This window comes from Streptomyces sp. NPDC043738, from assembly GCF_056436545.1.
The window spans coordinates 430872-487906 of the sequence record NZ_JBWKCJ010000002.1; the positions used below are offsets into that span (position 1 = coordinate 430872).

Here is a 57035-nt window from a genome sequence, read left to right on the forward strand (position 1 = left end):
GCCTGGCGGATGGGCCGCTGGCCTTCCCGGCTGGACGCCGGCGTGGTCTCCGCGCTCACCGAGCTCTCCCGCCGCGACCGCCTCGCCGACGGCTTCGCCTCCCGTCTGGGCGAGCGCCCCGCCTGCGACCTCCTGGAGGAGCCGGGCGCCATCGACAGCGCCGCCTCCCTGCTGGCCGCCCGCCTCTTCCACGGCGGCCCGGCCGAGCCGGGACCCGACTGGTCGCCGGTCGGCTGGCACCAGTACCCGGAAGAGGTCGTGGACCGCAAATGGCGCCTGGAGGCCGCCCGCCTCCACCGCGTCCTCGACGACCTCCCGGCGGCGCTCCCGACGACCCCGCCCACGGCCCCGGAGGCGGCCCCCGCCGCCCCGACCCTGTCGTACGCCAGCACCCCGGCCCGCGGGCCCGCCGGCCGCCGCCCCGGTGACGGCCCGCCCACGAGCCCGGCGGCCGCCCCCGCCGACCGCCGGGCCGGTGAGCCCGCCGCCCCGCCCGCGGGCCCGACCCTGGCCCGGGTCATCGACCGGCTCGCCCATGACGAGCGGGCGGGCGATCTCGTCGCCGCCCGGCTGGGCGCCGAGGTCGAGCGCGAGGAGCGCGAGGAGGCCGCCCGCCAGGCCGCCCGCGGCAGCCGTGCGCAGGACGCCGCGGTGGGCGTGGTCTGGGGCGACGGCATGGTCGAGGGCGGCCTTCCGCTGTTCCCGCTGCAGCCGCCCCGGACGGGCCGCGAGCTGCTCGCGGACCACGTGACCGCCATGGTCTGCTGCGCCGCCGTCGACACCGCCGGCGCCGCCCCCGGCCTGGACTGGCTCGACGGCCCGGCGCTGCTGGTAGACGGCGCCCGCCGCGCCGACCTCGGCCGCCCGGTGCTCAGCCTGGTCGACGACGGTGACGCGGAACCGCTGCGAGGCTGGCTGACGACGGTCGGCGTACGCCCCGAGAAGCCGGTCCGGCTGGTATGACACGGGCGACTGACCGGAGCGTGCGCCGGGGCTCGCGCCCGTATGCGCCCCGACTGCCGCTGCGATCGGCGAACACGCGCCCGAAGCGGTCACCCGCAAGCGTCCGGAGCACCGGCTGAATGTTCCATTCCAGTTCGTGCTTCGGGGCGGTGGCATCTAAATTCACAACGAAGGGTGACGAAGTGAGTGCGTAATGTGATGTGCTGGGGGATGGCCGGGTCCGCTCAGCGGACGCAGCACCGGCCCGATCGGCCGAGGTCGACGGGGGACGCGGGAGGGGAGCGGAAGGTGGCGACGGAACAGATCAGGCGATGGGAATCGGGCGCCCTCGCCCACGCGGTCACGGACCCGTTCGGGCAGGGCCCGCTGCCCTGGCTGCGCGGGAGCGAGAACTACTTCGAATCCGGCCAGATCATTCCCTGGTACGTCGATCCCGCCGTCGCCCAGGGCGACCTGCGGCTGCCCGCGCCCCGCAAGCACAACGGCCCGCGCAGCGCCGACGACGTCCACCGCCAGATCAAGGGCTTCGCCGGCACCGGCGCGGTGGCCCCCGGTGAAGCGATCGACTTCCGGGTCTCGGTCGACCCCCCGCAGCCCTTCAGCATCGACGTGTACCGCATCGGCCACTACGGCGGCGCCGGCGCCGCCAAGATCACCACCAGCCCGCGGCTGGCCGGCATCGTCCAGCCGCCGCCGCTGACCGTCGACCGCACGGTCTCCTGCCACCACTGGTGGCTCTCCTGGCGCCTCCAGGTCCCCACGTACTGGCAGCTCGGCGCCTATGTCGCGGTGCTGACCACCGCCGACGGCTACCGCTCCCACATCCCCTTCACGGTCCGCGACGACCACCCCGCCGACCTGCTCCTGCTGCTGCCCGACATCACCTGGCAGGCCTACAACCTCTACCCGGAGGACGGTCGCACCGGCGCCAGCCTCTACCACGCCTGGGACGAGAAAGGCGCCCTGCTCGGCGAGCGGGACGCCGCCACCACCGTCTCCTTCGACCGCCCCTACGCCGGTGCCGGCCTGCCCCTCCACGTCGGCCACGCCTACGACTTCATCCGCTGGGCCGAGCGCTACGGCTACGACCTCGCCTACGCCGACGCCCGCGATCTGCACGCCGGCCGCGTCGACCCCTCCCGCTACCGGGGCCTGGTCTTCCCGGGCCACGACGAATACTGGTCGGTGCCCATGCGCCGCACGGTCGAGCTGGCCCGCGACACCGGCACCTCGCTGGTCTTCCTCTCCGCCAACACCATGTACTGGCAGGTCGAGCTCTCCCCGTCGCCCTCGGGGCCGCACTCCCTGCTCAACTGCCGTAAACGCCAGGGCCCCGGCCGGCCCGCCCTCTGGCGCGAGATGGGCAACGCCGAGCAGCGCCTGATGGGCATCCAGTACGCCGGCCGGGTGCCCGAGCCCGCCCCCATGGTCGTCCGCAACGCCGACCACTGGCTGTGGGAGGCCACCGGCGCCCACGAAGGCGATGAACTCCCCGGCATGGTCGCCGGCGAGGCCGACCGCTACTTCCCGCGCACCAGCCTCCCCGAGCACACCCGCCGCATCCTGCTCGCGCACTCCCCGTACCGCGACGGCGAAGGCGCCCCCCGCCATCAGGAGACGTCCCTCTACCGCGCCCCCAGCGGCGCCCTGGTCTTCGCCTCCGGCACCTTCGCCTGGTCCCCCGCCCTGGACCGCCCCGGCCACGTCGACCAACGCATCCAACGCGCCACCGCCAACCTCCTGGACCGCATCTGCAAACGCGATTAGCACCTGCCCGGAGGAACCCCCCGGCCGCTGCTCCCGGCCGCCCGCCGAGCCCCTGGCCGCCCGCCCAGCTTCCGGCCCCGGCCTCTGGTCCTGGGGGCCCGCCCGCCGGCCTCGGCCGCTGGCCGCCTGCCGGGCCTTCGGCCTCGGCGGCCCGTCCGGTCTCTGGTTGCGGCCCTCCGGCCGACTTCGGGTGGTGCCCGCACGCCCAGCCTTAGGCCCCGGCCACCTTCCCGGTCTTCGGCCTTGGCGGCCCGTCCGGGCTTCGCCCCTTGTCGCCCGCCGGGCCTTCGGCCTCGGCGGCCCGTCCGGTCTCTGGTTGCGGCCGTCCGGCCGACTTCAGGTGCTGCGCGCACGCCCAGCCTTAGGCCCCGGCCACCTGCCCAGCCTCTGGTCCGGCTCTGGTGCCGCCCGCGTCTCCAGCCTCCGGCCCCCAACTGTCCAGCCTCCGATGCCGCCGCTTGGCTTCCGGCTCTGGCCGCTCGCCTTCCGGCCCTGGCCGTCCACCCGCCCTGGCCACCCGGCTTGCCGGCCCTGGCCACCCGGCTTGGCTTCCGGCTCTGGCCGCCCGGCTTCCGGCCCTGGCCGTCCGCCCGCCCTCCGGCACCGTCCGCCCGCCCAGCCTCCAGCCCCGGCCGTCCGCCCGCCCAGCCTCCAAGCCCGGCCGTCCGCCCTCCGGCCCCCTCAAGCCCGGCCGTCCGCCCTCCGGCCCCCTCAAGCCCGGCCGTCCGCCCTCCGGCCCCCTCAAGCCCGGCCGTCCGCCCTCCGGCCCCCTCCAGCCCCGGCCCGCCCGCCTTCCGGCCTCGCCCGTCACCCGGGAATCTCCTCCGCCCCCGCCACGTTGTGGCCCGCAGGGGGCCCAGGCGACCCCTACGGGATCTGTTCCCCCACCCCCTAGAGGCCGTCGCCCCTGAGCCAGCGGCCATCCAGCCCCAGAAGCCCTCCGGCCCCCGTGGGGCGTCGGCTTTCCGTATACGGGAGAATCGGACCGACTCCTGGATCAACCTACGCGGAGGAAGCGTGTCCGGTTTTGTAGAAAAGCCTGAGCCAGTGGAGGTTCCGGGGCTCACCCACCTCCACACCGGCAAGGTGCGCGACCTCTACCAGAACGCCGCCGGCGATCTGGTCATGGTCGCCAGCGACCGCATCTCCGCCTACGACTGGGTGCTGCCCACCGAGATCCCCGACAAGGGCCGCGTACTGACCCAGCTGTCCCTGTGGTGGTTCGACCAGCTCGCCGACCTGGCCCCGCACCACGTCATCTCCACCGACCTCCCGGCCGGCGCGCCCGCCGACTGGGCGGGCCGCTCCCTGATCTGCAAGTCGCTGCGGATGGTCCCCGTCGAGTGCGTGGCCCGCGGCTACCTCACCGGCTCAGGCCTCGCCGAATACCGCCAGTCCCGTACGGTCTGCGGACTGGCCCTGCCCGAGGGCCTCTCCGACGGCTCCGAGCTTCCCGCGCCGATCTTCACCCCGGCCACCAAGGCCGCCGTCGGCGACCACGACGAGAACGTCTCCTACGAGGAGGTCGCCCGTCAGATCGGTGCTGAGGTCGCGACCGAGCTGCGGCAGGCCACCCTCGCCATCTACGGCCGGGCCCGTGACATCGCCCGCGAGCGAGGCCTCATCCTGGCGGACACCAAGTTCGAGTTCGGCTTCGACGGGGAGCGGCTGACCCTGGCCGACGAGGTACTCACCCCCGACTCCTCGCGCTTCTGGCCCGCCGACCAGTGGGAGCCGGGCCACGCCCAGCCGTCCTTCGACAAGCAGTTCGTCCGCGACTGGCTGACCGCGCCCGCCACGGCCTGGGACCGCACGGGCGAGCTGCCGCCGCCCGCCCTCCCGGACGAGGTCGTCGAACGCACCCGCGCCAAGTACCTGGAGGCGTACGAGCGCCTCACCGGCCTCAGCTGGTCATAACGGAAGGGCCCCCGGTCACCGACCGGGGGCCCTTCTCACCTTGAGCGGACGACGAGGCTCGAACTCGCGACCTCAACCTTGGCAAGGTTGCGCTCTACCAACTGAGCTACGTCCGCATGCTCCGCGTCACGGCTTCTGAAACCAGTCGCCACCGCGCGGTGCGGGGTCCACTATAGCCAACCTCGCTCGCGGGCGAGGCGCGCCGCCGCGTGACGATTCTCCGCGCCCAGCTTCGCGGTCGCCGACGAGAGGTAGTTCCGCACCGTCCCCGGTGACAGCGACGCCCGCTCCGCGATCTCCGTGACCGGGGCCCCGGCCTCGGCGAACTCCAGCACCTCCGCCTCCCGGACGGTCAGCGGCGACTCCCCGGCGCTGATCGCGTCCGCCGCCAACTCCGGGTCCACATAGCGGTTTCCGGCATGGACGGCACGGATGATCTCCGCCAGGCGCTGCGCCGAAACGGTCTTCGGCACGAATCCCCGCACCCCGGCTTCCAGCGCCCGTTTCAGATGGCCCGGCCGTCCATGACTCGTCACGATCATCGACCGGCACTCCGGCAGCTCGTCCCGCACAGATGTGGCCACCGACACACCGTCCGCCCCCGGCATCTGCAGATCCAGCACCGCTATGTCCGGCCGGTGTGCCCGCGCCATCGCCAGCGCCTCGGGCCCGGAAGCCGCTTCGGCCACCACCAGCAGATCGTCCTCCAGGGACAGCAGCGCGGCCAGCGCGCCCCGGATCAGATGCTCGTCGTCGGCCAGCAGCACCCGGATCGGTGCCCCGCTCATTGCGCCCCGCCTTCCTGTACACCGGCGGCCGGGACCGGCAGCTGGGCCGTCAGGCGGTACGAGCCGTCCGGCCGCCGCTCCGCCTCCAGCGTGCCCCCCAGCGGCGAGAGCCGTTCCCGCAGGCCCTTCAGCCCACTGCCCCCGCCAGTCGTGTCCGGCCCAGGAGCACAGGCCCGTACGCCGTCGTTCTCCATCACCAGCACCGCCTGTCCGGCGCTCACCCGCGTCCGGATCACACAGCGCCCGGCGTCCGGTGCATGCCGCAGCACGTTGGTGGTGCCCTCCCGTGCGACCCAGCCCAGCGCCGACTGCACGTCGGCCGGCAGCCCCGTCCCGGCGTCGCCCTCGATCTGGCAGCCCACCCCGGCCGCCTGCAGTACGGAACGCGCCCCGGCCAGCTCCACCTGCAGATCGGCCTCCCGATAGCCGCGCACCACCTCGCGCACCTCCCGCTGCGACTCCTGCGCTATCCGCTGCACCTCCACCATCTGGTCCACGGCCTCGGCCCGCCCCCGCCGCGCCAGCTGCACGGCCAGCTCGCTCTTCAGCGAGATCACCGCCAGATTCCGCCCCAGCACGTCGTGCATGTCCCGCCCGAACCGCAACCGCTCCTCGGCGACGGCGAGGCGGGCCTGCACGCCGCGGGCGGCCTCCAGCTTCCACATCACGGCGAGGAACCAGCCGACGGACCGCCCCGTGGAGCAGGACATCAGCCCTACGGTGACCACCAGGGCCGCTGCGGTCCCCCAGGCCGACCAGCCGCCGGTGAGTGCGCCGCCCACGACCAGCACCGCAGCGGCGAGCGCGCCGAATCCCCCCAGGAAGACCCGCTTGCGGATCAGCATGCTCAGTGCGGCGCAGCTCGGTATCAGGGCCGTCACCATCGTCCCGCCCACCAGCATGCCCAGGGTGCTGGCGTCGGCGGTGCCGGACCGGCCGACGAGCAGGCTGAGCGCGAGCAGCGTGCCGAACACCGCGACGGTCAGTACCACCGAGACGGCAAGCAGACCCCATGGCGCGGGCCCCTTCCCCAGATACCGGTCCAGGGCCCGGCGCCCCAGCGGCACGAACACGACGGCCTGCAGAGCGGACAACGCGATGATCGTGCGGACGACGGCGAGCTGTGCGGCGGTGAGGTGATCCGGGACCACCAGCATCAGCGAGGTGAAACCCAGGCTCAGCCATGGCTGCCCTTGGAGCATCCATCGCGAGTAGGTGTCGATCCAGACGAGGGTGCTACGCCCCCGCCACTTCCGCCGCACCCGCCCGATCACGCGATCCCCGCCCTCGCCCTCGTCCATCTCTACCGCCGTGGCTCCCAGCGGAACCACCGCTGTCCAGCAAACACCGCGATTCCGCTCCACACCAACCCGATGACCAGCAGCTTCACCGTCTCACCCGGATCGGCTGCGCCGGTCCATCCGGCTTGCAGCAACCCCATCACGGGGGAGAGCGGCAGCAGTTCGAGCACCTGGGCCAGGCGGTCCGGAAGCATCGCCAGCGGGAAGAACACCCCCGACCCCACCAGCGACACCATGAACAGCGGCGTCGGCGTCAGCTGCGCGGCCTCCGCGGACTTGGTGATGCCCGCCGTGAGGGCGGCCAGTCCGGCCATCACGACCACACCGAGCACGACGCCCAGCACGACCAGGTGCGGAGCCCTGGGCATCCCCACTCCCAGCGCCAGGCTGCCGCCGACCACATAGAGCACGCACTGCGCCAGTGTGATCAGCACGGCGGGCAGCGCTCCGCCGGCGAGTATCTCCCAGTCGGCCAGCTCACCGGTCCGCAGCCGTTTGAGCACCAGGTCCTCACGCCGGGTCACATACACGCCGACGAGGTTGCTGTAGACGGCCATGAGCAGGGCCATGCCGAGCGCCGCGGGCAGCATCAGCGCTCCGATGGACAGCCCGGTCTTCTGCGGATCCAACTGCTCGCTGAAGTACGCCTTCATGCCATAGGTGATCAGCAGGGGAGCGAACACCCCCGAATAGATCATGAGCTTGCTGCGCCCCAGCAGCGTCAGCTCCGCTCGTCCCAGCGCGATCAGTCGCCCCGCCGCGCTCGTCGCGCCGCTCGCCCCCGCCCCCGCGCGAACCCCCATCTCACCGCCGACAGCACTCACTTGCTCTCCGCCCCCTTCTCCGTCCCGCTTCCGAAACCGTTTCCGAACCCGCTGCCTATCCCGTCGTCGATGCCGCGGGATATCTGCAGATACGCCTCTTCCAGCGACGCCGCCCGCACGTCCAGGCCGTGCAGTTCGACGCCCTTGTCCCGGGCCCAGAGCAGCAGTCCGGTAGCGGCCCGCTGCAGTTCGGCGGTCTGCAGCCGCACCGTGCGCCCCTTCTGCTCGTGCCCGGTGACCCCCAGCTCCGCCAGCGGCGGGAGATCGCCCACCAGGAACCCGGCCGGCAGCTCGAAGGAGATCCGGGACGGTTGCGCGGCCACCACCTCGCTGACCCGACCCGTCGCGGCTATCCGGCCGGCGTGCATGATCGCCAGCCGGTCCGCCAGCTCCTCGGCCTCTTCGAGGTAGTGCGTGGTCAGCAGCACCGTCGTCCCGACATCGCACAGCGAGCGCACCAGCTCCCAGGTCTCGTGCCGCGCTTCGGCGTCCAGGCCGGTCGTCGGCTCGTCGAGGAACAGCACCTCGGGCCGCCCCAGCAGCGCCAGTGCCAGGTCCAGCCGGCGCCGCTCGCCGCCGGAGAGCTGCTTGACCCGTACGTCCTTGCGCGGGGTCAGCCCGACGATCGCCAGCGCTTCGTCCACCGGTCGCGCGCCACTGGTGCAGCCGGCCCACATCCGCAGGGTCTCGGTGGGCGTCAACTCCGAGGGGAATCCGCCCTCCTGGAGCATCACCCCGATCCGCGGGCGTACCTTGTCCCGCTCCTTGTACGGGTCGTGTCCCAGCACCCGCACCTGCCCGCCGCTCGGCGGGGCCAGCCCCTCCAGCAGCTCGACGGTGGAGGTCTTGCCCGCCCCGTTGGTCCCCAGCAGGGCGAACAACTCACCGCGGGCGACCGAGAAGTCGACCCCCCGCACGGCTTCGTACCCCTGCCTGGCCGTGCCACGCGCCTTGTCCCCCGTCGCCGCGGACCTGGGCCGTCCCCCGCGCGGTCCAGGTCCGTTGCTCCCCCTGCCCTCGCCGCGGCCCCTGCCCGACGGCCCGTAGCGCCGCCGCAGTCCGCCGACCTCGATCACGGTCTCGGTCCCGCCGAATTCCCCGGTTTTCATGCCTCAAGGCTCCCGTGCGATCGACGGGCGGGCCGGTGAACGGTGTCATCGCTATAGATGACAAATGTCAGTTGACCGCGCACCGGCCACGGCCACTTTGACCGCGGGATCGGCCGTCTCCGCCCCCGCCGGTTACGGCAGTACGTACGCCCGGCCGCGACTCCACGTTCCCCTCCACCGTCAGCCCCCACGTACCCCTCTCCCGCCAGCCCCCCATGGCCCGAGGCGCCCGCGGCCCCCTGCCGCCCGACGCGCGTCCCCCTGCGGGAAATCCTCCCGACGCACCAATCCCCGAGCCGCCCGCCAGCACCGTTATGCGGGATGCCCCTTACCCGGCGCACCGGGGCGAGGGCCGGCCGTGGTCTTCCCGGCCACCCGTTCGACCCCGGGACGGCGCCGGCCGGCCCCTTCCTCGGCCCCTCCGCGACGGCGGAGCTCACGGAACGCAAGAGATCCGTGCTCTTCTTCCTCGCCCGCGGCCTCACCAATATGCAGATCGCGCACAGGCTTTCGCTGCGGCCGAACACCGTCCAGGAATGCATTCGCTCGCTCCAACTGAAGTGCGGGGTGAACGGCCGGGTGGAGGCGGCACTCCTGGGCGTACGTCATCGTCCCGCACGGCCGAACGCACCGGCCACGAGGCGATGTCCGTCTGAGCCGCCCGGCAAATGCCCGGCGATAACAGGGGGTTGCGACCGGCGGCGGCCCCACTTCGGGGGGAGGAAAAGATCCGGATGGGCGGCCGCGACGCCGGCTGAAATGCTGCGAACCGGGGCGTTGCCGGTCGAATCACCGACCGAATGGCCGATGCGTCCTGCCTGGCGGTCCACCGAGGCAGGGGGAAAACGCAGTGATGCGGCAGTCGGCAAAGGTATCGATCGGGGACGTCCGGCGCTCCCCGGCATCGGACTCCACACTTCTCATGGACCGCGGGCGTGAGGTGCTGCTGCTCCTCGCGGGCGGCCATTAGAACCGTTAGCCGGCCCAACACTCGGCGTCGCCGAGCGCACCGTACGGGCGAAACCCTCGCCGGACTGGTGCCCGGCCCCGCCCTCGAACCCGATGTCGGCACCGGCCGGAACGCGCTCCCCCTCGCCGCCCGCATCGGCTACGTCGTGGGTGTCGACTCCTCGCCCGAGATGCTGGAGCGCCTACGGGCCGCGGTCGCCGGGTCCGGCGCCGACGTCGAGGCGGTGCACGGCGATCTGCGTGCTTACGGCCCTGGGGCAGGCCTCGCACCTCTGGCCGGCGAACGGCTCCTACCGCATCGACACCGAAGTGAGCCGTCTCACATCTCCCGCGAGGTGGATTCCTACGCGGACGAGGCGGGCCCGGAGCCCGTCCGCCGCGGCGCCGACTGGACCGGCACGCCGTACGCCGCCGGGTCGCCGATGTACGTCGCGATCTACCCGAAACCGAATTAGGGGAGTCCGCAATGACGCCGGCCGGTCAAAGCCGCCCGGTCGGGGCCCGGGCCGGTCACCGGGGGCCGAGCCCCGGCGGCACAAACCGCCCGCGGTGACAAAAAGGCCCCGGTCGCGATGACCGGGGCCTTTTCTTTCTGGAGCGGACGACGAGGCTCGAACTCGCGACCTCAACCTTGGCAAGGTTGCGCTCTACCAACTGAGCTACGTCCGCAGGCATCCACTCGGCTTTCACCGAGCGGCGCGACAGCTACTCTACCTGATCCAATGGAGAGGTAGAGACTGTCAGAGCGGGTGACAGGGATTGCACACTGCGCCTCCCCCTTGGAAAGGGGGCGCTCTACTACTGAGCTACACCCGCGTGACTCCGTGAGGTCCGGCCTTCCGGCCTCGCCCCTCGGCGTGCTCCAGACTCTAGCTGATCAGTAGGGGTGCTGTGCAAGTCGGCTGCGCTCGCTCCGCGGGACGCCGGCAAGTCGGTTAGTGGTTGGCGGCGTTGAAGGCCTCGTAGACCTTCTTCGGGATCCGGCCGCGCGGCGGGACGTCCATCTGGTTCGAACGGGCCCAGGCGCGAACGGCCGCGGGGTCGGGGGTCACCGCGGTCCGGTGGTAGGCCTTGCCGGACTTGGCCCGCTTGCGGCCGGCCTCGACGAAGGGAGCGAGCGCGCCGCGCAGTTTCTTCGCATTGGCGGGATTGAGGTCGATCTCGTACGACTTCCCGTCCAATCCGAAGGCGACCGTCTCTGCGGCTTCTCCTCCGTCGATGTCATCGGAGAGCGTTACTACTACGCGCTGCGCCACGGATATCGGTCCTTTCGTGGAGCAACCCCTTGTTGACATGGAGTGATGCTCCGGATCCGGCTGATTGGGATCAATGCTTTTTCATTTGTACAGCGATGGGCATTGCATTGTGAAGCCCAGTTAATTTTGTCAGCGTGTCTTCCTGCAATCCCGACTCCGGATCTTTTCGAGAATTTTCCCTGGGGTGTACGCCCGCCGATACCGGACCGTGATCGGCCGTCCTGCATATCTATGCGCGTAGATTTTCGAACGCGGTACTGTGAGGACACCGCCTTACGCACCACACCACCGGGAGTGCCAGTGGCACGCGTCGTAGTCGACGTCATGCTCAAGCCGGAGATCCTCGACCCGCAGGGGCAGGCGGTGCAGCGCGCACTGCCACGCCTGGGTTTCGAGGGGATCGCCGACGTCCGTCAGGGCAAGCGTTTCGAACTTGAGGTGGAGGGTCCGGTCGACGACGCCGCCCTCGCTCGCATCCAAGAGATGGCCGAGACCTTCCTCGCCAACACCGTCATCGAAGACTTCACCGTTCGCGTCGACGAACCGGCCGAGGCCGGATCATGACCGCTCGCATCGGAGTCATCACCTTCCCCGGCACGCTCGACGACCGCGACACCCAGCGCGCGGTCCGGGTGGCCGGCGCCGAGGCGGTGCCGCTGTGGCACCGCGACAAGGACCTCAAGCAGGTCGACGCCGTGGTGCTGCCCGGCGGGTTCTCCTACGGCGACTACCTGCGGGCCGGGGCCATTTCCCGTTTCTCGCCGGTGATGGAGACCGTTATCGAGCAGGCCAGGGCCGGTATGCCGGTCCTCGGCATCTGCAACGGCTTCCAGGTGCTCACCGAGACCCACCTGCTGCCGGGCGCCATGCTGCGCAACAACCATCTGCACTTCATCTGCCGCGACCAGAAGCTGCGGGTGGAGAACGCGGACACCGCCTGGACCACCGATTACACGGCCGGCCAGGAGATCTCCGTACCGCTGAAGAACATCGACGGCCGCTACGTCGCCGACGAGCGGGTCCTCGACGAGCTGGAGGCGGAGGGCCGGGTCGCCTTCCGCTACCTCGACGGCAACCCGAACGGCTCGCTGCGCGACATCGCCGGCATCACCAACGAGGCGGGCAACGTCGTCGGCCTCATGCCGCACCCCGAGCACGCCGTCGAGCCGCTGGTCGGTACGGGCCGCACCGACGGCCTGGGATTCTTCACCTCGATCCTGAAGAAGTTGGTCAACGCATGACGCTGGACACGGTCAAGCACGCCGCCGAGACGCCGGACGTCGACCAGCCGTGGGCCGAACTGGGCCTGAAGCAGGACGAGTACGCGCGCATCCGGGAGATCCTCGGCCGCCGCCCCACCGGCGCCGAGCTCGCCATGTACTCCGTCATGTGGTCCGAGCACTGCTCCTACAAGAGCAGCAAGGTCCATCTGAAGCAGTTCGGCGAGAAGGCCCCCGAGAACGACGCGATGCTCGTCGGGATCGGCGAGAACGCGGGCGTCGTCGACGTCGGCCAGGGCTACGCGGTCACCTTCAAGGTCGAGTCGCACAACCACCCCTCGTACATCGAGCCCTACCAGGGCGCGGCAACCGGTGTCGGCGGCATCGTGCGCGACATCCTCGCGATGGGCGCCCGCCCGGTCGCCGTGATGGACCCGCTGCGCTTCGGCGCCGCTGACCACCCCGACACCAAGCGCGTCCTGCCGGGCGTCGTCGCCGGCATCGGCGGCTACGGCAACTGCCTGGGTCTGCCCAACATCGGCGGCGAGGTCGTGTTCGACCCCTGCTACCAGGGAAACCCGCTGGTCAACGCGCTCTGCGTGGGCGTGATGAAGCATGAGGACATCCACCTCGCCAAGGCGTCCGGCGCCGGCAACAAGGTCATCCTCTACGGCGCCCGCACCGGCGGCGACGGCATCGGCGGCGTCTCCGTACTCGCCTCCGAGACCTTCGACGACAGCAAGCCCGCCAAGCGGCCCGCCGTCCAGGTCGGCGACCCCTTCCAGGAGAAGCTGCTCATCGAGTGCACCCTGGAGATCTTCAAGGAGAACCTGGTCGACGGCATCCAGGACCTCGGCGGCGCCGGGCTGTCCTGCGCCACCAGCGAGCTGGCCTCGGCCGGCTCCGGCGGTATGCGCGTCGAGCTGGACACCGTGCCGCTGCGCGACTCCTCCCTCTCGCCCGAGGAGATCCTCATGAGCGAGTCCCAGGAGCGGATGTGCGCGATCGTCGAGCCGGGCAAGGTCGACCGCTTCCTGGAGATCTGCGAGAAGTGGGACGTCATCGCGACCGTCATCGGTGAGGTGACGGACGGCTCGCAGCTGGAGATCTTCTGGCACGGCGAGCAGATCGTGGACGTGCCGCCGCGCTCCGTCGCCCACGAGGGGCCGACCTACCACCGGCCCTTCGAGCGCCCCGAGTGGCAGGACGCCCTCCAGGCGGACGACGCGGCCAAGCTGGCGCGGCCGGCGAACGCCGAGGAGCTGCGCGCGCAGGTCCTGCGGCTGGTGGGCTCGCCCAACCAGGCGTCCAAGGCGTGGATCACCGACCAGTACGACCGGTTCGTCCAGGGCAACACCGTGCTCGCGCAGCCGGAGGACTCCGGCATGGTGCGGATCGACGAGGACTCGAACCTGGGTGTGGCGGTGGCCACCGACGGCAACGGCCGGTACGCCAAGCTCGACCCGTACACGGGTGCCCAGCTGGCGCTGGCCGAGGCGTACCGCAATGTCGCCGCGTCCGGGGCCAAGCCGCTGGCGGTGTCCGACTGCCTGAACTTCGGCTCGCCCGAGGACCCGGCGGTGATGTGGCAGTTCGCCGAGGCCACCCGCGGTCTCGCCGACGCCTGCCAGACCCTGGGCACGCCGGTCACCGGCGGCAACGTCTCGCTGTACAACCAGACCGGTGACGTGGCGATCCACCCGACGCCGGTGGTCGCGGTGCTCGGCGTCATCGACGACGTCAACCGCCGCACGCCGATCGCGTTCGCGGACGCCGGCCACCTGATCTACCTGCTGGGTGACACCCGGGAGGAGCTGGGCGGCTCGGCCTGGTCGCAGGTCGTGCACGACCACCTCGGCGGGCTCCCGCCGAAGGTCGACCTGGCCCGTGAGCAGCTGCTGGCGGAGATCCTGATCTCGGCCTCGCGCGACGGCATGGTCGACGCGGCGCACGACCTCTCCGACGGCGGTCTGATCCAGGCGCTGGTGGAGTCGTGTCTGCGGGGCGGCCGGGGCGCTCGCCTGGTCGTGCCCGACGGGCTGGACCCCTTCGTCCTGCTCTTCTCCGAGTCGGCGGGCCGGGCGATCGTCGCCGTCCCGCGCAGCGAGGAGCTCCGCTTCACCGACATGTGCGGTGCGCGGGGGCTGCCGGCCACCCGGATCGGTGTGGTCGACGGCGCGGAGATCGACGTCCAGGGGCAGTTCAGCATCCCGCTGAGCGAGCTCCGCACGGCACACGAGGGCACGATTCCGGGCCTGATCGCCTGATCTGCCGAGAGGACCGCGGCTCGCCCGTCCGGCGCGGGCCGCGGTCTCGGCATAACTCCGGGCGGACCACCGCCCGCCCCCAGTAGCCTCGGCCGCATGTCTCCCGCCCGAGGTACGTCCCGCACCCGCAGCTACGACCCCGCAAAGACCCGCGCCGCCGTCGCTGCACAGTTCGCGCATGTGCGGACGGCCGTGGGGGAGTTGACGCCCGAGCAGTTCGCGCTGCCCACCCGGCTCGGCGACTGGTCGGTGCGGGAGCTGGTGGGGCATCTGTCGATGGTGGTCGGCAGTGTGGCGGGCAATCTTCGCCGGCCGGCCCCGGCGCAGGCGGAGACCTCCCTTCTGGAGTGGCCGTTCGCCACCGCGCCGCTGGCGTCCGGGATCGACGACGACACCCGGGCCGTCGCCGCCGACGAGCCCGTGGAGCTGCTCGCCCGCACCGCCGAGCAGTTCGCCGAGGCCGTGCCGCCCTCGGTCGAGGACCGGCCGCTGCCCACCCGGGTCGGCGCGATGCGGCTGGCCGACTATCTGGTCACCCGCTGTGTCGAGCTGGTCGTCCACACCGACGACCTGGCAGCGGCGACCGGCGCGAAGATCCCCTACGACCGTCAGGCCCTGGCCACCACCACCCGGCTGCTGGCCGACGCGCTGGCCGCCAAGGCGCCCGGCGGGTCGGTGGAGCTCCGGGTGCCGCCGTTCGCCGTCGTCCAGTGCGTCGAGGGCCCCCGGCACACCCGCGGCACCCCGCCGAACGTCGTCGAGACCGACCCGCTCACCTGGATCCGTCTGGCCACCGGCCGTACGACCTGGGCCGAGGAGCTGGCCGCGGCGACCGTCACCGCCAGTGGGGAGCGGGCCGACATCGGGCGGTTGCTGCCCGTGATGAGCTGAGCCGGGCGAGCCGGGCTCCCCGGCTTCCGGCGTCAGCCCTTCGGATAGGGCAGCAGCGTCTCGTCCACCGCCTCCCAGGCGGCCCGCAGCCGCTCCAGCACACGCGGCTCGGCGGCCGCCTTGTCGGCCTGTTCGCGGGGGTCGTGCGGGAGGTGGAAGAGCTGGTCCTTGCCGCCCTTGCCCCGGTAGTACTTCCAGTCGCCGCGGCGCAGCGCCCGCTCCCCGCGCACCCGCCAGAACAGATCGCGTTCGGCCAGGCGCTCACCGCGCAGCAGGTAGCCCGCCAGGCTCGTACCGTCCAGCGGGTGGCCGCGGTCCGGCCGGGTGCCGGCGATCTCCAGCAGGGTGGCGGTCCAGTCCGGGGTGAACACCGGCTCATGGCTGACCTGTCCGGCGTCCAGCCGGGCGGGCCAGCGCACGATGGTCGGCACCCGGATGCCGCCCTCCTGGAGCGAGGCCTTGTTGCCGGACAGCGGCCAGTTGTACGACCAGCGCTCGCCGCCGTTGTCGCTCGCGAAGAAGACCAGGGTGTCCTCCTCCTGGCCGGAGCGCCGCAGGGCGGCCAGGACGTCGCCGACCGAGCGGTCGAGGTCCTCGACCATCTCCCGGTACTTCTCCAGTGAGCCGCCGTCCCGGTGGAAGAGCGCGCCCGGTTCGCCCGCCTCGATCCTGCGGACGATCTCCGCGCTCTCCTCCTCGTCGCCCTCGGCGATCCACGGCCAGTGGGGAGTGGTGAAGTTGAGGTTGAGCAGCCAGGGCGCGGTGTGCTCGCGCTCGACGTAGTCGACGGCCCGCTCGGTGATGATCCGGGTGTAGTAGCGCAGGTCCTTGTACTCGGCGTCGCCCTCGTAGAGGTCGTACTCCCCGGCCAGTCCCAGCTTGGAGTAGTACTCCAGCGCTCCGCCGAAGTTGCCGAAGAAGGTGTTCCAGCCCGACTTGGTGGGGCCGTGGTCGGGCAGGTAGCCGCAGTGCCACTTGCCGATCAGTGCGGTGTCGTAGCCGGCGGTGCGCAGCAGCGAGGCGAGGGTGGGGTGGTTCGGGTCGAGCCCCGCGCTCCGGTCGGCGATCGGCTCCGCCAGCCCGCCCTCGGTACGGCCCGGATAGCGGCCCGTGTACAGGCTGAAGCGGGTGGGCGAGCAGGTGGCGGATCCGGCGTACGCCTGGGTGAAGCGGACGCCCTGGCGGGCCAGCCGGTCCAGGTGGGGCGTACGGATATGGGTCGAGCCGTAGGAGGAGAGGTCGGCCCAGCCCAGGTCGTCGCCCAGGATGAACAGGATGTTGGGGCGCCGCGAGCGGCGGGCGGGGGCGGCGTGGAAGGTCCGCTCGCGGGGCTGTGGCGGTGCGGCGGCAGCGGTGCCGGACGCGCCCGCCGCCAGGGCCGGCCCGCCCACGGCCGCCGCGGCGCCCAGGCCGCCGGCCAGGCCCCCGAAGGCACGCCGGGAGAGGCCGGAAGCCTTCCCGGAGCCGTCGGGCTCCTCGGGCGCGGAAGGATGTGCGGGGTCGACGGAAGACATCGTCTCGGCTCTCCAGGAAGATCGTTCGGGGCCGTGCCGCGGCGTGCCGGCTCCCCGGGGGCGGCGGGGGAGCGGGGCGTCGCGTATCTCACACGGCCGTGCAGGGGTGCGTATGCGGTATAAGCCGCATACGTGGAAAACCCGTCATACGGGGTGAATGTCTAAAAGCGCGAGAAGGCGCAGCTCAGAGCGGGCGCCGGAGTCATGCGGGCGATGTCGTCATCACCCACGGCCACCAGGCCGGTGCTCAGCGACAGAGGTCGCCGGCGATGCGACCGAAGTCGACGTGGCGGCGCCGCACGAGACGCTCGGCGCGGTGGGGCGCCCGGCGGCCGGCCAGGCGCGCCAAGGGCTGCGGGGTCTGCATGGGCAGAAATCCTGGCCGTGTGGCCGTGAGCACGTCAAGCATGTTTAACGCGCCGTTCATGCACTCCTCCAGGAGCGCACCCATCCCCGGTTCGGATGAATCCGCGACCTGCCCTAGACTCGGGGGCGTGCCACGTGGTGACGGACGACTCAACCACGACCTGCTCCCCGGCGAGAAGGGCCCCCAGGACGCTTGCGGCGTCTTCGGTGTCTGGGCTCCGGGTGAAGAGGTCGCCAAACTCACCTATTTCGGGCTGTACGCGCTGCAGCACCGTGGACAGGAGTCCGCGGGCATCGCAGTGAGCAACGGCTCCCAGATCCTCGTCTTCAAGGACATGGGCCTGGTGTCCCAGGTCTTCGACGAGACTTCCCTCGGTTCCCTCCAGGGCCATATCGCCGTGGGCCATGCCCGCTACTCCACCACCGGTGCCTCGGTGTGGGAGAACGCCCAGCCGACGTTCCGTGCCACCGCGCACGGCTCGATCGCGCTCGGCCACAACGGCAACCTGGTCAACACCGCCGAGCTGGCCGAGATGGTCGCCGCGCTGCCCCGCGAGGGCGGCCGCGCGACGCAGGTCGCGGCCACCAACGACACCGACCTGGTGACGGCCCTGCTGGCCGGCCAGGTCGACGAGGACGGCAAGCCGCTGACCGTCGAGGAGGCCGCCCCGCGCGTCCTGCCCAAGGTCAAGGGCGCCTTCTCGCTCTGCTTCATGGACGAGCACACGCTCTACGCCGCCCGGGACCCGCAGGGCATCCGCCCGTTGGTCCTCGGCCGCCTGGAGCGCGGCTGGGTGGTCGCCTCCGAGACCGCCGCCCTGGACATCTGCGGTGCCAGCTTCATCCGCGAGATCGAGCCCGGCGAGCTGGTCGCCATCGACGAGGACGGCCTGCGCAGCAGCCGCTTCGCCGAGGCCCGCCCCAAGGGCTGCGTCTTCGAGTACGTCTACCTCGCCCGCCCGGACACCGACATCGCCGGCCGCAACGTGTACCTCTCCCGGGTGGAGATGGGCCGCAAGCTGGCCGCCGAGGCCCCGGCCGACGCCGACCTGGTGATAGCGACGCCGGAGTCCGGCACTCCCGCCGCCGTCGGGTACGCCGAGGCCAGCGGCATCCCCTACGGATCCGGCCTGGTCAAGAACTCCTACGTCGGCCGGACCTTCATCCAGCCCTCGCAGACCATCCGCCAGCTCGGCATCCGCCTCAAGCTCAACCCGCTCAAGGAAGTCATCCGCGGCAAGCGCCTGGTGGTCGTCGACGACTCGATCGTCCGCGGCAACACCCAGCGCGCGCTCGTGCGGATGCTCCGGGAGGCCGGCGCGGCCGAGGTCCACATCCGGATCTCCTCCCCGCCGATCAAGTGGCCGTGCTTCTTCGGCATCGACTTCGCCACCCGCGCGGAGCTGATCGCCAACGGTCTGAGCGTGGCGGAGATCGGGAAGTCGCTGGGCGCCGATTCGCTCGCGTACATCTCGATCGACGGCATGATCGAGGCGACCACGATCGACAAGCCGAACCTGTGCCGCGCCTGCTTCGACGGCGAGTACCCGATGGAGCTGCCCGACCCGGAGCTGCTGGGCAAGCACCTCCTGGAATCGGAGACCGCGGCGCCGACCAAGTCCGACGTGGACGGCGTCCAGACGCTCACGGCCGGGGTCGGCGGCGCCGACGCGCTGCGTCGCCCGTAGAGCTCGTACACACACGACACGAAAGTTCTCCGCATGTCCGCTGAATCATCTGAGCGTGCTCCGCACACGGGCACTGGTGCCAGCTACGCGAGCGCGGGCGTCGACATCGAAGCCGGCGACCGCGCCGTCGACCTGATGAAGCAGTGGGTGAAGAAGGCCACCCGCCCCGAGGTCGTCGGCGGGCTCGGCGGCTTCGCCGGCCTCTTCGACGCGTCCGCCCTCAAGCGCTACGAGCGTCCCCTGCTGGCCTCGGCCACCGACGGCGTCGGAACCAAGGTCGACATCGCCCGGAAGATGGGCGTCTACGACAGCATCGGCCACGACCTCGTCGGCATGGTCGTCGACGACCTGGTCGTCTGCGGCGCCGAGCCGCTGTTCATGACCGACTACATCTGCGTCGGCAAGGTCTATCCCGAGCGGGTCGCCGCGATCGTCAAGGGCATCGCCGAGGGCTGTGTGCTGGCCGGCTGCGCGCTGGTCGGCGGCGAGACCGCGGAGCACCCCGGGCTGCTGGGCGCGGACGAGTTCGACGTCGCCGGCGCCGGTACGGGCGTCGTCGAGGCCGACCGGGTGCTGGGCGCGGATCGCATCCGTACGGGCGACGCGGTGATCGCGATGGCGTCGTCGGGACTTCACTCGAACGGGTACTCGCTGGTCCGCCATGTGCTGTTCGACCGGGCCGGCATGACCCTGGACCGGGAGGTCCCGGAGTTCGGCCGCACGCTCGGCGAGGAGCTCCTGGAGCCCACCAAGATCTACTCGCTGGACTGCCTGGCGCTGACCCGCACGACCGAGGTGCACGCCTTCTCGCACATCACGGGCGGTGGGCTGGCCAACAACCTCGCCCGGGTGATCCCGGACGGCCTGCACGCCACCGTCGACCGCGCCACCTGGACGCCGGGCCCGGTCTTCGACCTGGTCGGCACGGCCGGATCGGTCGAGCGCCTGGAGCTGGAGAAGACGCTGAACATGGGCGTCGGCATGATCGCCGTCGTTCCGCAGGAGTCGGTGGACGTGGCCCTGACCACGCTCGCCGACCGCGGGGTGGACGCCTGGGTCAGCGGTGAGATCGTCGAGCGCGGTGACCACGCGGAGGCCGTGACCCTGACCGGTGACTACGCCGGCTGATCATCTGGGCCGCACCGGCAGTCGTCGGTGCGGCCACCGCGGGTCACACCGTTCCGGCCGTCACAGCCGTGGCAACGGACTTCTGGGCAGCACAGAACCCGGTCCGGGCGATGCCCAGGACCGGGTCCGTGATGCTGTTATGGGTGCCGCTGGCGCACGGCGCGTCAAGCGCGACGACGCTGCTGGGACGAGTCGCCCTCGTCCTCATCGTCGTCGTCCTTGTTGTACAGCTCTGCGTACCGTGCGTACGGGTCGTCGTCCTCTTCATCCTCGAACGGCTCTCCGTTCGGAGGCTGCTGGTTCGACGGTGATGCACCCAGCTCGTCGGCCAGTCGTGAGAGATCCGTCCCACCGCTGCTGTACTTCAGCTGGCGGGCGACCTTTGTCTGCTTGGCCTTGGCCCGGCCGCGCCCCATGGGTCGACCCCCTCAATGACGGGGCTCGATGGCCCCAGAGTCTTGACACGCGTTCATGGATCAGAGCGGGCTCTCGACAGAGAGACCGGCCCGTAGGGCTTTAACGGTACCTGCTTCCGCGGCCATACGGTACGTCGCCCGCATCACCCGCCGCTCGGCACGACCGGCAAGGCGCCCCGTCCCCGCTGGTCAACTGCGATTTTAACCTGTCCTGTACGGCGACCCGCCGACGGGTGGTGAGGGATGTCTCCCCGACCACCCGTGGCGGGTCGCGCAAGGCCGTGTTTCCGGCCGACGAGGCCGAATGGCTCCGCCGGCCCGGGCGCCGGGTCAGACGTGCCGCGCCTCCGCCATGCGCTGCTCGGCGATCCGGTCGGCGGCCGCGGCGGGCGGAATGCCGTCGGTCTTCGCACGAGCGAATATCGCCAGCGTGGTGTCGAAGATCTTGGCGGCCTTGGCCTTGCAGCGGTCGAAGTCGAAGCCGTGCAGTTCGTCGGCCACCTGGATGACACCGCCGGCATTCACGACGTAGTCGGGCGCGTAGAGGATGCCGCGGTCGGACAGGTCCTTCTCGACGCCCGGGTGCGCGAGCTGGTTGTTGGCCGCGCCGCACACCACCTTCGCGGTCAGCACCGGCACCGAGTCGTCACTGAGCGCACCGCCCAGCGCGCACGGCGCGTACACGTCCAGGCCCTCGGTGCGGATCAGTGCCTCGGTGTCGGCCACCGCGGTGACCTGCGGGTGATCGGCCAGGACCCGCTCAACCGACGCGCTGCGCACGTCCGTGATCACGACCTCGGCGCCGTCCTTGAGGAGGTGCTCGACGAGGAGGTGCCCCACCTTGCCGACGCCCGCGATACCGACCTTGCGGCCACGCAGCGTCGGGTCGCCCCAGGCGTGCTGGGCCGAGGCGCGCATGCCCTGGAAGACGCCGTAGGCGGTCAGGACGGAGGAGTCGCCGGCACCGCCGTTCTCCGGGGAGCGGCCGGTGGTCCACTTGTTCGTACGGGAGACGACGTCCATATCGGCGACGTACGTACCGACGTCGCACGCGGTGACGTAGCGGCCCCCGAGGGAGGCCACGAACCGGCCGTAGGCGAGCAGAAGTTCATCGGTCTTGATCAGATCGGGGTCACCGATGATCACGGCCTTACCGCCGCCGTGGTCCAGCCCGGCGAGGGCGTTCTTGTAGGACATGCCGCGCGACAGATTCAGGGCATCCAGCACGGCCTCCTCTTCGGAGGCGTAGGCGTGGAAGCGGGTGCCACCGAGGGCGGGCCCCAGGGCGGTGCTGTGGATGGCGATCACTGCCTTCAGGCCGCTGGCGCGGTCCTGGCAGAGAACGACCTGCTCATGGCCCCCCTGCTCCGTTCGGAACAGGGTGTGCAGAACGCCGCCGTCGGTGCCGGCGGGGGCCGGACGTACGTCAGTCACTGTGGTGACTCCCATAAGTCGCGAAGGACGCCCTCCTGTGGGTGGGGAGGGCCGGTTGAAAAGAGCGTAAGACCTGCGGGGCGGGTTGATCCGTCAGGTGCGGAGGATCACCCTCTCCCGGGGGACGGACGTGGGACGATCTGGTCGTATCGCAGGCCGGCCGGGGGCCCTTGGGCGCGTCTCCCGGCAGTGGACTTCCCTTTGGAGGAGCGGGCGTGGCCGTGGCGTCGTCGGTGAAGGTCCCGTACATGGCATATCTACGGGTCTACGAACCGCTGGCAGCGTTCCCCGAGCCGGAGCGCTCCCACTGGGCGCGCTATGCCAAGCGGGCGGACACCCCCACCGCCCAGGACGAGCAGCGCCGGGCGCTGGCCGATCTGCTGCCGACCCCGCCGGTGCCGGTGCCGGTCCACGAGAGCGCGGACGCGTTCGTCACCGTCGTCGACGAGGTGACCTGCGTCTGTCCTTGGCGCACCCGGCTGCGCGGCTGGCAGGCCCTGGAGGACCTGGAGGAGCTGCTGCCGGCGGCGGTGCTGGACGCGGCGCTTCCCCCGGTGGTGCGCCGGCAGGCGGCCACCGACTACGAGCGGTGGCGGGAGCGCAATCCGGACGCCCGGCCCTGGATCCGGGGGGCGTCCTGGCACGTCCCGGTCCGCTGGTTCGTCCTCTTCGACGACGGCGAGCGGGAGTACACCAAGGGTGAGCAGTCGCCTGTGCTGCGTTACCGGACGCCGATGGTGCAGGCCAGGCGCCGGGTCGCGCGCGGGCTGCGTACGCTGCGGGACGCCCTGGAAGAGGGGCCGCTGATCGACGGCCTGGTAGATGTGGGGCGCTGGCTCGAGGAATTCCATCCGCGTTCGCTCGTGGAGCTGGATTACGGAGGGCTGGTGCACGCGGTGCCCGAGGGGCAGCTCGCCGAGGACCGTTCCGCCGCCGAAGTGGCGGAGGGGTTGGCGGCGCTGCGCGAGGGGGACGGCGAGCGGGCCGGGGTCGCGTACGAGAAGCTTTCTCAGCGGTGGCGGGCGGTGCGCGAACGCCAGTTCTCCAGCTGAGGGCCGAGAATGCCGGAGGTTCGTGGCGCGGAAGTGCTCTGTTCGCTTTTCGGTGGTTGGGCGGTAAGGGACGTAGGTCCTTAACCGGGCGATTGCCTCAAGCGTGACCTAAAGCACTGACTTCGGGTCTTGCTACCAAGGCGTACCCTCGTGCCAAAATAGGACAAGGAGCCCGACGTGGGCTCCTTCCGTCCAACTAAGGGCGGGTAGATCGGTATTGCGGTCCTTGAGGGGTCTGTGGCGACTGATCACGCTGTGACTGATCGTCACGGCCGTGTGACTGTCCGCTATGGCACGGTCCATCGGCATCCGCCGAGGTTGAACACCTGAGAGGGCAATTCCATCGGTTTGGCCGACGTGGCTGGACAGATGGTGTAGTTGTAGTGCCGAGGACAAGCCGTTCGTCCTATAACCGACTCGGCCCGCGTCCGCCATTTCGGGCAACGTGGGTCAAGGTGCAGAATTTAGAGGAAAGAACCGTGATGGTTCGGTTCTCCCGAGGAGGCCGCTCATGACCGCTCGCACCCCTGACGCCGAGCCGCTGCTGACCCCTGCCGAGGTTGCCACGATGTTCCGCGTGGACCCCAAGACGGTCACCCGCTGGGCCAAGGCAGGCAAGCTCACGTCCATCCGCACGCTCGGAGGACACCGGCGTTACCGCGAGGCTGAGGTCCGCGCACTGCTCGCGGGTATCCCGCAGCAGCGCAGCGAGGCCTGAACAACCGCATAACCAGGCCGTTTTCGGGGCCCCCAACCCGAAAGCGCCTACTTCGCACCACATAGCTCGACCTGCTCCACCCCCGCTCCACATAGCTCCATACGACGCGGTGTCTGCCCCAACAGGCCCCTCACCCGTTCCATCTGGGTACGTCATCGATCGCGCTGGACTCCGCCGGGTCCAGCGCGATCTTTTTGTGTGCGGCCGCTCCCGGGCCCGTCAGGGCGGCTGAGCCGGCGTGGCGCCGGAGTCGCCCATGGCGGCGCCCAAGGGCCCTTCAAGGGGCCTTGGAGGGCCTTTCCGCGGGGACCCTGCGACCTGCTTTCGAACCCGTTCGAGGGTGGTGCAATTGCACATATTAAATTGACCGGTTGTAGGGAGGGTGTAAGTTCCCCGCTCCGCCAAACTTGTTCGGTGACACCCGTCACACGGCGAGTCGCTTGAAGCCGATACGTCCGCTGGGGTAGTGAACTTTCCCCGGCCTCGTTCAACAGCCTGCCACCGCACGGGCGGTGGCGCAGGCGCCCTTGGTCACCGGGTCGCGGGACTTTCGTCCTCGGCCACGGACGGCTCGGAGGCGGCCGGAGACGGGGTGGGGGCGGACGCGGGCGCCTGGCGCCCGGAGCGGGGCGTGTGCGGCTCCATGGCGAGCCGCAGCAGCTGGTGGCAGATGGGGCAGTGCCGCGTCAGATGGCGGTAGCCCGTGGCCGCGGACAGATGTGCCCTCAGCAGCGCCCTGGTCTCGTGCCGTACCGCAGTCGTCATCGCACATCCCTCCCCGGCCCCCACGCCTTCCCATGTGAGTACCGGCGGGAGCGCCCGCCGTCAATACAGCGGGCAGCAAAGCAGTCACGCTGCGCTGTGCCTGCTTTGCGCGTTCTCGGTCGTTCCGTGGTGGGCGCCTCCGGCCCGTCCCTTCCTCACTGCCGCACGGGCGTGGGGGGCGGCCTCACGCGGCGGCGAGGGGCCACCCCGGCGGGACGACCGAAAACAGCGGAGGGTGTGAACGAAGGAGAGACGTGAACGAGGGAGAGTCGTGAACGTCGGAGGGTCGCGAAAGCGCGAAGTCCGTGAACGCCCGGAGGCCGCAAAAACGAAGCGGCCCGCATCGCTGACGATGCGGGCCGATTGCGGTCCTGACGGGATTTGAACCCGCGGCCTCCACCTTGACAGGGTGGCGAGCACTCCAAACTGCTCCACAGGACCTTGCGTTTGCTTTCCGCTTGCGGCGGGCTGCGAAGCAAGACTGTACAGCAGGTCAGGGGGTGCGGTCGAACTCGATACCGGCGACCGCCCGCCGGTCAGGGCGCCGCGGCGTCCACCGCCTTCACGATGCGCTTGTCGGAGACCGGATAGGCGGTCCCCAGGGCGTGCGCGAAGTAGCTCACCCGGAGTTCCTCGATCATCCAGCGGATCTCCAGGGCCGCTGCCGGCACCGGGCGGCCCGGCGGGAACTGCTCCAGCAGCCAGGCGTATTCGTCCTGCATCTCCTTCACCTTCGCCATCCGGGTGCGGTCCCGTTCGGCGTTGGTGGGCAGCTGCTGCAGCCGACGGTCGGCGGCCACCAGATAGCGCATCAGGTCAGGCAGCCGCTTGGCGCCGTGCGCCGTCACGAATCCCGGCTTGATCAGCGCCGCCAGCTGCTCCTTGATGTCGGCGAGCGAGGGCAGCAGCGAGGGGAAGGTGGTGTCCTTCAGCCGGCGCTCGCACGCCTGCCAGGCGGCGAGCACCTCCTGGACCTGCTGGATCGTCTTCAGCGTGACGTCCACCAGGTCGGCCCGGACCGCGTCGAACAGCTTGCGGAAGGACTCCTCGTCCCACGCGGGGCCGCCCCGGGCCGCGATCAGGCGGTCGGCGGCGGCGGTCACGCAGTCCTCGAAGAGCGCCCCGATCGAGCCGTGGGGATTACGGGACAGCGCGAGCTTCTGCTGGTTGCTCAGCTTGTCCTGGGCGAACTTGGCGGGGTTGCTGGGGATGTTGAGCAGGATGAGGCGGCGGGTGCCCGCCCACATCGCCGTCTGCTGCTCGGCCTCGGTGTCGAAGAGGCGCACGGCGACGCTGCTGCCCTCGTCCACCAGCGCCGGGTAGGCCTTCAGCGGCTGGCCGGCGCGCCGGGTCTCGAAGGTGCGCGGCAGCGCGCCGATCGTCCAGGACGTCAGCCCCGTGCGCTGCTCCGGGCCGGCCGTGGCCGCCCCCTCGCCGGCGCGCCCCTTGCCGCCCTTGGCGGGCCGTTCGGCGGCCTGCTCGAAGGCCTTGGAGATCGCCGCGCGGGTCTTCGGCTTGAGCTTCAGCCGCAGCGCCTCCAGGTCCTTGGCCTCGGCGAGCTTGCGGCGCCGTTCGTCGACCACCCGGAAGGTGATCTTGAGGTGGTCGGGGATCCTGCTCGGGTCGAAGTCCGCGGCCTCGACGGGGACGCCCACCATCCCCTGCAGCCCGGCCGCCAGAGAGGTCGTCAGGGCGCCCTGCAGCGGCACCGTGGAGTCCAGGAAGCGGGCCGCGAAGTTCGGCGCCGGGACGTAGTTGCGCCTGATCGGCTTGGGCAGCGACCGGATCAGCTCGGTCACCAACTGCTCGCGCAGGCCCGGGATCTGCCAGTCGAAGCCTTCGGAGGAGACCTGGTTGAGCACCTGGAGCGGGATGTGAACGGTCACGCCGTCCGCGTCCGCGCCCGGCTCGAACTGGTAGGTGACCTTGAACTTCAGCTTTCCCTGCCGCCAGGAGTCCGGGTAGTCGTCCTTGGTGACGGCCTCGGCGGACTCGTTGATGAGCATCGACTGCTCGAAGTTGAGCAGCTCCGGCTCGTCCCGGCGCTTGTGCTTCCACCAGGAGTCGAAGTGCGCCCCGGAGACGACGTCCGCCGGGATGCGCTGGTCGTAGAAGTCGAAGAGCGTCTCGTCGTCCACGAGGATGTCGCGGCGCCGGGCGCGGTGCTCCAACTCCTCGACCTCGCCGAGCAGTTTGCGGTTGTCATGGAAGAACTGGTGATGGGTGCGCCAGTCGCCCTCGACCAGGGCGTTGCGAATGAACAGGTCGCGCGAGGTCTCCGCGTCGATCCGGCCGTAGTTCACCTTGCGCTGGGTGACGATCGGGACGCCGTAGAGGGTCACCCGCTCGTAGGCCATCACCGCGGCCATCTTCTGTTCCCAGTGCGGCTCGCTGTACGTGCGCTTGACCAGGTGCTGGGCGAGTGGCTCGACCCACTCGGGCTCGATCTTCGCGTTCACGCGCGCCCACAGGCGGGAGGTCTCGACCAGCTCTGCGGACATCACCCAGTGCGGTGGCTTCTTGAAGAGCGCGGAGCCGGGGAAGACCGCGAACTTGGCGCTGCGGGCACCCAGGTACTCGTTCTTGCCGGCCCCGTCCTTCCCGCCCTCGGTCCCGCCGTTCTTGAGTCCGATGTGCGAAAGCAAACCCGCCAGCAGGGAGGTGTGGATGCGGTCCGGTGCCGCGTCCTCCTCGTTGAGGTGGATCCCCATGGTCTTGGCGACCGTACGCAGCTGGGAGTAGATGTCCTGCCACTCGCGTATCCGGAGGTAGTTCAGGAACTCGCTGCGGCACATCCGGCGGAACGCCGAGGAGGACAGTTCCTTCTGCTGCTCGCGGACGTAGCGCCAGAGGTTGAGGAAGGCGAGGAAGTCGGAGCTCTCGTCCTTGAAGCGGGCGTGCTGCTGATCGGCCTGCTGCTGTTTGTCGGAGGGCCGCTCGCGCGGGTCCTGGATGGACAGCGCCGCCGCGATGACCATGACCTCGCGGACACAGCCGTTGCGGTCCGCCTCCAGCACCATCCGCGCCAGCCGCGGGTCGACCGGCAGCTGGGACAGGCTCCGGCCCAGCTGGGTCAGCCGCTTCCTGGGGTCCTTCTGCCTGGTGTCGAGCGCGCCCAGCTCGCTCAGCAGATCGACGCCGTCCTTGATGTTGCGGCGGTCGGGGGCGTCGATGAACGGGAACTTCTCGATGTCTCCCAGACCGGCCGCGGTCATCTGCAGGATGACGGAGGCGAGGTTCGTGCGGAGGATCTCCGCGTCGGTGAACTCGGGCCGTGCGAGGAAGTCGTCCTCGGAGTACAGACGGATGCAGATGCCGTCGCTCGTTCGGCCGCAGCGGCCCTTGCGCTGATTGGCGCTGGCCTGCGAGATCGGCTCGATGGGCAGCCGCTGGACCTTGGTGCGGTAGCTGTAGCGGGAGATCCGGGCCATACCCGGGTCGATGACGTACCGGATGCCCGGGACGGTCAGCGAGGTCTCGGCGACGTTCGTGGCCAGCACGATCCGCCGGCCCGTATGCCGCTGGAAGACGCGGTGCTGCTCGGCGTGCGACAGCCGCGCGTACAGGGGGAGGACCTCGGTGCGGGGCAGCGCCTTCTTGTTGAGCGCGTCCGCGGTGTCGCGGATCTCCCGTTCGCCGGAGAGGAAGACCAGGATGTCGCCGGGACCGGCGGCCTGCAGCTCGTCCACGGCGTCGCAGATCGCCGTGATCTGGTCGCGGTCGGCGTCCTGGCCGCCCTCTTCCAGCAGCGGGCGGTAGCGCACCTCGACCGGGTACGTACGGCCGGAGACCTCGACGATCGGCGCGCCGGGCTTCTCGCTCTCGCCGTCGCCCGCGGCGGGGTCCGCGGCGGCGGCCACCGAGGCGAAGGAGCCGAAGTGCCGCGCGAACCGCTCCGGATCGATGGTCGCGGAGGTGATCACGACCTTCAGGTCCGGGCGCCGGGGCAGCAGCTGCGACAGATAGCCGAGGATGAAGTCGATGTTGAGGCTGCGCTCGTGCGCCTCGTCGATGATGATCGTGTCGTACTGGCGCAGCTCGCGGTCCGTCTGGATCTCGGCGAGCAGGATGCCGTCCGTCATCAGCTTGACGAGGGTGTCGCCGCCGACCTGGTCGGTGAAGCGGACCTTCCAGCCGACCGCCTCGCCCAGCGGGGTCTTCAGCTCCTCGGCCACCCGTTCGGCGACCGTACGGGCCGCGATCCGCCGCGGCTGGGTGTGCCCGATCAGGCCGCGTACGCCCCGCCCCAGCTCCAGGCAGATCTTCGGGATCTGCGTCGTCTTGCCCGAGCCGGTCTCACCGGCGACGATCACGACCTGGTGGTCGCGGATCGCGGCGAGGATCTCGTCCCTCTTCTGGCTGACCGGCAGCTCTTCCGGATACGTGATCTCCGGCACCGCGGCGCGCCGCTGGGCGACCCGCAGCTCCGCCTCGTCGATGCCGTCGGCGATCTCGGCGAGCACGGCGGCGCGGGCTTCGGGCTTACGGATCCGGCGTGCGCCGTCGAGCCGGCGCCCCAGCCGCTGCTGATCGCGCAGCATCAGCTCGGGCAGACGCTCGAGCAGGGAGGGCAGGGTGGGGGCAGCGCCGTCGGGCAGGGCGGAGGCAGGCTGACTGGACATACGACCCCCAGGATCTCACCTCACCGAATCGACTGGCGAACCATTTGCCGCGCGGCCGGATCGCGGGCGCCGGGACCGCGTCGGGGCGGTGCGTCCGCACACGCGGTGATCATGGGCGTGCCCTGCCGCCGCACCGGGGGCAATCGGGTGGAACTCGCCCCCGCGCACCAGCGACGATGTCCGGATGGACAAAGGAATACGACGGATCGCCGGCGGTCTTGTGATGGTCGCCGGCATCGCCCTGGGCGTCTGGCTGGTCTTCGGTGCGCCGCACGACTGGGAGGGCTCAGGACAGCGGCTGCTGAAGTTGGCGATGGGTCTCGGCTCGACGGGCGCCATCACCGGCGGCGCCCGGCTGGTCTTCTGGCAGCCGGAGGGCGAGCTCGCCCCGTCCACCGGGGAAGCCGCCACCGAGTAGGCACGAAGAAGGCCCCGATTCGAGGAATCGGGGCCTTCTCCCAATGGGTGTGGCTGGGGCCGGGGTCGAACCGGCGACCTATCGCTTTTCAGGCGATCGCTCGTACCAACTGAGCTACCCAGCCGCAGCGGTCCTGACGGGATTTGAACCCGCGGCCTCCACCTTGACAGGGTGGCGAGCACTCCAAACTGCTCCACAGGACCTTGCATTGCGCGAAAGCGGCCTGAGCCAGTCTCGCACACAATGGTGCGTGCCCCCAACGGGATTCGAACCCGTGCTACCGCCTTGAAAGGGCGGCGTCCTGGGCCACTAGACGATGAGGGCTGGTGGCCACCTTGGCGTCGTTACCGGCGCCGTCGGGGACGTGAGAAGCATATGGGATGGGAGGACCGTTCGCCAAAACGGTTTACCCGGGGCCGGCGCAGGGGCTCCCGGCCGGGCGCGAAAGGGCGCCCGATCAGGGCCTGGAGGAGGGCGGGGAGGCGGGCCCGGAGGCAGGGCCGGACGGGTGAGGCGGGCGGCCCTTCCGCGCTGTGGCGCCGGGCTGGTTCTCGCGGGGGAGGTGGCGGCTGACCTCGGCCCGGGACAGGCCCAGCCCGCCGAGCGTGATCTCGTCCCACGCCTGCAGCAGCTTCGTCCTGCGGTCCAGATAGAGCACCGACGCCTGGACCGGCGCGGGCTTGTCGTCCTGCACCGCGCGCAGTCCGCCGCCGCCCGTCGACCCCTCCACCATCAGCCGGGTGCCCTGGGGCAGCGTGAGGTTCTCGCGGTGGTGGACATGGCCGGCCAGCGCCAGGGGGACCAGGCCGTCCGCCTCGGTCGCGGCGGCCGGGTTGTGGGCCAGTGCGATGTCGACCGGCGTACCCGCCAGCCGCTCGGTGCGCAGCGCGTCGGCGAGCCGGCCGCCGGCGGTGCGCTCGGCGGAGTCGCCGGCCGCCACCACGGAGCGGTCCGGGGTGAACTGCGGGTCGCCGACGCCCGCGATGCGCACCCCGGCGACCCGGGCGACCCTGCCGTCGTCGAGGACGGTGACGTGCTTCCGGCCGGCCAGGTACTTCTGCGTGGTGCGCGAGTCGTGGTTGCCGCGCACCCAGACGTACGGCGCGCCGAGGGTGGAGACGGAGTCCAGGAAGTGGTTCTCGGCGGCCGAGCCGTGGTCCATGGTGTCGCCGGTGTCGATGATCACGTTGATCCGGTACTGCTTCACCAGCGAGGCGATGATCCGCCAGCTGGCGGGGTTCAGGTGGATGTCGGAGACGTGCAGGACCCGCAGGGTGGTGGGGTCGGGCTGGTAGGCGGGCAGCGTCGAGGTGGCGTCGTACAGCTTGGTGACGTTGGTGACCAGGCGGGCCAACTCCTTTTGGTAGACGTCGAATTCGCTGACGATGTTGCGGGCGTTGCCGACCACGGACGGGGCGGAGGACAGCAGTCCGGAGAACTTCGGCTCCAGTACGGACTGGGGGTTCCAGGTCGCGTACGCGGTGCCCGCGCTTGCGGCGAGCACGGTGAGCGCCAGACCGCCGGCGGCCAGGGCGCGGCGCGGGCGGCGGTAGACGGCCAGGCCCAGCGCGGTGGCGCCGGACGCCACGGCGACGCAGGAGTGCAGCGCCAGCCCCAGGGCGCCGCGGGTCACGTCGCGGGTGACCTCGGCCTGCAGGCCGGCGAACCGCTCGGGGTGGTCGACCAGCGCCTGGGAGCGGACCGGATCCAGCCGGTCGACGTCGACGTCGAGCCGTACCGGTGCGTGGTGGCTGCGCAGCTCCAGGTCGCCGAGCGGCGAGACGTTGATCCTGGTGCCGCCGGCCAGTGAGGGGCGCAGCGCCATGGTGGTGTCCATCGGGCCGACGGGGACGCGGAGGGCGCCGAGGGCCAGCAGCCCCAGCCAGGCGCCGAGGACGGTGACGGCGGCCAGGCCGAGTGCGGAGTGCAGGGGGCGGTGTGGGGCGCCGTCGAGCCGGGTGTGCAGCGGCGGGAGCGGCGGTGCTTTCGGTGTGCCGGGGTTCGGTGTCCGGGAGCGCGCAGCGCGGGCCATTGGTCCCGTATGCCCCGGGCCGGTGGTCGTTATGCCGGGGGCGGCGGCTCCGGTTCCGGCGCGGCGGGCGGACGGCCGCGGCCCTCGGTTGCCGGGCCCGGTAGCGGAGAATGGTGGTGTGCTGGAAATGACGCGCGAGGAGTTCGAGGAACTGGTCGCCGAGGCCCTGGACCGGATCCCGCCGGAGCTGACCCGGCTGATGGACAACGTGGCGGTCTTCGTCGAGGACGAGCCGCCGGCCGCCGACCCCGAGCTGCTCGGGCTGTACGAGGGGACTCCGCTGACCGACCGCGGGGAGTGGTACGCGGGCGTGCTGCCGGACCGGATCACGATCTACCGGGGGCCGACGATGCGGATGTGCGCGACGCGTGAGGACGTGGTCGCGGAGACCGAGGTGACGGTCGTTCATGAGATCGCGCACCACTTCGGGATCGACGACGAGCGGCTGCACGCACTGGGCTACGGCTGACGGGCGGCCGCGAGGTGCCGGCCGCGGCCGGCGGGCGGCCGCCCGTGCCGGGCCGGAGCCGACGAGCCGCGGCGCGCGCCGGGCCGCGGACGGGGCCGGATGCCCGGCGCGGGGCGATCGGCCGGGCGGTACGCGTGTCCTCGGGTGGGGGGCGGGAGTTGGGCAAGGCGTCCTGCCGCCGTCCCCGCGCTCCGGATCCGGAGGTCCCGCCGTGCGCCCGAGCCCCTACCGCCAGCCGTCTTCGATGCCGCCCCCCGCCGCTGTCCCCGACCCCGTTCCCCTCGTCGACCCCGCTCCCGCCGTGCGCCCGGCACCGCCGCCGGCGGGCCGGGTGCGGGCCCGCGCCGCAGCCGCCGCCGTGGCCGTCTCCGCGCTGGCCGCGTCGCTGGCCGGCTGCATAAGCGTCAGCGACGCACCGCAGCCCAAGCCGTCCGGCGCCACCGCGCAGCCCGACGGGAAGGGCGCCAAGCCCGGCTCCGGCGGAGTGGGCGCGGACAACCCCGGCGACGGGCCGCGGCGGATGGGGCGCAACGGCGAGGCGCAGCCGGCCGGCGGTGACGAGGAGGCCGAGCCCTCGGCCGATGCCGAGCCCACGCCGTCCGAGCCCGCCACGCCGTCCCGCCCGGTGAAGCCGTCGGGCCCGGAGCCCGGTCCGGGGCGCGACCACGGCGGCCATGGCGGCCGTCCCACCGCCGACCCCTCGCCGTCCCGCTCCGAGCAGCCGTCCTCGCCGCCCGTCTCGACCCCGCCCAGCACGCCCACCGCGCCGGCGACCCCGCCGCCCAGCAGCCCCGCGCCCCCACCGCCGAGCGCCCACGCCTCCGGGCCGTCGCCCGTCGCGCCGATGACGTCCCAGGGCGAGCCGGGTGCGGAGGAGGTGGCGCAAGGGGCATAAGGGGCGTATGGGGCCCGTCAGGAAGGGGGCGGCGGGCGGTGGCCGGAGGGCCATTTGCCATCCGGGGGGCGGAGTGCGTATGGTGGTAGATCGTTTGATCCCATTTGCCCGGCGCCAGAAAAGAAGCGCGCCGCGTGGCGCGTTCTCTCCCTTGCCGTGGCTGACCGCATTGAGGCGGTCGTTGTGAAACACACGGAGTTTGGGCGCGTGCCGAGACTCCGGAAGGTTTCGCATTTCGCATGTCCATTTCCACTGAGCAGTCCGTCATGCCCGCGTTCGATGAGCACGACGAGCAGACGGCCCCCGAGGTGACCGAGTCCGACGCGTCGGCCGAGTCCGCCGACACCGACACCATCACCTTCGCCGACCTCGGACTGCCCGAGGGCGTCGTCCGCAAGCTGGCGCAGAACGGCGTCACCACCCCCTTCCCGATCCAGGCCGCGACCATCCCGGACGCCCTGGCCGGCAAGGACATCCTCGGCCGCGGCCGCACCGGCTCCGGCAAGACCCTCTCCTTCGGTCTGCCGACCCTGGCCCAGCTGGCCGACGGCCACACCGAGAAGAAGAAGCCGCGCGCCGTCATCCTCACCCCGACCCGTGAGCTGGCGATGCAGGTCGCGGACGCCCTCCAGCCCTACGGCGACGTTCTCGGCCTGAAGATGAAGGTCGTCTGCGGCGGTACGTCCATGGGCAACCAGATCTACGCCCTGGAGCGCGGCGTCGACATCCTCGTCGCCACCCCGGGCCGGCTGCGCGACATCATCAACCGCGGCGCCTGCTCGCTGGAGGCCGTCCAGGTCGCGGTCCTCGATGAGGCCGACCAGATGTCCGACCTGGGCTTCCTGCCCGAGGTCACCGAGCTGCTGGACCAGGTGCCCGAGGGCGGCCAGCGGATGCTGTTCTCCGCCACGATGGAGAACGAGATCTCCACGCTGGTCAAGCGCTACCTGACCAACCCGGTCAGCCACGAGGTCGACAGCGCCCAGGGCAATGTCACCACCATGACCCACCACGTCCTGGTCGTGAAGCCGAAGGACAAGGCGCCGGTCACCGCCGCGATCGCCGCCCGCAAGGGCCGCACCATCATCTTCGTCCGCACCCAGCTGGGCGCCGACCGCATCGCCGAGCAGCTCGTCGACGCCGGTGTGAAGGCGGACGCGCTGCACGGCGGCATGACGCAGGGCGCCCGCACCCGGGTCCTCGCGGACTTCAAGGACGGCTACGTCAACGCGCTGGTCGCCACCGACGTCGCCGCCCGCGGTATCCACGTCGACGGCATCGACCTGGTGCTGAACGTCGACCCGGCCGGCGACCACAAGGACTACCTGCACCGCTCCGGCCGTACGGCCCGCGCGGGCCAGTCCGGCACCGTGGTCTCCCTCTCCCTGCCGCACCAGCGCCGCCAGATCTTCCGCCTGATGGAGGACGCCGGTGTGGACGCCTCGCGGCACATCGTCGGCGGCTCCGGTGCCTTCGACGAGGACGTCGCCCGGATCACCGGCGCGCGTTCGCTCACCGAGGTCCAGGCCGACGGTGCCAACAACTCCGCCAAGCAGGCCGAGCGCGAGGTGGCCGAGCTCACCCGCGAGCTGGAGCGTCTGCAGCGGCGCGCCACGGAGCTGCGCGAGGAGGCCGACCGGCTGACCGCGCGGGCCGCCCGTGAGCGGGGCGAGGACCCGGCCGAGGCGCTGGCCGCCGCCGCCGAGACCGCCGAGGCCGAGGCCGCCGCCGCGGCCGCGGTGCCGGCCCAGGCCGCCGCGCCGGACGAGCGCCGTCCGGCCGCCCGTGACGAGCGGGGCAACTTCGAGCGCCGGGACCGCCGTGACGACCGCGCCGGTCGCTCCTTCGACCGTGACCGTCGTGACGACCGCTCCGGTGGCCGTTCCTTCGACCGTGACCGTCGTGACGACCGCGGCGGCTTCGGCCGGGACCGTCGTGACGAGCGGGGCGGCTTCAACCGCGACCGTCGTGACGACCGCTCCGGTGGCCGTTCCTTCGACCGTGACCGTCGTGACGACCGCTCCGGTGGCCGTTCCTTCGACCGCGACCGTCGTGACGACCGCGGCGGCTTCGGCCGGGACCGCCGTGACGACCGTGGCGGCCGTTCCTTCGACCGTGACCGTCGTGACGACCGCGGCGGCTTCAACCGCGACCGCGGCGAGCGCCCCAGCCGTCCGTTCAACCGCGACGACCGCTCCGGCGGCCGTCCGTCCTCCGGCGGCTACCGCTCCGGTGGCGGCGACCGTCCGTTCAACCGTGACGACCGCTCCGGCGGCCGTCCGTCCTCCGGCGGCTACCGCTCCGGTGGCGGCGACCGTCCGTACGGCCGTCGCGACGACCACCGCGGCGCCACGACCGGTTCCTTCGGTCGCCGCGAGGACAAGCCGCGCTGGAAGCGCAACGGCTGATCTCCCGCGCTGACCGGCAGGGCGGCGTCCCGCGCCGGCCCACCGCTGCGCATCAGGGCCCGTACGCACGCAAGTGCCGTACGGGCCCTGTGTGTTGTGCGGGTCGGACGCCCGGACGTCCCGCTCGGTGACGGGCCCGCGGCACCTTCATGACCGGTCCGATCCCTAATGCCTTCGGGCTGTGGCCGATCCTCGGGCTATGCTGCTCGGTGCGGGCCATTAGCTCAATTGGCAGAGCAGTGGACTTTTAATCCATTGGTTCAGGGTTCGAGCCCCTGATGGCCCACCGCATCCATCCCTCAGCAGGCTCTCTGGCCTGCGGCTCAGCGCCTCGGCCGGCGATCACCGGACGGGGCGCGTCGCGTTTCCGGCCGCGTGCGGGCCCGAGGTGTGAGCGGACGGCCCGGCAGGCGGGGCGTCAGATATCGGGCGGGCGCGGGAGCGAGCCGCCGGGGCGCCCCCGAGGGTGGGGCGAAGCCTTGGTCAGAGGCGGCGTACCCGCCCGGCGATCAGATGTCCGGCGAGCAGATAGATCGCGGCGGGCAGCGCGTAGTTGAGGACGACGCGCAGTCCTTCGGTGTCCATGGTGAAGACGTCCCGTGCCCACCAGGCGAGCGAGTCGGCCACGCCCTGCACGAACTGGACGAAGACATTGGCCCGGTTCGCTTCGAGCAGGTAGAGGAGGATCCACAGGCCCAGGAACCCGGCAGCCATGTCGGCAACGGTGTGGATGATCAGGGCCGCCCGCTGTGCGGCGGTGCCGCCACGGCCGCCGCCGTAGTGATCGCCTACGGGCATGGATTCGGGCCGGTGGCTCATGGGAGTCGCAATCTGGCGCACGCCGCGCCTCGACGGCAGGGAAGTGCGACCACGGCCAGGGTGGCCACCCCCCACAGGAGTCACCCTGGCCGTGATCGCGTTCGGGGCGACAGGCGCACCGTATGCAGTTCTGCGCCACGGGCGGCTGCCGTGTTACCCGGCAGATCGATAAGTCCCGTGTGTGCGGACAAATACCGGCCCGACGGGGGCGGATATCGCAATGCGCGGCACCGCGGGCCGCTCGGTCAGAGGCGTCGCAGCCAGGCGGCCGCTCCGTGGCCGACCGCGAGGTAGACCAGCGCGGGGAGGGCATAGTTGAAGAAGACCCGCAGTCCTTCCGTCTCCATGACGAAGATGTCCTGCGACCAGCCGGCGAGCCAGTCGGCCACACCGTGCACGAAGTCGACGAAGACATTCGCCTGATTCGCTTCGAGCAGATACAGCAGGATCCACAGCCCGAGGAATGCCGCGGCGATATCCGCGAGACTGTGAATGATCAAGGCGAGTCGGTCCGCCCCGATTCCGCTCTGGTTTCCTCGCCCACTCCGCCTGGCGTTGGCGGCGGGGTACGGGGCGGCCGGTGCTGGCGCGGGATCGTAGTACGAGGGCGAGGGGGAATTGCCGTGATGCGGGGCGTGCGCCCCGGAATTCGGCAGCGGAGTCGTATCACCGCCATTCGGCGAGTTTGCTCCACCATGGTAGGGAGGGTTTGATCTGGAGCCGTATGGGCGATTTCGCGGTATGCCGTCATTGGGATAACTCACGATGCCGCGTATTGCCCATCAAGTGATTCCGAAACTCCCTTCACCGCTGTTTCACATTGCTGCCCTGGGGCCGCCACCCCGTGCGGTCGGCGCCTCGCGGTGGCAGCGGTGGCGGACGTGCGGTGACCACCACGCCCCTGGCCCTGAGGGAGAGCCAGGGGCGGTTCATCGGGTGGTCTTCAGCACTGCTTCCCTTGCGGGCACACCGGCGTGGTCATCGCCTGGAAGACGTCGGCGTCGGGCGGGCCGGGCCAGGCGACGTCGGGCTTGTTGCCGCCGTCCTGGTGGTAGGGCGTCACCCACAGACCGAGTTCGAGCACGTTGTCGCCCACCACCGCGAGGTACTCGTGCAGCGTCGTGGGCCGGGGCGTGTCCTTGTCGAGGACGATCGTCGCGGCCACATGCCGGGAGTCCTGAGTGGTGTACGTCACCGAGGTGTCCGCGGACGCGCACGCCCGGAGTTCCCCGACCAGGCCCCTGAACATGGTGGACGCCGTGCGTTCCCCGTCCTTCATGTGTGCGGCGATGGTCTCCTGGGCCAGCCAGTTCTGGTCCCCGTCGTTCTTGCCCGGACGGGCCTTCTCGATCCATGCGGCGCGCGCCAGGGAATCCGTCGCGGGCGTGCGCCGCGACCCGCAGTGCTCCTCGAAGAGGAACTTCTCGCCGTCGGCGAGCCGGGCCGAGGTGTCCAGCATCGGCCAGTGGTACGACGCGTTCATCGGGATGGAGCCGGACTCCATCCACTGGTGGAGGCGGTCGTCCGGGTCGTCCGGGTCACGGCCGGCGGCCGGCGACCAGGACGCGCCCGCAGGGGTGGTGGGCCCGGTCCCGGCCGTCTTTCCGGCGGCCGGGACCGACGGCGCACCCGAAGCCGACGGACCTGAGGCGGACGGGTCCGTGGCGGACGGGCTCGTGCCGGACGACGGCCGGGTGCCGTCGCCGCGCGGGCCGTCGTCGGTGGGACCGCAGGCCGTCAGCGAACCGATGGAGAGGGCCAGGACCAGGGGCGCGGCGAGCAGCCGGCCGGTGCGGGACGAGGCGGTGGTGGTCTTGGGCATGCTTCTCCCCGCTCACCAGGCCGGCTTGCGGTCGTGGCCGTAGCGGAACGGGCCCGCGGGGTGGTCCTCGAAGTGCAGGTGAGGACCGGTGACGTTTCCGGTGGACCCGACCCTGCCGAGCCGCTGGCCCGCCTTGACCCTCTGGCCGGGGTGCACGTCGCGCCAGGACAGGTGGCAGTAGACGTACACGCGGCCGTTGTCCGCCTGCAGGCCGATCCAGTTGCCGTAGGCGCCGCCCCGGCCGTCCGACCACTTGACGGTGCCGTCACGGACGGCGACGACCGGCGTTCTCTCCGGCGCCGCGTAGTCGTCCCCGGTGTGATACCCCGTCTGGTACCTGGGGTTCGGCACGCCGTACGCGTAGTTGATGCCGTGCCCCGGCACCGGTGAGCCGACCTTGCCGCCCGACGAACCTCCGTCGCCCTCCCGCACCTTGAAGCCGTACTCGGCTCCGAGCTTCTTGAGGGACGTCTTCCCGGGCACGCCGTCGGCCGCGCTGCCGGTGAATCCGAGGTGGCGCTGCCACTCGGCGTAGGCCTCCTTGGTGCGCGGGCCGAAGGTTCCCGGTGCGGACGAGTAGTCGAGGCCCACGGCCTTCTTCAGCGCCTCCTGCACGGTCAGGACGCTGCCGTTCCTCGCGCCGGGGTGGACGTCGGACAGGGACACCACTTCTGCTCGCTGCACGCTCGGCTCTCCCGTGAACAACTCGGCCACACTGCCGGCCACACTGTCGAATATGTCTCCGATGCCCGGCACGCTCAGTAGCCCTTCGGCGGCCGGCTCGGGTCGAACTGCTGGACCCGCCCGGCGAGGTTGGAGCCGTCGCGGTACACGCCGTACCTGACCATCACGTAGTTCATGGCCGCACAGATGTTGGCCACGCCGTCGTAGACGTTGTGCGAGGTTCCGGGCTGGTGGTTCTCGGCGAAGGTCTCCGGCATGACCTGCAGCAGCCCGCGTGTGCAGCTCTGGGGGTGCCCGTCGCTCTGCTCGGGCCCGTGGGCGTTCGCGTCGTAGGTGTTCACCGCGTTGAACCGGTAGGTCGATTCCCGCTTGGCCGCGGTCATGATGCCCTCCACCCAGTGGGTCTCGGGGACCTTGAGGATGTGGCAGGCCTCCTTCGCCGCCCTCGACGCGCTCCCGTCCGGCACGTGCTTGTACTCCACCGAGTCCAGCGGGATGGCGATGCGCCCGGTGCCCGGCTTGCCGTCGTCGTCCCGCTTGCGGTCGAAGAAGTCCAGCCCGTACACCCTGAACTTGTGCCGCTTGCCGAGCTCGACGAGCGAGTGGCGGCCGAAGACGCCGTCCGCGTCCGCGCCGGTGAAGCCGAGCTCGCGCTGGAACGCGGCCACCGCGGCCTTGGTCCGGGGGCCGAACGTCCCCGGCGCCGAGCTGTAGTCGAGCCCGACCTCCGCCTTCAGGGCGGCCTGCACGATCCGTATGGAGACGTTCCGCGCCCCGTAGACGACCTCGGAAGCCTTCACCTTGTGGTCCTCGTGGGGGAGCCGGTGTCCCTGCCAGCGCCACTCCTTGCGCGCCGCGCCGCCCCGGTGGTCGTGCGGATCAGCGGTCGGCGGGCACTCGTCGCCGGGGAACTTGGGCGCGAAGTACCCGACGATGCTCGCGCTCTTCCGCTCGGTCTTGTGCGCGTACACGCCGTTGCCCTGGTTGGCGTCCGTGGCGCCCGCCTCAACGGTGTTGCCGCCCTTGGTGTACACGTACGTCTCGTCGAATCCGACCACGAGCTCGGTGTGACCACCGTTGTGGAGGTTGACCCACGCCCCGACCGACGGGTATTCGGACCACTGGTCACGCTGCTTGGCCCACTCGGTGAACCCGTTGACGTTGGCGATGTGCGGCACGAACTCTTCCAGGCCCACGTCGGCGTACATGTCCCAGTCGAACATGACGCACCACGGCTCACCGTCCATGCCGTACTGCTTCCCGAACCGCGTCCGGTTGTTGTAGTCCCCGTCCACGTTCGTCTCGTAGACGCCCTCCTTGATGCTCTGGACGTGATCGACCAGCTTTCGCCACTTCGGCGTCGTCATTACCGTTCCACCATCCGAATTAGTCGGCTTTCGCGGGTGTATGTTTCCGCCCCTTTCGGAGCGGAAGGCCGCGATGGGACATCCGGGGGAAAGGGGTGCACGGGCGACCCCGGCGAGCGAAGTCCCCCGACCCCGGCGAGCGAAGTCCCCCGACGTCGTCGGGGAGTTCGCCACCGGGCGCGGACGGGGCCGCCTTCGTCTCCTCCGTTGACGAAGACGGCCGGCTGTCCGCGCGCCCGGCGCGGTCCGGAACTCCAAGTCCCGGCGCGCCACCGGATTGTGTCGACGTGCGCACTCAAATCCCCCTATGACGCTGGTTCGACGCAGCTTCTCGTCGAACCAGCGCGAGTCAAGCGTCCGGGAATCCGGCGGGAATGTCGTTAGCGCCCCGTGCACAAGTCCCTTAACCAGCAGTCGACTTACCGGCGACCAGTGCATGGCGCCGGTAGTCCTTCGGCGGAGTGCCGTACGCATTGCGGAAGGCGCGGCTGAAGTCGGCCGCGCAGGAGAAGCCCCGGCGGGTGGCGATGGCGTGGACGGGGGTGGAGTGCAGCGCGGGGTCGGTGAGGTCGCGGCAGGCGGCCTCCAGCCGCCGGCGCCGGATCCAGGCGGCGACGGTGGCCTCTTCGTGCTGGAAGAGGCGGTGCAGGTAGCTGAGGGAGATGTGGTGGGCGGCGGCGATCACGGCCGGGGAGAGGCCGGGGTCGTGCAGGTGCTCCTGGATGAAGCGCTTGATGCCCAGCATGAGGGTCCGCCGGCGGGTTTCCGGTGGGAGCGCGCTGTCGGTTTCGAGGGCGTGGGCGAGGAGCGCGGTGGTCAGGTCGGTCAGGACCGTGCCCAGCCGGGGCCCGTCGGAGGGCTGGTAGGGCGTGGTGTCCTCGCTCAGCCGGAGGAGGAACTGCGCCAGCAGCGCGCCGAGCCCCGACCGGGTCGTCATGCGCCGTGGGACCGCGCGACGGGCCCCGCCGCGCGGCAGGGGCAGCAGCGCCTTGGGGATCTCCGCCCCCACCGTGGTGACCGGGGCCTTACCGCCGAGGATCTCCCACGGCAGCGAGGAATCGTTGATGATCAGGTCGGACGGCCGGTACGCGACCTCGTGGCCGTCCCACCTGCCCGTCCCCGTCCCGGCCACGACGAAGGAGAGGTGGTAGAGCTCCGGGTCGGACTGCCGGACCAGCCGTGGTGTGCGCCGCATCACCACCTGCGGGATGGTGGCCGGCCACACGGACACGGCGCCGAGGTCCAGCACGCGCTGGGTGGCCCGGAAATCGTGGGCGTGGTCGCTGCTCAGATGGATCGGAGCATGGGTTTGCTCCAGACGCTCCGCCCAGTAGGACAACCGGTCCGCCGCCGGCACGTCCTCACTCCGGAAAACCGTCTCGTTCAGCATGTTTCCCCCTCCAAGCTGCACGCCCAAGGGGATGGTCACGGACCCGGATAAGCGTCTGATGAACGTCTGGGGACGGGGCCCGGCCGTGACCCGTCCGGCCCCCGACGGCTCGCCGTGTGCCCCCCTACCGGCAACCCTTGGGGAGTCGAGGCGGCCGACACGACGCTGCTCGTACGGAAGACGGGCGGGAGCGGAAGAGGCCGGTGCGGATGCGGCAGGTCGACGGGCCCCCTACGGGCGACGGGGAGCGGCGGGCGCGCCGCGAGCGGATGCCCCCGCCGGTGCGGCGCCTGGCGCGCTGGCTCCCCGCCCTGCTGATCGCCGCCGGCCTCGCCTTCGACCTGGGGACACCGCCCAGCTACACCGCCTCCCCCTTCTTCTCCGCCGCGCCGCTGGTCGCGGCGCCGCTCCTGTCGCTGGCCAGCACCGCCGTCATGGCCGTGGCCGCCATGGCCGGCGAGGTCTGGGGGGTGACGTACCGCAGCACCGCCCCGAACTACCACGAGTCGGTGACGGAGATCGCCACGGTCTTCGTCGTCTCCCTGCTGGCGCTGGTCATCAACCGGGTCGTACGGACCAGCGACGCCCATCTGGCGTCCGTACGGGACGTCTCGGAGGCCGCCCAGCGCGCCGTACTGCCGCTGCCGCCCGAGCGGCTGGCCGGGCTGGCGATCGCCGCCCGCTATGTGGGCGCGCGGGCGGACTCCGGGATCGGCGGCGACCTCTACGCGGTGCAGGACACCCCGCACGGCGTGCGGCTGATCGTCGGCGATGTGCGCGGCAAGGGCCTGGAGGCGGTGGAGGCCGCGGTGGTCGTCATCGGCGCCTTCCGGGAGGCGGCGGAGCAGGAGGCCACCCTGGAGGCGGTGGCCGGCCGGCTGGAGCGGGCGCTGCAGCGGGAGGGCAGACGGCGCGGAGGGCTGGACCGGTTCGAGGGGTTCACCACTGCCGTGCTGGCCGAGATCCCCGCCAACGGGCGGTCCGTACTGCGGGTCCTCAACCGCGGCCACCCGGCTCCCCTGATGCTCACCCCGGACGGCGGGCTGCGCGAGCTGGCCCCCGCGGCGCCGGCGCTGCCCCTGGGGATGAGTGAGGTGGCGAGCTGGCCCGACCGGTCGGACGAGATGTTCCTGCCGGCCGGCTCGCTGCTGCTGTTCTTCACCGACGGCATGACCGAGGCCCGCGACTTCCGCGGCCGCTTCTACAGCCCCTCGAACCGGCTGCGCGGCCGCCGCTTCCCCGGTCCGGACGCCCTCCTGGACACCCTCGTCGAGGATGTGGCAGTGCATACGGGCGGGGCGTCGGCGGACGACATGGCCCTGCTGGCGGTGCAGCGGCCCATGGGGGAGTAGGGCGGGGCGAGGAGCGCCGGGCCGCCGATCAGGGCGGGCCGAGGAGGGGCCGGCCCGGTCGGCCCCTACGCGCCGCTTCTGCTTACCTCCCCGTTCCGGGGTCCGTGCCCGGCAGCCGGTGCAGGCTCTCGCCGTGCGGGCCGGTGAGCGCGACCGGCCGCCCGTCCAGGGCGAGGGTCAGCCGTCCGTCCTCCGGGCGCCCGGCGTGGTGCTCCGGCGCGGTGATCCACGGCAGGACCGAGTGGTGCTCGTTGGAGATCCAGTGCCCGCCACCGGGCCGCTCGTCGAGCAGCGACCGTACGAGGCGCGCGAACTCCTCGCGGCGGGCGGGCGGAAGGTAGCTCAGCACCGCGCTGTGGAAGACGACCAGCGTCGCCTCGGGCGGTGCCGCGGCGGCCAGCGCGGGCAGCTCGTCGATCAGATCGCCGGGTACGATCCGCGGCCGCGGCGCCGCCCGTACGGCCTCGACGGCGGCGGAGAGCCGGGCCGCGCGCTCCCCCTCGCCCGGCCAGACGAGCGACTGGAGCCAGCGCAGATCGTCCGGTGCGCCGACGGGGTCGAGCGGGTTCAGATCGATTCCGGCCCGCCAGACGATCTCCGGCAGCCGGCCGGGCAGTTCCTCGGGTGCCCAGTCCGTACGGCAGCCGAAGACCACCGGGCCGTCCGGCGCCCCCACCTCGACGGTCCGCGGGCCGCCCGCCGGCCGCCCCTCGTACCCGGTGGCGGACTCGTACCGGTACCGGTAGCTGTCGGGGTGCAGGCACAGTCCGGCCGACGCGCCGACCTCCAGCAGCGCCAGCGGCTGCGGCAGACGGGCGAGCAGCGGCAGCAGCGTGGCGCAGCGGGCCGGCTCGTTGGTCTGGGTGGCGCGCTGCATGATCACCGCGCGGACCTCGTCCCAGTGCCGGACCGTCCACTCGCGCCAGCGACCGTACGCCGCCTCGCCGCGCGGGCCCTGCTCCGCGTGCGGGCCGTCGAGCTGGCGGACGGCGGCGAGCAGGAGGTTCGGCTGCTGCTTGTTGCCGGCCGGCAGCGACCCCGACAGCAGATCGCAGAACTCCGGGTCCTGGCTGATCCGCGCGGTCAGCTCCGCATGGGCGTCGGACCGTCCCCGCGCCTCCCGCCACGAGAACTCCCGGTAGCGCTCCGCCAGATCCGCCGCCGCGCTCCGGCCGATACCGCCCTTGACGTTTCCGGAGCTCACGGTGCTCCCCGCGCTCTCGACGTTGACGACCATGATCCGACGTTACGCCCTCACGTTGCGTAACTGAGGGGCGCCCCTCCGCATAACGACTGACGCACAATCAGCGCGAGATCGTTTAGCGGCGCATGGTCAACTCGCCCGGTTTGTGGGCATGGTGACCGAAAAAGTCCAGGCCAAACCTCATGCGGAACGGATAAGGATTCCCAGGAAGGCTTGGAAAACAGTCGCGACCTCTATTACTGTCCGATAACGCAGCGCGGTCGTCCCAGCCGTCGCAAGAGGCGGCACCGCGCGCCGACGCCGAATCCCGCACGCGCTTTTCACGCATCTCCAGCACTTCGAACTGCACCAAGGGAACCGGGGAACCACCACCTTGGGGTGAATCGGGCGCCTCCGCCAGAGTGGCCCGTAGGAGACCTTCCTGCTCCGAACCCGTCAGCTAACCCGGTAGGCGAGAAGGAAGGAAAGGAGTGCGCCCCCGTGGCGTCCAACAGGCCTGCCCCCGAGGCTTCGCCCGCATACCGGCTCGACGACCGAGGTGCCTTCGAAGGACCGGGTGATCCGGAGGGCATAGCGGGCACCGACGGCGACGGCCCTTGGGAGGAGTGGAATCCCACCGAGGAGTCGCTGCGACCGGTCCGCGGCAAGCACCGGGTGGCCAAGCAGCGCGGCGGCGGACTCGCCCGTAGTGGCACGGTCCTGGGCGTCGGCGTCATCGCGGCCGTCGGCGCGGGCGGCATGGCCACCGCCGAGGACCGTCCGCCGGTCCCGATATCCATGCCCGACATCGGCGGCATGGCCCACGACATCTCCGACAGCCTTCCGGATGCCGAGTCCCTCCCGGGGCTCGGCGGCCTCATATCCGACTCCGGCGCCGATTCCACCGCAACGGCCTCCGGAAGCGACTCCGCCGACCCCGTAGCCGCCGGTCCGCTCTCCCAGGTCACCCAGACCGGCACGACCGGTACGGGCACCAACGCCGGCGAGGCGCTGCGCAGCCGCATCCTCCAGCAGGCCGACGCGCAGCAGGGCGCCGCCGAGGAGCAGGCCCGCGAAGCGGCCGAGGGCGCCGCCATCAAGCAGGCGGCGACGGACGCGTCCGCGGCCCAGAAGACGGCCCAGGACGCGGCGGACAAGGCCGCGGCGGCCAAGAAGGCGGCAGAGTTGGAGGCCAAGCGCAAGGCCGAGGCGGAGGCGCGCCGGAAGGCGGAGGCCGAGCGCCTGGCCCAACTGGCGAAGAGCTTCATCGCCCCCGTCTCCTCCTACACCCTCACCGCCAGCTTCGGTCAGGCCGGCGACCGCTGGGCCGCCGACCACACGGGCCAGGACTTCGCCGCACCGACCGGTACGCCCATCAAGGCGGTGCACTCCGGCACCATCACCCAGGCCGGCTGGGCCGGTTCGTACGGCTACCGCATCGTCCTCACCCTCGACGACGGCACCGAGCTGTGGTTCTGCCACCTGTCCTCGATGGTGAAGACCTCGGGCAAGGTCAGCACCGGCGAGGTGATCGGCCGCGTCGGCGCCACCGGCAACGTCACCGGTCCCCATCTCCACCTGGAGGTACGCCCCGGCGCCGGCGACCCGATAGACCCGATGCCGTGGCTGCGCGATCACGGCGTGAACGTCTGAGCGCCCGGCCCGCCGGGCGACGCGCCTGAGGGCCTGCCGGGAGGCGGCCCGAGCGCGCCGCGGGAGGCCACTCCTCCCGCGGAATAACTCCCTCCCTCACCACGCTGCAACCACGTATGACCTCGACACAACCCACCCCCCAAAACCGCCGGAACCTCGGCTCGCTCGCCGTCTCCCCGCTCGCCCTCGGGGGCAACGTCTTCGGCTGGACGGCCGACGAAGCCGAGTCGTTCGCCGTGCTCGACGCGTATGCGGCAGGCGGTGGCAACTTCATCGACACCGCCGACGCCTATTCGGCCTGGGTGCCCGGCAACAAGGGCGGTGAATCCGAGACCGTCATCGGCAACTGGCTGGCCTCCCGCGGCAATCGCTCCGAGGTCGTCGTCGCCACCAAGGTCGGCGCCCACCCCGACTACAAGGGCCTGAGCCCGGCCACCGTCAAGTCCGCGGTCGACCAGTCCCTCAGCCGTCTGCGCACCGACTACATCGACCTCTACTACACCCACTACGACGACGAATCGGTCGAGGTCTCGGAGATCATCGGCACCCTCGACGAGCTCGTCCAGGCCGGCAAGGTCCGTGAGATCGCCGCCTCCAACATCTCCGCGCCGCGCCTGGCGGAGTCCCTGGCCTTCTCCGCCCGCGAGGGCGTGGCCCGTTACGTCGCCCTCCAGCCGCACTACAACCTGGTCTCCCGCGACACCTACGAGGGCGAACTCGCCGACGTGGCGGCCCGCGAGGGCGTGGCCGCCATCCCGTACTGGGCCCTCGCCTCCGGCTTCCTGACCGGCAAGTACCGCCCGGGCACCGATGTCGACAGCGCCCGCTCCGGGAAGGCCGGCCAGTACCTCGCCACCGACCGCGGGCTGCGCGTCCTTGAGGCCCTCGACACGGTCGCCGCCGCCCACGAGGCCGAGGTCGCGACCGTCGCCCTCGCCTGGCTGGCCGCACAGCCCACCGTCGCGGCGCCCCTCGCCAGCGCCCGCACGGTCAGCCAGCTGACGCCCCTCCTGGCCGTCGCCGACCTGACCCTCACGGAGCCCGAACTCACCCTCCTGAACGAGGCTTCGGCCTGATCCACCCACGGCGTGGACGGGGCGAGGTCGGGGCGGGGTCGGGGTACGCATGACGCCCCGGCCCCGCCCCGTACCCGCGCCGGTCGCCGGCCTCACTTCCCCCGACGGTCGACCACCGCCCACGACGCCAGCGCGACCCCGCCCGCGACCGCGAACACCGAAGGCCAGGCCCCGATCTTCTTCGCCAGCGGATGCGACCCCACAAAGGCCGCCACATACGCCCCACTCAACGCCGCCGCGGTCTTGGCCCCGGCCTTCTCCTGCCACCCCTTGGCCGCCACGGCCCCCGCCGCCGCGAGCGCCACCCCACCCAGGGGCCGCTTCTTCGTCCAACGGGCCACGCCGTAGCCGCCCAGCAGCCCACTCGCCGCCACCACACTCGTCGGTACGCCGGCCATCACAATCCTCCCGATCAGAGTCAACTTCCCCGAGCCTACGCGCGGGCGTTCCCGCGGGGGCTCACGGCGATCGGGGTGACGTGGTGATCAAGGCGTTGGCAGTATTCATCCATGACGAAGGCGAAATCGCGAAACCCCGTCAAGTTTGGCGCCCCAGCGGGGGTCTATGAAGGTCAGCACTTCGAGGGGCATGCGGAGTTGCATGCTCAGGGAGTGCATCGCCAACTCGGAAGGGGTATCTCCGGTACCGCGACGGAAGGCGTCGACTCCATCGTTCTCTCTGGTGGCTACGTCGACGATGAGTATGGCGAAACCGAGATCATCTACACCGGCGAGGGCGGGCGCGATAGGTCTACCCAGTGCATGGTCGCCGACCAGACCATGGACGCGAAGGGAAATGCCGGCCTGCTGCTCAATCAAGCCCTCGGCAACCCGGTACGGGTGATCCGAGGCTTGAACATCAAGCGACAGAAGGCCACCGGTGGCTATGTGTACTGCGGTCTCTTCCGGGTGGCCGAGAGCTGGACCACCATAGGCAGGGACGGCTTCCGGATCTGCCAGTTCCGACTCCTCAAGATCGAAGATGGCGAAACGGTGGATCCGCAACCCGTGTCGCCAGACGGCGACCTAAAAACCGATCTGGAAGAACAATTCCGCCGGACCGTCGCCTATGAGCGCCTTATGCGCGACTCGAAGGTGGTGCGCAAGGTCAAGGACATGTACGACGACACCTGCCAGGTGTGCGGTCTTCGGCTGGTGGTCTCGCCCGATGGCAAAGCGATCAGCCAGGCGGCCCATATTCATGCTGTGGGGAAGCCGCACTACGGACCGGACACGGTGGGAAATGTGCTGTGTCTTTGCCCAAACTGCCATGCACTCTTCGACCGCGGCGCCCTCCAGCTCACCGATGGACTTGACGTGATCAATGGGCTCACGCAGAAGTTCATTAGTGCGCTGACACGGGTCAAAGAGCACCAGATACAGGTGGAGTACATCCGCCAGCACCGAAGCCGATGGGCCGACCGGGCGGCCGTGACCGCACCCGAGGGTGGCGGCGCGTCGTATCGGGACTCGGCCGGGTGACGGTCATCGCTCGGCGTCCCGCAGTGCGCCCACCCCACTCTCCCCCTCCTTCTGCCCCCAAGCGCACGTCAAGGCCGGGCGCCCCCACGGCTGGTAGTGCCGCAGGTGCTCCAGCAGATGTCGTTCGCGGGTGGTGAAGTCGGGGGTGGGGCCGGTGAGGTGGGCGCGGCGGCGGTGGAAGGAGAGGGCGGTGGCGAGGGCGGTGTACTCGGTGACGGCGCGGGCGGCGGCGGGGCCCTGGGCGCGGTGGGCCAGGTCGCGGGCGAGGGCGCGGGTGGTGAGGGAGGAGAGGGCGGTGGGTTCGGTGGGGTCGAGCCAGCCGGCGGTGATGTAGGGGGCGAGGTAGCCGCGCAGGGAGAGCAGTTCCTGGCCGCGGGTCCACACGGCCAGCCAGGTCAGGGCGAGGAGGACGGGGACCATGAAGAGCCCATAGACGACCAGGAATCCGAGGTCGCCCAGGGTGGAGGCGGCGTTCCAGATGGCGTGCAGGAGCACGGCGGTCAGCAGGCCCAGCACGGCGAGGGCGATACGGGCGGGGCGGCGGCGGGGGTAGCGGGTGGCGGCTATGCCGAAGGCCAGGCCCGTGAGGATGGTGAAGAGCGGGTGCGCGAAGGGGGAGACGACGATGCGGACGAAGAAGGTGCCGGCGGTGAGCGAGTCCAGGCCGGAGTGGCCCATGGACTGGTCCTGGCCGAAGGCGTTGCCCAGATAGAGGACGTTCTCGGTGAAGGCGAAGCCGGTGGCGGTGATGCCGGCGATGACGATGCCGTCGGTGATGCCGTCGAAGTCGTGCCGGCGGAAGCGGTAGAGCAGGAGGACGGCGGCGGCCTTGACCAGCTCCTCGACGACCGGGGCGATCACCGTCGCGCCCCAGGCCTCGGCCTCGGTGGGGGACGTCGAGGCGATGTTGGCGGCCAGCCAGTCGGTGGCGAAGCCGTTGGCCAGCAGCGCGACCAACGCGGCGGCGCAGGCGCCCCAGGTGAAGGCGAACGCGAGGTTGCGCCAGGGCTCGGGCTCGATGCGGTCGAGCCAGCAGAACGCCGCGATCAGGAGCGGTACGGGGAAGACGGCCAGGCCGAGGCCGACCAGGAAGCCCTCGGCGCCCGTCTCCTGGCGGACCATGCCGATGATGATCACGCCGGAGAGCGCCAGCAGGGAGATCAGCGCGACGGCGCGGATGGTCCTGCTGTGCCAGGGCGGCGTACGGCGGCGCGGGCGGAGCGGCCCGTGCGCGGCGGCCGGGCCGGCGGTGTCGGGCCGGTGGGCGTGGGGCGGGTACGGCGTATGGGGTGTGTACGGGGGAGGGGCCGGCGGGCGGTGCGGGTGCGGGGACGGCTGGGACGAGTACACCACTCGACCCTAACCAGGGACGCGCGCCCTACTCGCCGAGGCGGCGGAAGAGCAGGTCATGGACGACGTGCCCCTTGTCCAGCCCCTGGCCCTCGAACTTGGTCAGGGGCCGGAAGTCCGGACGCGGCGCATAGCCGGAGTAGAGGTTCTCAAGCGTCGGCTCCGCGGAGAGGACCTCCAGCATCTGCTCGGCGTACGGCTCCCAGTCGGTCGCGCAGTGGACCAGCGCGCCGGGCCTGAGCCGGGTGGTCGCCAGCGCGATGAACTCCGGCTGGATGAGGCGGCGCTTGTGGTGGCGCTTCTTGGGCCACGGGTCGGGGAAGAAGACGCGCAGACCGGCGAGGGAGCCGGGAGCGAGCATCTCGCGCAGCAGGATGATCGCGTCGCCGTTGGCCACCCGGACGTTGGACAGACCGTTCCGCTCTGCGAGACCGAGCAGATTGCCCTGCCCCGGGGTGTGCACATCGCAGCCGAGGATGCCGGTGGCCGGGTCGGCGGCGGCCATCTGCGCGGTGGCCTCACCCATTCCGAAGCCGATCTCCAGGACGACCGGCAGTCCGCCGAAGAACTCGTCGAGATCGATACGGGAGAGCCCGTCGATGTCCCTGCCCCACCGGGGCCACAGGCGGCGCAGCGCATCGGCCTGGCTGGGCGAGACGCGGCTGCGGCGGGGCTGGAAGGAGCGGATCCGCCGCTCGTGATGCGAGCCCGCGGGGTCGGCCGCGGGACCGGTCCCGTCGGGGAACATGGGCGCACCGCGCCGGGGGCTGGCGGCGGAGACGGCCGTGGCGCCGAGGCTGCGGGCTTCGTGAGCGGCGGATGCCTGCGCGGGGGCCTGGGGAGCGCCTGCTTCGGCGGCGCCGGCTTCCAGCGGGGTGGCTTCAGGGGTGACGGGGTTCTCGGACACAGTGCGTCGATTCTACGGATGGTGGCGCGGCGGGCGGGAATCGCCGGCGGGCGGGACGCCGGTCACCCGCTCGTCCCGCCCAGCACCCCCAGCGCCCTGCGCGCCACCTCCCTGCCGATGGGCAGGGAGGCCGTGGCCGCGGGGGAGGGGGCGTTGAGGACGTGGATCATGCCCGGGGACTCGCTGAAGAGGAAGTCGTCGACGAGGGTGCCGTCGGGCAGGACGGCCTGGGCCCGGACGCCGGCCGGCGCGGGGAGCAGGTCCTCCTCGCGGGCGGCCGGCAGGAGGCGGCGGACCGCGTCGGCGAAGGCGTGCCGGGACAGCGAGCGGTGCAGTTCGCCGGCGCCGTAGCGCCAGTGGCGGCGGGCTATCCGCCAGGAGCCGGGGTAGGCCAGGGTGCCGGCCAGCTCGCCGGGGCGGACCGTGCGCCAGTCGTAGCCCTCGCGAGCCAGGGCGGGGACGGCGTTCGGGCCGATGTGGACGGCGCCGTCGATGCCGCGGGTCAGATGGACGCCCAGGAAGGGGAAGGCGGGGTCGGGGACCGGGTAGACCAGGCCGCGGACGAGGGCGGCGGCGCGCTCCGGGGCGAGGGTGAAGTACTCGCCGCGGAACGGGACGATCCGCATGCCCGGGGCGTCGCCCGCCAGCCGGGCGATCCGGTCGCAGTGCAGCCCGGCGCAGTTCACCAGGGCGCGGGCCCGGTGGACCGTGCCGTCGGCGGTACGGACCGCCACCCGCCCCGGGCGGCGGCCGATCGTGGTCACCTCCGCGCCGTAGACGATCCGGGCGCCGGCGTCCGTGGCGAGCGTGGCGAACCGGCGGGCGACGGCGCCGAAGTCGCAGACGCCGGTCGTGCCGACATGGATGGCGGCCAGGCCGCGCACCTCGGGTTCGTACTCCGCTATCTGGGCGGGGCCCAGCTCGCGCACCGGCAGGCCGTGCTCGCGGCCGCGCTGGATCAGGCCGTGCAGCCGCGGCAGCTCACCGCGGTCCGTGGCGACGATCAGCTTGCCGGTGACCTCGTGCGGAATGTCGTGTTCGGTGCAGAACTTCACCATCTCCGCCGAGCCCTGCAGGGCGAAGCGGGCCTTGAGCGAGCCGGGCGGGTAGTAGATGCCGCTGTGGATCACGCCGCTGTTGCGCCCGGTCTGATGCCGGGCCGGACCGGGTTCCTTCTCCAGGACCACGACCCGCGTGCCCGGTGCGGCCCGCGTGATCGCATGGGCCGTAGAGAGCCCGATGATGCCCGCACCGATCACCAGCACATCGCAGTCGTACGCCGCCACTGCACCTCCCCAACCGCATGACCGCAGGCCCGACCGTCGCCGCGGGCCCGCGCGTCATTCGCCGCCGACGTATCCCATCATGACGGTCGGCACTGACAGCGCCGTTCGGGCCGTGGCCGCCGGCCCGCCCGCCCGCGACCCGCCCGGCGGCTCGGGCCGGAGCACCGCCCGGCCCCGTCCGACCCCGATCCACCGGTGGCACCGATCCCCCGGCCCGTCCTTATGCCGGCGCCGCCAGCAGCGGACGCGCCCGCTCCCGCAGCTCCACCACCCGGGGTTCGTCGCCGTACGGCTCCAGGCGGTGCAGCAGATCGCGGACGTACTCCGTCGTGCGGGCCGAGGAGATCCGTCCGGCCACCTCGACCGCCCGGGTGCCCGCGGCGCACGCCGCGTCCAAGTTGCCGGACTCCAGTTCGGCCACCGCCGACACCACCAGACGCAGCCCGTGGGAGCGTACGAACTCCTCCGTGGGGCGCGAGAGCGCCTGCTCGGTGAAGCGGCGGACCTGGCGGGGCAGCCGCAGGTCCCGGTAGCACTCGGCGGCGTCGGCGGCGAAGCGCTCGTAGGAGTAGAAGTCCAGCCACGACGGGTCGGGGTCACCGCTGCGGGAGCGCTCCAGCCAGCCCTCGGACGCCTTCAGCGCCACCTCGCAGGCGCGCGCCTCCCCGGCCTTGGCCTGCGCCCGGGCCTCCACCAGGCGGAAGAAGCTCATGGTGCGGGCCGTCGCCAGGCCGCGGTTGCGCTCCAGGGCGGCCTGGGCGAGGTCGACGCCCTCGTCGGCGAAGCCGCGGTAGGTCGCCTGGAGGGACATCGAGGCCAGCACGTACCCGCCCAGGGGGACGTCGGCCGCCGCGCGGGCGAGCCGCAGCGCCTGGATGTAGTAGCGCTGCGCGGCCTCCTGCTGGCCGGTGTCGAAGGCCATCCACCCCGCGAGCCGGGTGAGTTCGGAGGTCGCCCCGAAGAGCGCCCGGCCCACCTCGTCGCTGTACGAGGCGAGGAGCAGCGGCGCCGCGTCCACGCGCAGGCACTCCGGCACCATCGACGAACGCCAGTCCCCGCCGCCGTACTTGGAGTCCCAGCGGCGCGCGTCCTCCGCCGCCTCGCGCAGCTTGCTGACGTCGCTGTGGCCGACGTGCTGCGGGATCCCGCCGTCGCCGGCCGCCGCGGCGTCCTTGTCGCGCGCCTCGGCCGCCTCCCGCGCCACCGAGCTGTCGGCCGGGGATATCAGCCAGCGCGAGGCGGGAGTGGCGTACGCGCTCACGGCGAAGGATCCGGCCAGGCTCTGCCAGATGCCGCCCCCGCCGGCCCGCCGTCCGGCCAGATCGAGACGGTAGAGCTCGGTCGCGGAGCGCACCGCGGCGCCCACGTCGCGGGGAAACGCCAGGCCGACCTCGGGCGCCGGATCGGCGTCCGCCAGCCCGATCTCGTGCAGCGGCACCGGCCGGCCCAGTTTGCTGCCGATGGCGGACGCGATCAGATGAGGCGCGGCGCCCTGGGGCACCATGCCCTTGGAGACCCACCGTGCCACCGACGTCTTGTCATAACGAAGCGTCAGCCCCCGCTGCGCACCGAGGTCGTTGACCCGGCGCGCCAGTCCGGCATTGCTGATACCCGCGAGGGCGAGTACGGTGCCGAGCTTTTCGTTCGGCCCGCGTATATCCCTGGACATGCGCACCCCTCGACACACCGACAGCCGCCCCGCTACCCCGGGGCATGCATCCACCCAGAGTAGTTCGCCGAATCCCGACCGTTAAGAGCCGGTGTCCCGGATGGCGAGATTCATGTTCAAACAGGGGTGCGGGAATTGGCATGTGCTCCGGGTACGTGTGCCCGTGCGCCCGTCCGTGCGCGCTGGCCGCCCGTCGCCGGGAGCGCTTCCATGGCTTCTGCGTGGGTCGGCCCGCTGCACTGGATCCAGTGGGCTGGGGGACACCGTCACCTCATTCCCCGCGGGTGACGGTCCGGTCCGGGGGGCGAAGCCCGCCTCCCGGACCGTCGCGCAAGCCGGTCGCCGACCGGCAGCCCACCGGTTGACGCGACGCCCGATCGTGTCAACTCGACTACAGGGAACGGACTTTGGCCGAAAATCGACGGATGGTGATTTCGCGCCGCCGTGCACTCCGAGCCGCCCCGGGGGCCACACGGGGGGCCTTCCGGGGTTGATGCGACGACGTGCGCGCCCGAGGCCGGGGCGCGTCGCTCCGAGGCCGCCCGTCCGCCCCTGCGGTCCCCCGTCGGTCCCGCCCGTTGGCCCGTTGCCGGTCCGCCGAGAGCGCGTCCGTACCACGCGCCTACCGCGAACTGCTCGTATACGGGCCCGCCTCGGCACCTCCTCCGCGCCCCCGTCATGGCAGCATGGTCGCCGCAACAGCTTGGCGACAGCTTGGCAATCCGCTGTACGGGGCGGCCCTCGGCCCCGGCGGACGGGGAATCGGGTGGAGGCGGCGATGCGCTGGTTGGTGGGGTGGAGCAGTGCCCCCACGGGATCGTCCGCCACAGGGCCGGCAGCGGGTGCGGAGAGCCGCACGGTCCTGCCCGTAGGCGCCCAACTCCTGTGGGGCGACCCGGATCCGCTGTGGGCGGTCGGCGACTGGCGGCCGGACGAGGTCCGCGTCGTACAGGCCGACCCGGAGACCCGGCTCGTCGTGTTCGGCATCTGCGGGGCCACCGACGACCAGCTGCGGGTCGGCCTCTTCGCGGCGCGCGGGGGCGCACTGCGCCACCTCACCGCCTGGCCCGGCAGCTACACCGCCGTCGTCCAGGTGGGGCGGCGGATCACCGTCACCGGCGACCTGGCCGGTGCCCGCCCGGTCTTCCACGCCCCCTGGGCCGGCGGCACCGCGTACGCCACCGCCGCCCTTCCGCTCGCCGACCTGATAGAGGCCAGCCTCGACGTCGGACATCTGGCCGCGCTGCTGGCCTGCCCGGACGCCCCCGAGGCGCTGGGCGCCGGCACGCCCTACGAAGGGGTGCGCAGGATCCCGCCCGGCCACGCCCTGGTACTGCGCGGCGGCGCCCGCGACGTCACCTCCTACGAGCCGACCGCCTCGCTCGCCGTCGCCGCACCCCAACTCGCCCCGGAGCAGGCCGTGGACGGCGTCCGCGACGCGCTGGTCGAAGCGGTCCGCGCCCGGCTGGCCGGGCCCCGCCACGCGCCCGATCCGGACGGTCTCGACGGGCTCGACCCCGGCCCGGTGCCCGGTATGGGGCCCGCCGAACGGCGCGCCGCACGGGGCGGGCCGGCCCCCGGCATCGGCGCCGACCTCTCCGGAGGAAGCGCCTCGGGGACCCTGGCCCTCCTGGCCGCCGGCCTCCCCGGCCAGCCGGGACGGCTCAACGGCCATGGCGAGCGGCTGCTGGCCGTCACCTTCAACGACCGTGCCACCAAAGGCGTGCAGGCCCACCGGGACGCCGAACTGGAGCGCGCCCGCAGCATCGCCGACAACCCCAGGCTGCACCATGTCGTCGTCGCGGCCGGCGAAGAGGCCCTCCCGTACGCGGACCTCGAAAGCGGCCCGCTCACGGACGAGCCGGGCCCCTCGCTCACCACCGCGAGCCGCCATCGCCGCCGGCTGCTGGCCGGCAGCGCGGACCACTTCGTCGGACACGGCGCCCGCCAGGTCCTCGACGCCCACCCGGCCCGGCTCGCCGACCTCCTCATGGACCGTCGCCGGCGCCACCTCCTGCGCCCGGTCACCGCGCTGGCCAAGGCGGACGGCCCGTCGGCGCACTCCGTGCTCGTGCCCTTCACCGTCTACCGCGCCGCCCGCAGGCTCGCCCGTATGCCGTACCCGGCCGGTATCGCCGACACCGCGCGCCGCCTGCTGGAGCGGCAGTTCGCCGACGAGCCGGTGGTCGGCGGGGCGGTGGACGCCTCGCTGGCCGCGCTCGCCTGGTGCCGGCCGGGGCCCGCGGCGCGCTGGCTCACCGGAGAGGCGCTGGCCGAGGTGTCGGTGCGCCTCAGCGACGCGGCGGCCCGCTCGTCGGCCGCGGGCCGCCCCGGCGAGCGGCGGGCCCGCGCGGCGCTGGCCCGCCAGGCCGCCGACCACCGGGTCTTCGAGCAGGCCGCCGAGGTCCGCAACCAGCGGCTGCACGCCCCCTTCCTCGACAACCAGGTGGTGCTGGCCTGCCGCGCCCTGCCGGACACCCTGCGGGTGCAGCCGGGGGCACGGGCGGCCGTACTGCGCTCCGTACTGGCCGGCGCCGGCGTCCGGGACCTGCCGCCCGGGTGGGGCGCCACCTCGCACCTCACCCAGGCGGCGGCGGTGCGCGCCGGGCTGCGCGGCGCGGTCGGCGAACTGGTGCGGCTCTTCGACGCACCGCTGCTGGCCGACGCGGGGCTGATCGAGGCGCGGGTGGTCCGCAAGGCGCTGCGGGCCGCGGCGGAGGGCGCGGCGCTGCCGCTGGACGGGCTGGCCGAACTGGTCTCCACGGAGCTGTGGCTGCGACGGCTGGTGGCGCGGCGGGGGACGTGCTGGACCGGGGCGGAGGGCGCGCGCCAACGGGCGCTCGCGCAGGGCGTGGTTCCCCGGGCACGGCTGTCGTGAGGCGGGCACCGTCCCGCGGCCCGGCGGCCCCGCCCCCGCGACGTCCCCTCAGCGACGGCTGATCGGCGACGTCGCCTCCACGGCAGCTGAGCTGCGAGGACCTCTCAGCGGTGGCTGATCAGCGGCTACGTCTCAACGGCAGCTGATCTGCGACTGCGCCCAGTCCCCCACCACCGCCACATCGAGCGGCGACACCGGCTCGGCCACCAGCCGCAGCGTCTTGCGGCCCGCCAACGGGACGTGCACCGGCACCGCGACCTGCCCACCGCGCACCACCGCCGACCGCCACAGCCGCTCGCCGTCCGCGTAGACGGAGAAGCGCAGCGCACCCCGCCCCAGGTTCAGATCGTCGACACCCACGACGGCGTCATACGCGGTGCACTGGCGGTTCAGGTCGATGACCACCGAGGACGGCGCATGCACGCTCACACCGTGCCCGTACGTGGTCCCGGCGACCTGCGGGGACTGCCGCTGCCACAGCCAGCTGCTACCGAGGGAGCGCACCTCCGGTTTGGTGCCGTCGCCCATGAAGTCGTGGTCGAGCGTGTTGAGCCGGTACGCGGTCGGCTCGGGCAGCGGCGGCTTGGGGGAGGGCTCGGGCGGCGTGGGCGTGGGCGCGGGCGTCGGAGGGGGCGTCGCGGACGGAGTCGGCGTGGGCCTCGGTGACGGCTTGTGCGGCGTCGGCTCGGGCGTCCGCGCGGGGCTCGGCCGATGCGTCGGATCCGGCTTCGGGGCCGGCGCGGCACCGGCTGCCGGCGGCAGCGGCTTCGCCGGCGCCGGCGAGGGCTTCTGCGGTGCGGCCGGAGCCGGCCGCGGAGGTCTGGCCTGCGGCTGCGGCGCGGGCTGCGGGCCGCCGGTCAGCGTCAGCGCGAGCGCCGCGCCCGCCACCACCACCGCCCCGACGCCGATACCGACCTTCAC

At 71.8% G+C, this 57035-nt stretch carries 46 protein-coding genes, 8 tRNA genes and 1 riboswitch (2 of these 55 cut by a window edge); of the genes, 23 read left to right on the top strand and 31 right to left on the bottom strand.

What is annotated here, in order from left to right:
* The 3 genes from AC0680_RS05065 to AC0680_RS05075 all read left to right on the top strand — a co-directional run.
* Positions 1-963, top strand: partial view of a hypothetical protein gene (locus AC0680_RS05065; protein WP_478624976.1) — the 3' portion only. 861 nt of this gene lie to the left of the window's left edge; the window shows 963 of its 1824 coding nt (coding positions 862-1824); its start codon lies off the left edge, out of view; it ends in the stop codon at positions 961-963.
* Between the two features lie 288 nt (positions 964-1251).
* Positions 1252-2730 carry a N,N-dimethylformamidase beta subunit family domain-containing protein gene (locus AC0680_RS05070; RefSeq protein ID WP_478624978.1) on the top strand — a complete coding sequence of 493 codons (1479 nt, stop codon included), beginning with the start codon at positions 1252-1254 and terminating at the stop codon, positions 2728-2730.
* A gap of 1017 nt (positions 2731-3747) precedes the next feature.
* Complete coding sequence (locus tag AC0680_RS05075) at positions 3748-4647, top strand: phosphoribosylaminoimidazolesuccinocarboxamide synthase (protein ID WP_478624980.1); 900 nt, start codon at positions 3748-3750, stop codon at positions 4645-4647.
* A 43-nt stretch (positions 4648-4690) separates the two neighbouring features.
* Here AC0680_RS05075 and AC0680_RS05080 read toward each other — a convergent pair.
* The 5 genes from AC0680_RS05080 to AC0680_RS05100 form a co-directional block, all read right to left on the bottom strand.
* A tRNA-Gly gene (locus AC0680_RS05080) sits at positions 4691-4763 on the bottom strand.
* Between the two features lie 54 nt (positions 4764-4817).
* Positions 4818-5435, bottom strand: coding sequence for a response regulator (locus tag AC0680_RS05085; RefSeq protein ID WP_384423977.1), 618 nt, complete (start codon positions 5433-5435; stop codon positions 4818-4820).
* Positions 5432-6736: a sensor histidine kinase gene (locus AC0680_RS05090; protein ID WP_478624981.1), complete on the bottom strand. Its 1305-nt coding sequence runs from the start codon at positions 6734-6736 to the stop codon at positions 5432-5434. Before AC0680_RS05090 ends, AC0680_RS05085 begins: the two co-directional genes overlap by 4 nt.
* Positions 6737-6738: 2 nt before the next feature.
* Entirely contained in the window at positions 6739-7560 is an 822-nt protein-coding gene (locus AC0680_RS05095) for an ABC transporter permease (protein ID WP_478624983.1), read from the bottom strand.
* Positions 7557-8669: an ABC transporter ATP-binding protein gene (locus AC0680_RS05100; RefSeq protein ID WP_478624985.1), complete on the bottom strand. Its 1113-nt coding sequence runs from the start codon at positions 8667-8669 to the stop codon at positions 7557-7559. Before AC0680_RS05100 ends, AC0680_RS05095 begins: the two co-directional genes overlap by 4 nt.
* Before the next feature lie 321 nt (positions 8670-8990).
* Here AC0680_RS05100 and AC0680_RS05105 point away from each other — a divergent pair, with 321 nt between their 5' ends.
* Both AC0680_RS05105 and AC0680_RS05110 read left to right on the top strand, forming a co-directional pair.
* Complete coding sequence (locus tag AC0680_RS05105) at positions 8991-9608, top strand: response regulator transcription factor (RefSeq protein ID WP_478624987.1); 618 nt, start codon at positions 8991-8993, stop codon at positions 9606-9608.
* Between the two features lie 98 nt (positions 9609-9706).
* Positions 9707-10093: a class I SAM-dependent methyltransferase gene (locus AC0680_RS05110; RefSeq protein ID WP_478624988.1), complete on the top strand. Its 387-nt coding sequence runs from the start codon at positions 9707-9709 to the stop codon at positions 10091-10093.
* 138 nt (positions 10094-10231) lie between these two features.
* Here the strand turns inward: AC0680_RS05110 and AC0680_RS05115 are convergent.
* The 3 genes from AC0680_RS05115 to AC0680_RS05125 all read right to left on the bottom strand — a co-directional run bounded on the left by AC0680_RS05115 (position 10232) and on the right by AC0680_RS05125 (position 10894).
* A tRNA-Gly gene (locus AC0680_RS05115) sits at positions 10232-10307 on the bottom strand.
* Between the two features lie 75 nt (positions 10308-10382).
* Positions 10383-10454, bottom strand: a tRNA-Gly gene (locus tag AC0680_RS05120).
* A gap of 119 nt (positions 10455-10573) precedes the next feature.
* On the bottom strand, positions 10574-10894 hold the full coding sequence (locus tag AC0680_RS05125) for a histone-like nucleoid-structuring protein Lsr2 (protein WP_026170169.1): 321 nt from the start codon (positions 10892-10894) through the stop codon (positions 10574-10576).
* A 300-nt stretch (positions 10895-11194) separates the two neighbouring features.
* Between AC0680_RS05125 and purS the strand changes: the two genes are divergently transcribed.
* The 4 genes from purS (at position 11195) to AC0680_RS05145 (ending at position 15272) form a co-directional block, all read left to right on the top strand.
* Positions 11195-11458, top strand: coding sequence for a phosphoribosylformylglycinamidine synthase subunit PurS (gene purS, locus AC0680_RS05130; RefSeq protein WP_393499192.1), 264 nt, complete (start codon positions 11195-11197; stop codon positions 11456-11458).
* Positions 11455-12135, top strand: coding sequence for a phosphoribosylformylglycinamidine synthase subunit PurQ (gene purQ / locus AC0680_RS05135; RefSeq protein ID WP_478624991.1), 681 nt, complete (start codon positions 11455-11457; stop codon positions 12133-12135). Before purS ends, purQ begins: the two co-directional genes overlap by 4 nt.
* Complete coding sequence (purL, locus tag AC0680_RS05140; RefSeq protein WP_478624992.1) at positions 12132-14381, top strand: phosphoribosylformylglycinamidine synthase subunit PurL; 2250 nt, start codon at positions 12132-12134, stop codon at positions 14379-14381. Before purQ ends, purL begins: the two co-directional genes overlap by 4 nt.
* A 96-nt stretch (positions 14382-14477) precedes the next feature.
* The gene (locus AC0680_RS05145) at positions 14478-15272 is read left to right on the top strand and encodes a maleylpyruvate isomerase family mycothiol-dependent enzyme (RefSeq protein WP_478624994.1); all 795 of its coding nucleotides are present in this window, start codon (positions 14478-14480) and stop codon (positions 15270-15272) included.
* Positions 15273-15304: 32 nt separating this feature from the next.
* Here AC0680_RS05145 and AC0680_RS05150 read toward each other — a convergent pair whose 3' ends face one another.
* Positions 15305-16786 carry a sulfatase family protein gene (locus AC0680_RS05150; RefSeq protein ID WP_478624996.1) on the bottom strand — a complete coding sequence of 494 codons (1482 nt, stop codon included), beginning with the start codon at positions 16784-16786 and terminating at the stop codon, positions 15305-15307.
* Positions 16787-17280: 494 nt separating this feature from the next.
* Between AC0680_RS05150 and purF the strand changes: the two genes are divergently transcribed.
* Both purF and purM read left to right on the top strand, forming a co-directional pair.
* Complete coding sequence (gene purF, locus AC0680_RS05155; RefSeq protein ID WP_478624998.1) at positions 17281-18840, top strand: amidophosphoribosyltransferase; 1560 nt, start codon at positions 17281-17283, stop codon at positions 18838-18840.
* 33 nt (positions 18841-18873) lie between these two features.
* Complete coding sequence (gene purM, locus AC0680_RS05160; RefSeq protein WP_478625001.1) at positions 18874-19968, top strand: phosphoribosylformylglycinamidine cyclo-ligase; 1095 nt, start codon at positions 18874-18876, stop codon at positions 19966-19968.
* A gap of 164 nt (positions 19969-20132) precedes the next feature.
* Here the strand turns inward: purM and AC0680_RS05165 are convergent, their stop codons facing one another.
* Together AC0680_RS05165 and AC0680_RS05170 are read right to left on the bottom strand one after the other, a co-directional pair.
* On the bottom strand, positions 20133-20384 hold the full coding sequence (locus AC0680_RS05165; RefSeq protein ID WP_384439416.1) for a DUF3073 domain-containing protein: 252 nt from the start codon (positions 20382-20384) through the stop codon (positions 20133-20135).
* Positions 20385-20714: 330 nt separating this feature from the next.
* Positions 20715-21833, bottom strand: coding sequence for a Leu/Phe/Val dehydrogenase (locus AC0680_RS05170; RefSeq protein WP_478625005.1), 1119 nt, complete (start codon positions 21831-21833; stop codon positions 20715-20717).
* Positions 21834-22033: 200 nt separating this feature from the next.
* Between AC0680_RS05170 and AC0680_RS05175 the strand changes: the two genes are divergently transcribed.
* Both AC0680_RS05175 and bldC read left to right on the top strand, forming a co-directional pair.
* The gene (locus AC0680_RS05175; protein ID WP_478625007.1) at positions 22034-22870 is read left to right on the top strand and encodes a DUF8083 family protein; all 837 of its coding nucleotides are present in this window, start codon (positions 22034-22036) and stop codon (positions 22868-22870) included.
* A 511-nt stretch (positions 22871-23381) separates the two neighbouring features.
* Positions 23382-23588: a developmental transcriptional regulator BldC gene (gene bldC / locus AC0680_RS05180; RefSeq protein WP_003949541.1), complete on the top strand. Its 207-nt coding sequence runs from the start codon at positions 23382-23384 to the stop codon at positions 23586-23588.
* Positions 23589-24119: 531 nt separating this feature from the next.
* On the opposite strand, the gene AC0680_RS05185 is transcribed toward bldC, so the two are convergent.
* From AC0680_RS05185 to hrpA, 3 genes are all read right to left on the bottom strand, one after another.
* Positions 24120-24353 carry a DUF6274 family protein gene (locus tag AC0680_RS05185; RefSeq protein ID WP_478625009.1) on the bottom strand — a complete coding sequence of 78 codons (234 nt, stop codon included), beginning with the start codon at positions 24351-24353 and terminating at the stop codon, positions 24120-24122.
* Between the two features lie 366 nt (positions 24354-24719).
* Positions 24720-24794, bottom strand: a tRNA-Asp gene (locus AC0680_RS05190).
* A gap of 95 nt (positions 24795-24889) precedes the next feature.
* Complete coding sequence (gene hrpA / locus AC0680_RS05195) at positions 24890-28975, bottom strand: ATP-dependent RNA helicase HrpA (protein WP_478625012.1); 4086 nt, start codon at positions 28973-28975, stop codon at positions 24890-24892.
* A gap of 184 nt (positions 28976-29159) precedes the next feature.
* Between hrpA and AC0680_RS05200 the strand changes: the two genes are divergently transcribed.
* Positions 29160-29393, top strand: coding sequence for a hypothetical protein (locus tag AC0680_RS05200; protein ID WP_478625015.1), 234 nt, complete (start codon positions 29160-29162; stop codon positions 29391-29393).
* Between the two features lie 50 nt (positions 29394-29443).
* Here AC0680_RS05200 and AC0680_RS05205 read toward each other — a convergent pair.
* The 4 genes from AC0680_RS05205 to AC0680_RS05220 all read right to left on the bottom strand — a co-directional run bounded on the left by AC0680_RS05205 (position 29444) and on the right by AC0680_RS05220 (position 31425).
* A tRNA-Phe gene (locus tag AC0680_RS05205) sits at positions 29444-29517 on the bottom strand.
* A gap of 4 nt (positions 29518-29521) precedes the next feature.
* Positions 29522-29596, bottom strand: a tRNA-Asp gene (locus tag AC0680_RS05210).
* A gap of 48 nt (positions 29597-29644) precedes the next feature.
* Positions 29645-29717: transfer RNA gene (locus AC0680_RS05215), tRNA-Glu, on the bottom strand.
* 133 nt (positions 29718-29850) lie between these two features.
* Positions 29851-31425, bottom strand: coding sequence for a metallophosphoesterase family protein (locus AC0680_RS05220; protein WP_478625017.1), 1575 nt, complete (start codon positions 31423-31425; stop codon positions 29851-29853).
* 118 nt (positions 31426-31543) lie between these two features.
* Between AC0680_RS05220 and AC0680_RS05225 the strand changes: the two genes are divergently transcribed.
* The 4 genes from AC0680_RS05225 (at position 31544) to AC0680_RS05240 (ending at position 35483) form a co-directional block, all read left to right on the top strand.
* A complete protein-coding gene (locus AC0680_RS05225) occupies positions 31544-31894 on the top strand; it encodes a metallopeptidase family protein (RefSeq protein WP_478625021.1) in 351 nt (116 codons plus the stop codon).
* 244 nt (positions 31895-32138) lie between these two features.
* Positions 32139-32789, top strand: coding sequence for a hypothetical protein (locus AC0680_RS05230; RefSeq protein WP_478625022.1), 651 nt, complete (start codon positions 32139-32141; stop codon positions 32787-32789).
* 239 nt (positions 32790-33028) lie between these two features.
* Positions 33029-35197, top strand: coding sequence for a DEAD/DEAH box helicase (locus AC0680_RS05235; protein ID WP_478625023.1), 2169 nt, complete (start codon positions 33029-33031; stop codon positions 35195-35197).
* Between the two features lie 213 nt (positions 35198-35410).
* Positions 35411-35483: transfer RNA gene (locus AC0680_RS05240), tRNA-Lys, on the top strand.
* Between the two features lie 197 nt (positions 35484-35680).
* Here the strand turns inward: AC0680_RS05240 and AC0680_RS05245 are convergent.
* The 6 genes from AC0680_RS05245 to AC0680_RS05270 form a co-directional block, all read right to left on the bottom strand.
* Entirely contained in the window at positions 35681-36016 is a 336-nt protein-coding gene (locus AC0680_RS05245; RefSeq protein ID WP_478625025.1) for a hypothetical protein, read from the bottom strand.
* A gap of 245 nt (positions 36017-36261) precedes the next feature.
* A complete protein-coding gene (locus tag AC0680_RS05250) occupies positions 36262-36537 on the bottom strand; it encodes a hypothetical protein (RefSeq protein ID WP_478625101.1) in 276 nt (91 codons plus the stop codon).
* A 422-nt stretch (positions 36538-36959) separates the two neighbouring features.
* Positions 36960-37838, bottom strand: a complete 879-nt coding sequence (locus AC0680_RS05255; protein ID WP_478625027.1) for a hypothetical protein — start codon at positions 37836-37838, stop codon at positions 36960-36962.
* 12 nt (positions 37839-37850) lie between these two features.
* Positions 37851-38522, bottom strand: a complete 672-nt coding sequence (locus AC0680_RS05260) for a peptidoglycan DD-metalloendopeptidase family protein (protein WP_478625029.1) — start codon at positions 38520-38522, stop codon at positions 37851-37853.
* Between the two features lie 74 nt (positions 38523-38596).
* Positions 38597-39889, bottom strand: a complete 1293-nt coding sequence (locus AC0680_RS05265) for a peptidoglycan-binding protein (protein WP_478625031.1) — start codon at positions 39887-39889, stop codon at positions 38597-38599.
* Between the two features lie 403 nt (positions 39890-40292).
* A complete protein-coding gene (locus tag AC0680_RS05270; RefSeq protein WP_478625032.1) occupies positions 40293-41279 on the bottom strand; it encodes an AraC-like ligand-binding domain-containing protein in 987 nt (328 codons plus the stop codon).
* Between the two features lie 209 nt (positions 41280-41488).
* Between AC0680_RS05270 and AC0680_RS05275 the strand changes: the two genes are divergently transcribed.
* The gene (locus tag AC0680_RS05275; RefSeq protein WP_478625034.1) at positions 41489-42631 is read left to right on the top strand and encodes a PP2C family protein-serine/threonine phosphatase; all 1143 of its coding nucleotides are present in this window, start codon (positions 41489-41491) and stop codon (positions 42629-42631) included.
* Between the two features lie 82 nt (positions 42632-42713).
* Here AC0680_RS05275 and AC0680_RS05280 read toward each other — a convergent pair whose 3' ends face one another.
* Positions 42714-43868 (bottom strand): DUF2332 domain-containing protein, encoded by a 1155-nt coding sequence (locus AC0680_RS05280; RefSeq protein WP_478625037.1) that lies wholly within the window; start codon positions 43866-43868, stop codon positions 42714-42716.
* Between the two features lie 291 nt (positions 43869-44159).
* Positions 44160-44304: riboswitch (cyclic di-AMP (ydaO/yuaA leader) on the top strand.
* Positions 44305-44315: 11 nt separating this feature from the next.
* On the opposite strand from AC0680_RS05280, the gene AC0680_RS05285 reads away from it, so the two are divergent.
* Complete coding sequence (locus AC0680_RS05285; protein ID WP_478625040.1) at positions 44316-45467, top strand: M23 family metallopeptidase; 1152 nt, start codon at positions 44316-44318, stop codon at positions 45465-45467.
* Positions 45468-45583: 116 nt separating this feature from the next.
* Positions 45584-46543, top strand: coding sequence for an aldo/keto reductase (locus AC0680_RS05290; RefSeq protein WP_478625041.1), 960 nt, complete (start codon positions 45584-45586; stop codon positions 46541-46543).
* Between the two features lie 92 nt (positions 46544-46635).
* Here the strand turns inward: AC0680_RS05290 and AC0680_RS05295 are convergent, their stop codons facing one another.
* Positions 46636-46941, bottom strand: a complete 306-nt coding sequence (locus tag AC0680_RS05295) for a hypothetical protein (protein WP_384439470.1) — start codon at positions 46939-46941, stop codon at positions 46636-46638.
* A 111-nt stretch (positions 46942-47052) separates the two neighbouring features.
* Here AC0680_RS05295 and AC0680_RS05300 point away from each other — a divergent pair, with 111 nt between their 5' ends.
* Positions 47053-48024, top strand: a complete 972-nt coding sequence (locus tag AC0680_RS05300) for a YDG/SRA domain-containing protein (protein ID WP_478625045.1) — start codon at positions 47053-47055, stop codon at positions 48022-48024.
* Positions 48025-48027: 3 nt separating this feature from the next.
* Here AC0680_RS05300 and AC0680_RS05305 read toward each other — a convergent pair whose 3' ends face one another.
* The 4 genes from AC0680_RS05305 to AC0680_RS05320 form a co-directional block, all read right to left on the bottom strand.
* Positions 48028-49374 (bottom strand): PrsW family intramembrane metalloprotease, encoded by a 1347-nt coding sequence (locus tag AC0680_RS05305; protein ID WP_478625047.1) that lies wholly within the window; start codon positions 49372-49374, stop codon positions 48028-48030.
* Positions 49375-49402: 28 nt separating this feature from the next.
* Complete coding sequence (gene trmB / locus AC0680_RS05310) at positions 49403-50281, bottom strand: tRNA (guanosine(46)-N7)-methyltransferase TrmB (RefSeq protein ID WP_478625049.1); 879 nt, start codon at positions 50279-50281, stop codon at positions 49403-49405.
* Positions 50282-50343: 62 nt separating this feature from the next.
* Positions 50344-51567 (bottom strand): L-2-hydroxyglutarate oxidase, encoded by a 1224-nt coding sequence (gene lhgO / locus AC0680_RS05315; RefSeq protein WP_478625050.1) that lies wholly within the window; start codon positions 51565-51567, stop codon positions 50344-50346.
* A 220-nt stretch (positions 51568-51787) separates the two neighbouring features.
* Complete coding sequence (locus AC0680_RS05320) at positions 51788-53236, bottom strand: NsdA family TPR-like regulatory protein (protein ID WP_030088381.1); 1449 nt, start codon at positions 53234-53236, stop codon at positions 51788-51790.
* 778 nt (positions 53237-54014) lie between these two features.
* Here AC0680_RS05320 and AC0680_RS05325 point away from each other — a divergent pair.
* Positions 54015-56114, top strand: coding sequence for an asparagine synthase-related protein (locus AC0680_RS05325; protein WP_478625053.1), 2100 nt, complete (start codon positions 54015-54017; stop codon positions 56112-56114).
* 132 nt (positions 56115-56246) lie between these two features.
* On the opposite strand, the gene AC0680_RS05330 is transcribed toward AC0680_RS05325, so the two are convergent.
* Positions 56247-57035, bottom strand: the 3' portion of a protein-coding gene (locus AC0680_RS05330; protein WP_478625055.1) for a sigma-70 family RNA polymerase sigma factor. The gene runs 1152 nt beyond the window's last position; 789 of the gene's 1941 nt are visible here — the last part of the coding sequence; its start codon lies off the right edge, out of view; it ends in the stop codon at positions 56247-56249.

Bases quoted from the DNA above. Each gene is read 5' to 3' on its own strand.
- AC0680_RS05085 (WP_384423977.1), bottom strand. From the start codon at position 5,435: ATGAGCGGGGCACCGATCCGGGTGCTGCTGGCCGACGACGAGCATCTG.
- AC0680_RS05090 (WP_478624981.1), bottom strand. From the start codon at position 6,736: ATGGACGAGGGCGAGGGCGGGGATCGCGTGATCGGGCGGGTGCGGCGG.
- AC0680_RS05100 (WP_478624985.1), bottom strand. From the start codon at position 8,669: ATGAAAACCGGGGAATTCGGCGGGACCGAGACCGTGATCGAGGTCGGC.
- AC0680_RS05105 (WP_478624987.1), top strand. From the start codon at position 8,991: ATGCCCCTTACCCGGCGCACCGGGGCGAGGGCCGGCCGTGGTCTTCCC.
- purQ (WP_478624991.1), top strand. From the start codon at position 11,455: ATGACCGCTCGCATCGGAGTCATCACCTTCCCCGGCACGCTCGACGAC.
- purL (WP_478624992.1), top strand. From the start codon at position 12,132: ATGACGCTGGACACGGTCAAGCACGCCGCCGAGACGCCGGACGTCGAC.
- AC0680_RS05145 (WP_478624994.1), top strand. From the start codon at position 14,478: ATGTCTCCCGCCCGAGGTACGTCCCGCACCCGCAGCTACGACCCCGCA.
- AC0680_RS05150 (WP_478624996.1), bottom strand. From the start codon at position 16,786: ATGTCTTCCGTCGACCCCGCACATCCTTCCGCGCCCGAGGAGCCCGAC.
- purM (WP_478625001.1), top strand. From the start codon at position 18,874: ATGTCCGCTGAATCATCTGAGCGTGCTCCGCACACGGGCACTGGTGCC.
- AC0680_RS05165 (WP_384439416.1), bottom strand. From the start codon at position 20,384: ATGGGGCGCGGCCGGGCCAAGGCCAAGCAGACAAAGGTCGCCCGCCAG.
- AC0680_RS05170 (WP_478625005.1), bottom strand. From the start codon at position 21,833: ATGGGAGTCACCACAGTGACTGACGTACGTCCGGCCCCCGCCGGCACC.
- bldC (WP_003949541.1), top strand. From the start codon at position 23,382: ATGACCGCTCGCACCCCTGACGCCGAGCCGCTGCTGACCCCTGCCGAG.
- AC0680_RS05185 (WP_478625009.1), bottom strand. From the start codon at position 24,353: ATGACGACTGCGGTACGGCACGAGACCAGGGCGCTGCTGAGGGCACAT.
- hrpA (WP_478625012.1), bottom strand. From the start codon at position 28,975: ATGTCCAGTCAGCCTGCCTCCGCCCTGCCCGACGGCGCTGCCCCCACC.
- AC0680_RS05200 (WP_478625015.1), top strand. From the start codon at position 29,160: ATGGACAAAGGAATACGACGGATCGCCGGCGGTCTTGTGATGGTCGCC.
- AC0680_RS05220 (WP_478625017.1), bottom strand. From the start codon at position 31,425: ATGGCCCGCGCTGCGCGCTCCCGGACACCGAACCCCGGCACACCGAAA.
- AC0680_RS05230 (WP_478625022.1), top strand. From the start codon at position 32,139: ATGCCGCCCCCCGCCGCTGTCCCCGACCCCGTTCCCCTCGTCGACCCC.
- AC0680_RS05235 (WP_478625023.1), top strand. From the start codon at position 33,029: ATGTCCATTTCCACTGAGCAGTCCGTCATGCCCGCGTTCGATGAGCAC.
- AC0680_RS05245 (WP_478625025.1), bottom strand. From the start codon at position 36,016: ATGAGCCACCGGCCCGAATCCATGCCCGTAGGCGATCACTACGGCGGC.
- AC0680_RS05255 (WP_478625027.1), bottom strand. From the start codon at position 37,838: ATGCCCAAGACCACCACCGCCTCGTCCCGCACCGGCCGGCTGCTCGCC.
- AC0680_RS05265 (WP_478625031.1), bottom strand. From the start codon at position 39,889: ATGACGACGCCGAAGTGGCGAAAGCTGGTCGATCACGTCCAGAGCATC.
- AC0680_RS05270 (WP_478625032.1), bottom strand. From the start codon at position 41,279: ATGCTGAACGAGACGGTTTTCCGGAGTGAGGACGTGCCGGCGGCGGAC.
- AC0680_RS05275 (WP_478625034.1), top strand. From the start codon at position 41,489: ATGCGGCAGGTCGACGGGCCCCCTACGGGCGACGGGGAGCGGCGGGCG.
- AC0680_RS05280 (WP_478625037.1), bottom strand. From the start codon at position 43,868: ATGGTCGTCAACGTCGAGAGCGCGGGGAGCACCGTGAGCTCCGGAAAC.
- AC0680_RS05290 (WP_478625041.1), top strand. From the start codon at position 45,584: ATGACCTCGACACAACCCACCCCCCAAAACCGCCGGAACCTCGGCTCG.
- AC0680_RS05295 (WP_384439470.1), bottom strand. From the start codon at position 46,941: ATGGCCGGCGTACCGACGAGTGTGGTGGCGGCGAGTGGGCTGCTGGGC.
- AC0680_RS05300 (WP_478625045.1), top strand. From the start codon at position 47,053: ATGACGAAGGCGAAATCGCGAAACCCCGTCAAGTTTGGCGCCCCAGCG.
- AC0680_RS05320 (WP_030088381.1), bottom strand. From the start codon at position 53,236: ATGTCCAGGGATATACGCGGGCCGAACGAAAAGCTCGGCACCGTACTC.
- AC0680_RS05325 (WP_478625053.1), top strand. From the start codon at position 54,015: ATGCGCTGGTTGGTGGGGTGGAGCAGTGCCCCCACGGGATCGTCCGCC.